Here is a 56,792-nt window from a genome sequence, read left to right on the forward strand (position 1 = left end):
GAGCAGCACCGAGCTGGTCCAGGCCTGCCTGGAACGATCCGACGACGGCCGGGACCTCAATGTCTATGTCACGCTGGATGCCGCCGGAGCGCTGGCGGCTGCGGGCGCCGCCGATGCCGCGCGTGCCGCTGGTTTGCCGCCCAAACCCCTGAGCGGTATTCCGATTGTGGTCAAGGACAACATCCACGCAGCCGGGCTGCCCTGTACGGCGGGTACACCGGCGCTGGCCGATTTCGTTCCGCAGGAGGACGCACCAGTGCTGAAAAAGCTCCGCGATGCCGGAGCGATCCTGCTGGGCAAGACCAACATGCATGAGCTGGCCTTCGGTGCCACGGGCTTCAACGCCGCGTTCAACACGGGTAGCCAGCCCGGCGTCCGCAATCCGTATGACAGCGAGCGCATCGCCGGTGGCTCCTCATCCGGCAGCGCTGCGGCCCTTGGCGCGCGCATGGCCCTGGCTGCCTTGGGCACCGATACCGGCGGCTCGATGCGGATTCCTTGTGCGCTCAATGGCTGCGCTTCATTGCGCCCCAGTTGGGGGCGCTATTCGGCGAGCGGTATCGTGCCGATCGCCCATAGCCGCGACACCGCCGGTCCCATGGCGCTGTGCATGGCCGACGTGGCGCTGCTGGACGCCTTGATCACGGACGAGCATGGCCTGCCGCCCGTGACCCTGGCTGCCCTGCGCCTCGGGGTCGCCCAGGAGTTCTGGAACAACCTGGACGAAGACACCCGCGAGGTCGCCGAAGCGGCCCTGGAAACACTGCGTGCCCACGGGGTGACCCTGGTGGACATTCCCGATGCGGGGCTGCAGGTGCTCAATCAACCGGTCGGCTTCCCGGTGGTGATCCACGAGGCCTATGAAGACATGGTTGCCTACCTGCGCGAACAGGGGCCGGCTATCGACATCCAGGCGTTGGCGCGTGGCATCCACAGTCCGGACGTGCGGGCCATCTACGAGCAATGGGTGCTGCCGCGGAAAATGCCCGGCGAAGATGGCCCGGTTGACGTTGCACCTGCCTATGAAACCGCGCAGCACGGTGGGCGCACGGTGCTCAGGGAGCGTTACCAGGATCTGTTCGAGATCCATGTCCTGGACGCGCTGGTCTTCCCGACAACGCCTGCCGTCGCCCCCTTAGCCAGCCCCGAAGTCAATCGGCCGGAGCAGTTCGAGCGACTGATCCAGAATACCGAACCCGCCGCCAGTGCCGGCCTGCCGTGTATCCAGATGCCAATTGGTCTGGGCAGTCGCAGTGGCCTGCCGATCGGCCTGGAACTGGATGCTCCGCTCGGTACGGATCGGCGTCTGTTGGCCATCGGCATCGTCCTCGAGTCGATTCTGGGACGCATCCCTCGTGCCTGAACGGCGGAGCTGGCGTACCTCCACACCTCATCAACCTGGAAGTGAGCACCCATGATCCTGGATGACCAGCTACGCGACAAAGTGATCATCGTGACCGGCGGCGGCAGCGGCATGGGCCGCGAGACCTGCCTGGCCCTGGCAGCCGCTGGCGCCAGGGTGGTGATCGGTAATCGCAATCCCAAGACCGGAGCGGACCTGCTCGAAGAAGTCCATGCTGCGGGAGGCCAAGCCCTGTTCCGTGCCACCGATGTCTCCCGCGTCGCCGACTGCGAAGCCCTGGTTGGACTGGCCATGGAGCACTATGGCCGGGTGGATGGCGCTTTCAACAATGCTGGCCTGCAGCGGGACTTTCTCGCTGTGCATGAGGCTCCGGTGGAGGACCTTTCGGAAGTCATCGACATCAACCTCAAGGGCGTCCTCTACATGATGAAGTACGAGGCTGCGGCGATGCTGTGCAGCGGTGGTGGAACCATCGTCAACAACGCCTCGATCTTCGGCCTCAAGGCCATGCCGGGAACGACCGCCTACGTCGCCTCCAAGCACGGCATCGTCGGTGCCACCCGCGCGGCAGCCCTGGACTACGCGAAGCGCGGCATTCGAGTGAATGCGGTATGCCCCGGACCGATCAAGACACCGAGCTTCGATCGTGTCACCGGGGGTGATGAGCACATGTACGACAACGGTGTCCCGATGCACCGCATCGGACGTGCACAGGAGGTCTGTGCTGCCGTGCTCTGGTTGCTTTCTGAACAGTCCTCCTACGTAACCGGCGCCACGCTTTCGGTGGATGGCGGGATGTCGGCGGAATAGTCACAGCCGCTCACCCGTCACCGGGGCAGTGCATCAGCGCCCGGGCGACCGATCGGTGAGCCATTGCTACAGGAAAACCCGAATGATCAATGCGATGAGCTATGTCGTCGTTCAAACCCCGTATCTGGCGCAGTGGCTGGATATGGCGGGCAGCCATATCGGCCTGCAGGTGGAGTGCATGCAGCCGGACGCCTGTGCGCGGCTGCGCATGGACGAAAAGGTCCAGCGCCTGCTGGTGTGCGCCGCCGACAGCATGGCGCTGACGATGGGCTATGAGGTTCCCGCTGCAGCGGACCTGCCCCGCGTGCAGCAGGCCTTGGAGGCGGCGGGCTATCCGACGACAGCTGGGACCGAGGAAGAGAAGCGCCTTCGTGGCGTTATCGATTTCTTTCACTTCCGCGACCCCGACGGCAACCGGATCGAGGTCGCCTGGAACCTGCAGAGCGCAGCCACGCCCTTCCAGCCCGGCCGCCCCATCGGTGGGTTCCGCACGGGCGAGTTGGGGATCGGTCATGTGGCGCTGATGACCGCGCATTTCGAGCGGATGTGTCACCTTTACAAAGAGGTGCTCGGCTTCCGCGTCAGTGACCGTGCCAGCGCGCCGTTCAAGGTGGAGTTCCTCCACGTCAATCCGCGCCACCACACCATCGGTATCGCCGATACCGGCACCGGCGCCGGCATCTACCACCTGATGCTCGAATACAACGACTTCGACGATGTTGGCCGTGCCTACGACATGGCCCTGGAAAAGCCCGAGTGCATCGGCGTCACCCTCGGCCGCCACATCAATGACCATGTGACGTCCTTCTACCTGAAGAACCCGGATGGCTGGATGTTCGAACTGGGCTGGGCGGGCCGCACCATCGGGCCCGACTGGCAGGTGGAGGAGTTGCCCGGCATGAGCCTGTGGGGGCACGACCGCACCTGGCTGCCGCCGGAAAAGCGCGCCGAAGCCCGAAGGATTCTCCGACGCCTGGCGGATAGCGGCTTACGCGCCCCCGTCGTCACCCACACTCAAACCGCAAAGGCCAAACAATGACTACAGCTACTTCGCAGGGCCAGGACTTGGCCTCGCCGGAAATCGCCAACTTCCTGCAGATCGGCGACTACCGCGTCAATTATCACGATCAAGGCTCGGGGCAGCCGATCCTGCTGATCCACGGCTCCGGCCCGGGGGTCACGGCGTGGGCCAACTGGCGCGGCGTGATCCCGGCGCTTGCGCAGCGTGCACGGGTGATCGCCCCAGACATGCTGGGTTTCGGTTACACCCAGTGCCCGGCCGGGCGAGCCCTCGATCCGGATGCCTGGGTCGGGCAACTCATCGGCCTGCTTGATGCCCTGGACATTGCGCAGGTGTCGGTCGTTGGCAATTCCTTTGGCGGCGCCATCGCACTGGCCCTTGCCCATCGCCACCCCGAACGGGTCCGGCGACTGGTGTTGATGGGCGCGGTCGGTGTGTCGTTTCCGATGTCCGAGGGCCTGAACAAGGTCTGGGGCTACCAGCCCTCGATTGCCGCGATGCGCGAACTGATGGGCGTGTTCGCCTACGACCAGGGGCTGATCAATGACGATCTGGTGCGCATGCGCTACGAAGCCAGCGTGCGCGACGACGTGCAGACGCGGTTCGCCCAGCTCTTTCCGGAGCCGCGTCAGCAGGGCGTAGAGATGCTGGCGCTGCCAGAGTCCGCTCTGCGTGCGTTGCCCCACGACACCCTGATCATTCACGGTCGCGACGACAAGGTGATTCCCCTGGAGGTTTCCGAGCGTCTGCTGCGGCTGATTCCCCATGCCCAGATGCATGTTTTCGGTGAGTGCGGCCACTGGGTGCAGATCGAGCGGGCCCAGGCCTTCAGCCGTCTGTTGATCGAATTCCTGGGTCTGGACCAGAAGAAGGAGCGCGTATGAACCGCAAGAGCATTCAAGGACGTTGGGAGATACTGTCCTGGGAGCAAGCTTACGACGACGGCCGGCTGGTGCACCCCATGGGCACAGAACTGGAAGGCTTCATTGAATACAGCGACTACGGGATGTTCTGTGTCATTGCCAGGAAGAACCGCGAACCGCTCGAAGGTGGACAGTGGTCGGCCAGTGACGGCGACAAGGCCAAGGCTTACAACAGCTACCTGACCTATGCCGGGGACTACGACGTGGAAGGCGGGCTGATCCACCACCACGTACGCCATAGCCTGTTCCCCAACTGGGAGGGAGGCTCCCAGAAGCGTGTGGCGACCTTCAACGGCGAAACCCTGGAGCTGACCGCTCGCCTGGAAGAGGGCACGGCTGAAGCGCGAACCGCGAGGCTGGCCTGGAGGCGAGCCGCGGCAGGCAGGGAAGAGTAAGCGGCATTCAGAACAAGGGCGTAGACATTGGCTATGTGATTTCTGACATCCCCACGGTATCTTTGGTCAAGGCGGTATCCAAGGATGGATAAGGGGGTTGTATGGGTCTCGAAGACCGCGATTGGCTCCACGAAGAGCGAGCGAAGAAAGAAGCAAAAACGTGGAAGCGCCCAGGCCGTTTTATGCCTCCTTCCGCGTCTTCGTCGGATAACGGCGGGCCAATCGAAGGCATCAATCGACCGGTCAAGCAGCCTACATCCCCATCCTACGTCCATCTCCAAGCTCAGGAAATTCTGGCTGCACGTAACAGCAAGTCTCCGCCGCCGCGCTCCTTGGCGGTTTTGCTGTTCATGTGCCTCTCCGTCGCAGTCACCGCGCTCTACCTCTACTTCTAGCTGCCTCCTCGCTTTCCAGCCCCGTGACAACGACCGTCACGGGGTTCGGTCTTCTGTCGCCTTCACATTGCGCCAGCCACGCCTGGTGCCCAAGCGGGAGGGCTCCCGCGCGCGGGAGGGACCCGCTGGGCGCCGGCGCGCTGACGTCCCTGTAACACGTCAGATAAACCAAGTTCGAAACGGCAAATACAGGCAAGTAATGGAGATTTGGAAATGAAGGCTAAGGATCTGTTGCGGGTTGATCCGCTTTTCAATGAAGACCCGAAGGGGCGTGTGTTCTTCGATCCGCACACCATGAAAATGGTCGATCTGAGCAAGGTGCGTTTGCTCCGCTGTGGCGTGGATACGGTCCGCCAGCTCTATCGCGGTCTGATCCGTCCAGGTGTGATTGAGCTGTTCGACAACCCGGGCACCATCGTTGATTTCGCGGGTGAGCGTTGGCATTCCGGGCGAGTGGGCAAGGACTCCGGTTACCAGTACAAGCTCCAGAATGCTGACCTTGGGTTCATCCTGCTGGTGAAGAACTTCAACGCGAAGGTGGACGCCATCGGCCCACACGTGAAGATCGAAGTTTCCCCTCACGCCATTGATGCGTTGAGCCCCGAACGGCTTCAGGCTCGGATGGATCACTATGCCGAGCAGCTTCTCTCACACGTCGAGGTAAACCAATGTGCCGTCCATCTGGCCCTCGATCTCCAGAACTGGACACCGCCTGCCGACTTCGTCGCCCGCATGCACTGCCGGGCCAGGACGCACCGCGACGTTTCCGGCATCAACGAGATTCAGTGGGACACGAAGTCGAGCATCTACGGGCGTGGCGAAACCTACATGTTCGGTTCGGCCAACGGCATTCAGCTCTGCCTCTACAACAAGACCGAGCAGGCCAGGGCGACCGACAAACTGGACTACTGGGAGAGCGTCTGGAAGCGCCGTGACTCCTTCTGCGATGAAGACTCGTTCAACTACGACCCGAAGCAAGACGTGTGGCGGATCGAGCTGCGCTATCACCATTCCATCGTCCAGCAGTTCGCCTCCGGCTCGATTGATGCCCGCTCCGGCCAGGCCATCGAAACCAAGACCTTCGAAGCCTTCTCGGGTCATCTGGACGGCCTGTGGCGGTACGGCTTGGGGCAATTCAAGCTGCTGGCTCGTCCTGGCTACTTCGAACCGATCTGGTCCCTGATCCGCAATGACGTGGTGGTCGATCTGCCAGTGGACTCCCTACTGGAGGAAACCGAGTACAAGCGCTACCACAAGACCAGTCGGGGCTTTTCCGGGAAGAACGTGGAGCTGTTCCTGGGAAACTTCGTGAGCCTGCTGGCAAGGGAGCGGGTGGGCGCAAAAAAGGCATTTGATCGGCTGCAAACCTGGGAGTGCTGGCCGGTCATCCGCGATCACTATGCCGCCAAGGAGATGAGCGAACTCGACATCTACAAGCACATTAAGAACCTGCTGGAGGAACGCCATATCCGGTGGGGGAGGGCGGTGTAGTGGCCATCGTTCAGTTGCCTGATGGTCGTTGGCGAGTCGATGTGGAACCCATCAAGGGGAAGCGTTTCCGCAAGACATTGAAGACCAAGGGAGAAGCTCAACGCTTCGAAGCTACGTGCCGATCCAGGTGCATCGAAACGCCCGCCTGGAACCCCAAACCGAAAGATCGCCGCCGCCTCTCCGAGCTGGTTCGTCTCTGGTTCAACCTGCACGGCCACTCGCTGCGTGACGGTAAACGTCGCCTCTCCAAGCTTGAGCAACTGGCAACGCGGCTCGGTGATCCAGTCGCAAGACTGCTCGATGCTTCGACCTACTCGACTGTGCGACGCAAACGCCTGGATGCTGGTGTATCGCCCAAGACCATGAACAACGAGCTGGGCTACATCCGTGCCGTGTTCAATGAGCTACGGGACTTGGGGCAAATCGACTTCGAAAACCCATTGGTTGGGGTGAAGCCGCTGAAGCTGCAAGAACGGGAGTTGTCCTGGCTGACCAATGAGCAGATTGCCGAGTTGCTGGATGCGATAAGGAGCCGATGCGAGAACCCACATACCGAATTGGTTACGCTGTTATGCCTAGCCACGGGTGCCAGATGGTCAGAGGCCGAGAAGCTGACGCCCAACCGCCTTCAGGGGAACATCGTCACCTATGCCGGCACGAAATCGGGAAAGGTCCGTTCGGTGCCGATTCCCAAGGAGCTTGCTGATCGGCTCAGGAAGCATTGGCGAACCAATGGGCAGTTCACCTCCTGCATTACTTCCTTCCGCCGTGCCTTGGAGCGAACCACAATCCAGCTACCACAAGGCCAAGCCAGCCACGCTCTGCGGCATAGCTTCGCCAGTCACTTCATGATGAACGGTGGAAACATCCTGACGCTTCAGAAAATCCTGGGACACTCCACGGTCGCGATGACAATGCGTTATGCACATCTATCCCCAGATCATTTGCAGGATGCGATGAAATTTGGACCGTTGCTCAATGTCTGAGGAGGGCGGCGCCTTAAGGGGCCTTAAAGCGCCGGGTGACTTCATTTGACTCGACGAATACGAGGCGTGCCGTCTTTGCTGCGAGCCTCTGACAGTACGGCGTTTAGAGAGTTCTTCATGACCTCTTGCCCATAAAGGGCCAAAAAGCCGTCTACACCACCTACCTTGCTTGCAATGTGCAGAAATGCCGCATTTCCATGGAGCATTCTGCCGTTCTTGACTACGTGGAAGGACGAGCTGTTTTTGGTGGTCTTTTCCATTTTCGATACCCTTCGCTAACTAGCTGGTTTAGCCGTGCATTTGTTCCCCCGCCCACCTCCTTATGGATGCCGGGCGGGAATAGATCAAGGGTGTCTCGAGCCAAATTTTTTCGCTTGCGCAGGGCGGCGTTCTTTGCGGGGCGAAGGGAGGGTTCGACGTTTTTTCGACATTTTAGAGCGGAAAAGAAAAAGCCCCTGAAATTCTCTAGGAAAATCAAGGGCTTAGTCTTGGATTTTGGTGGAGCCGGGGGGATTTGAACCCCCGTCCGCCAGCTCTCCGCTTTCGGGACTACATGCTTAGCCAAGTCTACTGAGTTAGCTCATTGCGGCCCGACTGGCAGGGTGCTCTGAGCGAGCTGTATAAGTTTTAGCCGTTACGTCTACAGCGAACTTGGCGGCGATCCTGTTCTATCTGACAGTCGTTTCGGGTTTACAGGCATCCCCTAGTGACTGCTGGCAGCCGAAGCCGCCAGAAGGGTTAGGCCGCGAGGGCCGCCCCGTAGTTGTCGTCGTTGGCAACTAATAGTTTGCAGCAGCTAATTTACGAGGTCTGCTACCAGCTCGGCATGCCCCTAGAGTTTTGTTACCGGCGTCGAATCCTAATCGGCCCCAAAACTGCTGGGTGTACAACATCGTCTATTCTACGGCATGGGCCGCGCAGCGTCGACTGCGCATTTGGTGTATTCGTCCATGCCAGCTATATGGGGGCTTGCGGTATGATTGCAAGCTATCGTCAGGAAGACTTTTTGAGCTGAGACGTCGCCATGCCGCGTTCCGCCCGAACTCCCCTGCGCCAGTGGATATGGCGTGCATTCGTCCAAAGCGCCCTGATCCCGTTGGTGCTGGTGGAGTCAGTGCTGATCACTGCCTACCTGCTGACCAACAGCGCGATCCGTGATGCGCAGGTCAATTACCTGCAGCAGAGTGCGCTGGAGGACTTGAGCAGTGCGGTGCAGCGTGAGGGCAAGGTCATCGACGTGCGCCTGCAAAGTATCGAGGTGCCTACGCGACTTTTTCGTGACGCGGTTGGGCGTGCGCTGCAGGATCGCAGCTTCAAGCCGGACCAGCTCGAGCGTGACCGTCATGTGCTGAGTTCGGACGGTGTGCTCTATACCAAGACCGACAACGGCCGGGCCGCTTCCTTTTATGCCAGCAGCACGCCGGTAGAACGCCAGGACCACGACAAGGCGCTGCGTCTGTCGCAGGTGGACCCGCTGATGCGTTCGATCCGCGAGGCCAATCCGTTGGTGGCGGCGGTCTATTTCAACAGCTGGGACAGCTATAACCGCATCTTTCCTTTCTTCATGACGCCCGAGCAGTATCCCCATGACATGGTGATACCGAACTACAACTTCTATTACCTCGCCGACGCCAAGCACAACCCGCAACGCAAGATGGCCTGGACCGACGTCTACCTGGACCCTGCCGGGTTGGGCTGGATGATGTCGGCCATTGCGCCGGTCTACCGAGGCGACTTTCTGGAGGGGGTGGTCGGGCTGGATATCACCGTCGGGCAAATGCTCAGCGAAATCGGTGATCTCAAAGTGCCCTGGCAGGGATACGCAATGCTGGTGAGCCGCGACCACAGCATCATGGCCCTGCCCGAGGCGGGGGAGCGTGATTTCGGACTGCGTGAGTTGACCCGCTATTCCTATGAAGAGGCCGTTCGCCGCGAAGTGCTTAAGCCAGAGGATTTCAGCCTGACCCGGCACCGCGAGATGCAACCGTTGCTGGATGCCATGGCCGCCGGCAAGGGCAACGTGCAGGAGGTAGAGTTGGGGGGACGCAAGCAGTTGGTGGCCTGGAGCGAGATTCCGCAGACCGGCTGGCGGTTGATGATGGTGGTGGACGAAGCGAACATCTTTCGCGAAACCAACCGCCTGGCCGAGCGCTACCAGCAGATCGGTTACCTGCTGATCGCTGGCTTGGCGTTCTTCTATGCCTTGTTCTTCGCTTGGATGTGGTCGCGCTCGCGGCGTCTCAGCAATGAGCTGGCGCAGCCCATGGCAGGCATCATGGGGATGATGCAACGCATTGGCGTAGGCGATTTCCGGCCTCCTGCACCGACCAGCCGAATCGCTGAGTTGCAGGCACTCGCTGAGGCTGTGCAGCTGAGCGGCTCGCAGCTGCAGGCCAGCGAGGAGGAGCGCCTGGAGGCCCGGCGCAACCTTGACCTGGTACTTGAGAGCACCACGGAAAGCCTGTGGGAGGTGGATGCGGGCAGCCAGTCGATCAAGATGAGCGGGCGCTTCGTGAAGCGTTTTGGTTTGCGCAGCGACCACTTGCCCCTCAACGAATTCAACGATCGGGTGCATCCGGATGACGTCGAGCGAGCGCGGCGTCTGCGCTTGCTGTTCTCCAGCAGCGAGCAGGACAACTTCGATGCCGAGTATCGCTTTGCCGACGCCGAGGGGAACTATGCCTGGCTGCTTAGTCGCGGCAAGGTTCTGGAGCGCGATTCCGACGGTCACGCCTTGCTGGTGGCGGGCACCCATGTGGACATCACGCGCTTGAAGGAAGTGGAGGAAGAGTTGCGTCTGGCAACGCGCGAAGCCCAGGCCGCCAGCCAGGCCAAGAGCCGATTCCTCTCCAGCATGAGCCACGAGCTTCGCACGCCGCTCAATGCAATCAATGGATTCGCCCAGCTGATCGGGCTGGAAGCCGAGGGGCGGGAGGATCGCAAGGTAGAGGGCGACTACGCCCACGAGATCGTCAACGCCAGTCGTCACCTGACCTCGCTGGTGGACGACATTCTCGACCTGTCGAGCATCGAGAGTCGCCGCCAACAGCTGCAATTGACGCCCGTGGATATCGGGCCGCTGCTGGCCAGCTGCGCTGAGTTGATCCAGCCGGAATTGCAGGCGCGCCGATTGCAGCTGCAACAGATGCCCCCGCCCGAGCCGCCTTTGCATGTGTTGGCGGATGCGCGCCGGCTGCGTCAAGTGGTGCTGAACCTGTTGTCGAACGCGATGAAGTACAACAGCCCGCAGGGAATGGTCAGCATGGGTTATGAGGTGCGTGCCGCAGGCGTGCGTCTGTGGGTGGCCGACAGTGGTCCGGGCCTGAGCCCGGAACAGCAGGCCATGCTCTTCCAGCCCTTCCAGCGGCTGGGGCGAGAGAATTCCACCATTCCCGGAACCGGGATCGGCCTGGTGCTCTGCCGTGAACTGGCGGAGCTGATGGGTGGTGAGATGGGCGTCAGTAGTGCGCCGGATGTCGGCAGCCGCTTCTGGATCGACCTGCCCAGTGCGGCGGAGCGCAGTGAGGCCGAGGTGCCGGCCGAGCCGGAGGTCAGCGAGCCTCAATCGCTGCCAGAGGTGCTATGCGTGGAGGACCACCCGGCCTGCCTGAAGGTGCTGCAAGAGGGGCTCAGGGACTTGGCTGATGTTCGCGGTGCCGGGTCGGTGGGTAGGGCCGTGACGATGCTGGAGGCCAGTACGCCGGCGTTGTTGCTGCTGGATCTGGACTTGCCTGACGGCGACGGTTTGGAGGTGCTCGATTTCGTTCGCGGCGATGCCCGCCTGGCGCAAACGCCGGTACTGGTGGTGAGCGCTGCGGTGGACGAGAAACTCCTGGCCGAAGCGCGTCGCCGGGGGGCGGATGCTTGCTTGAGCAAACCCGTGGACCTCAAGCAGGTACGGCGAATCGCGCTATCGTTGCTCGGCCAGGAGGCTTAGGGCTACTCGCTGGATTGCAGCAGGTTCAGGGCTTCACCCAGCACCTTGACCGACTCTGCGTGGTCGCCGGACTTGTGCAGTGCTTCACCCTCGGCGCGAAGCTTTTTCACTTCTTCAAGCACTGTGGGGTCGGCAGGCGGGTCGGTTTTCAGCAGCTGATCGATCTTTGCCATGTCGGCTGGGCAATGTGCAGCCCAGAGCGGAGTACTGAGCAAAGCGGCGGCAAGGAAAACGGCAAGACGGCGCATAGCGAACCTCCAGTCAGGATGGGGTGCCCTGCAGTATAGGAAAGGTCTGGAGGGGCGTCGGATTTGCCGTGGGGTGGATTGAGCGAAGTGGTACCCACCGCCCCACAGCGATGGGTATCGCGCATTTTACCAACTTGGCCGACCCCATCTGACCGTGTGACGAAAAGCTCCGCCCCGCGCCTGCTCAGGCGTGGGGGCGGGGGCGGGTGACGCGGTCTACCAGGTAGACCAGCCCGTGATAGTCGATGCCGCCGTGCTGGGTCAGGCCGATTTCGCAGGTTCGGCTGGTAGAAACACCTTCCTCGCAGTACTGCACCGCTTCCTTCAGCGAGCGCAGCGAATGGGCGTTCAGCTCGGGGGTGGTGAAGCCCTTGTCGCCAGCGAATCCGCAGCAGTGGATGCCTTCGGGAATGACGACCTCATTGGTGCAGCGCCGCACGATGTCGATCAGTCCTTGGGCTTCACCCAGGTTCTGGGTGCTACAGGTGATGTGGACGGCCACCGGCTTGTCCTGCGGGGTGAACTCCAGGCGGTCGAGCAGGTGGCTGCGAATGAAACGCACCGGGTCGAATAGCTTGAGGCGATCATCCAAGGCGTCTTGCACCAGGCGCAGGGTGCAGGGGCTGGTGTCGCAGTAGATCGGATCGATCCCACCGCGACTGGCCTTTAGCAGGGCGTCGATCAGCTCCCGGCGCTTGTCATCGGCCTGCAGTGGATAACCCTTGGAGGCGAAGGGCTGACCGCAGCAGAGACTCTCCAGATTCTCGGGGACAACGACCTGGTATCCGGCCTTCTCCAGCAGCATACGAGTCTTCTCGATCAGCGGCACCTGCTCTCGGTCAAAAGCCGCTGGCCCCATGGCGCGGGATACGCAGGCAGCGAGGTAGACCACGCGCGGGCGTGCATCCACGGTCGCCGGGGTGAACTGGAGGGGTCGCGCAGCCTGAGGCACTGCTGGCGTCCATTGTGGCAGGCGGTTGCCGGAGAGCTGGCGCAGGGCGCCGGAGGTTTTCGCCAGCAGCGGCGCACCGAGCACCTTGCGCACGCCGTTGGTCACGCGCAGTGTCAGGCGTGCGCCCTTGAGCGCGGTGGCGAAGTGCCCCGCGAGCCAGGCGGCGCTGCCCGCGTGGTGGGCCTGGCCGCCGCGCAGCTTGCGTATCAGGTCGCCGGTGTTGATGCCGACCGGGCAGCGCTGGGCGCACAGGCCGGTAGCGGCGCAGGTTTCGATGCCCTGGTATTGATAAGCCTGCTCCAGCACGGTGGTGTCGAGGCCGGCGCGCTTCTTGGCTTGGATATCTCGCCAGATGACGATGCGTTGGCGCGGGCTCAGGGTCAGCCCCTTGGACGGGCAGACCGGCTCGCAGAAACCGCATTCGATGCACTTGTCGACAATCTCGTCGGCTGCGGGCAGCGGCTTGAGGTTCTTCAGATGAATATCCGGGTCTTCGCTTAGGATCACGTCAGGGTTGAGGATGCCCCGCGGGTCCAGCAGGCGCTTGATGCGCCACATCAGCTGGTAGGCGTCGCTGCCCCATTCCAGCTCGACGAAGGGCGCCATGTTGCGTCCGGTCCCGTGTTCGGCTTTGAGCGAGCCGCCGAACTCCACCGCTACCAACTGCGCCACGTCCTGCATGAAAGCGTCGTAGCGGGCCACTTGTTCCGGGCTGTCGAAGCCCTGGGTGAAGACGAAGTGCAGGTTGCCCTCCAGGGCATGGCCGAAAATGATGGCTTCGTCGTAATGGTGCTTGTCGAACAGGGCGATCAGGCGGTTGACGCCTTCAGCAAGTTGTTCGATGGGGAAGGTGACGTCTTCGATGATCACCGTGGTGCCGGTCTGGCGCACGGCGCCGACGGCGGGGAAAGTATCCTTACGGATTTTCCACAGCTGGTTGTAGACGGACGGGTCTTCGCTGAAATCGACCTTCTGCTCCAGCGGGAACACAGCGATGGACGCCATGATCAGGTTGAGCTGGTCGTGCAGCAGGCTCTGGCTGGCGGCGCGCGACTCGATCAATAGGGCGCAGGCGCTGGCCGAAAGGCCTATGACCCATTCCGGCATGCCCGGCTTGTTCTCCACCGAGCGCAGGCTGCGCCGGTCGAGCAGCTCCACCGCGGACACCGGCTGGCTTTTCAGCAGGGTAACGGCCTTGCAGCAGCTTTCCACATCGGGGAACACCAGCAGCGCCGAGGCCTTGTGCGGGTGTTCGGGCACGGTGTCGTAGGTCACCGCGCTGATGAAACCGAGCGTGCCTTCGGAGCCCACCAGCAGGTGGCTGAGGATGTCCAGCGGTTCGTCGTAATCGACCAGGGCGTTGAGCGACAGGCCGGTGGTGTTCTTCAGGCGGTACTTGTGGCGGATCTTGATGGCCAGGTCGGCATTGGCGCGGGTCTGCCGTCCCAGTTCGGCCAATTGGTCCAGCAGGGTGGCGTGGCTGTTTCGGAAGGCGGCCACGCTGGACGCGTCTTCAGTATCCAGCAAGGTGCCATCGGCCAGCACCAGGCGCAGGCCGGCAAGGGTGTGGTAGCTGTTTTGCGCCGTGCCGCAGCACATGCCGCTGGCGTTGTTGGCGACGATACCGCCGATCTTGCAGGCGTTGATTGAGGCCGGATCAGGGCCGATCTTGCGGCCGAAGGGGGCAAGCCAGGCGTTGGCCTGGGCGCCGATGACGCCAGGTTGCAGGCGAATCTGGGCGCCGCCCTCACGAATTTCGCGGCCGTTCCAGTGGTCGCCCAAAACCAGCAGCACCGAATCGGTAATGGCTTGGCCGGAAAGGCTGGTGCCAGCGGCGCGGAAGGTCACCGACACGAGTTCGGCGTGGGCGGCCTGGAGCAGGGCGATGACTTCGGCTTCGCTCTCGACGCGGATCACCAGCTTGGGAATCAGTCGATAGAAGCTGGCATCGGTACCGAAGGCCAAGGTGGACAGCGGATCATCGAAGCGGCGTTCGTGGGGGATCAGCTTTTCGACCGTATTGAGGAACGGAATCGGCAGGCTCATGCATCCTCCAGGATCAACACCACCAGATCCTTCGGCCCGTGGGCGCCGTAGGCGAGCACTTGCTCGATGTCAGCGGTCTTGGAGGGACCGGAGACGAGCAGGGCGTTGGTCGGCATGCCGGCCGCCCAGCGGTGCTTCTGCTGCACCTCGTAGAAGTTGTCCTGCACCTCGCTGGCGTTCAGCAGGGCGAAATGCACGGGTGGCACCAGGCTCATCAGGCGTGGCTCATCAGGCGTTGGCCATATGATCAGACTGCCGGTGGCGGCGATGCCGCCGAGGGTGCCGGTCAGGCTGGCGGCGGTGTCGTTGAAGAGCTCGGCCTTCCACTCTTCGATAGGTCGATCGTAGGCCTTGAGGGGAGTCTGAATGGCGTGTTGCTGCCAGTATTCCTGGACTCGCTGGCCATGCTCGGTGCCCGGGGCGATCAGTAGATTGGGCAAGCCGCGTTTGGTCACCAGGCGTGCGAGCAGGGCCGGCCACTCGTCACGTCGCGTGAGGTGGGTCTCCGTGTGGACCGCCTCCATCAGTTGGCGCAGGCGCGGAATGCGTTGTTCGGCCGGGTAGCTCCAGGGCTGGGTCACCAGGGCTTCGTCGAAGTCGTCGGCAATCGGCGTGGTGCCTTCCAGGCTTCTCTTCAACTTGGCGAGGATGTTCTGCTTGGCGCTCATGTCAGTCGTTCCCCAGGTGTTCGCGGGCAAGTTCGTGCAGGGAGCGCGAGGCCGGTCTCGGCGCGCTGTGGTTCTGCGTCCAGGGGCCGATGTTATTCGGCGTGAGGCCGCGCAGACGGGTGGCCAGGAAGCTGAAGGCGCGGTACAGCGCAGGCGAGGTGTTGAGCAGGCGCCAGCCTTTCCACAACAGCCGTTCGCGGGGCGAGTACTTGCTGCCCTGGCCGCGCATGACCTTGTACGGATTGTCCGGTGCCTTGATGTTTTCTTCGCGCAGGCGGCGTAGAAGCGAGGGAATCGGAATCTTCACCGGGCACACTTCACCACAGGCACCGCACAGCGAAGAGGCGCTGGGGTGGTCCGGAACCTTGTCCAGCCCCACCAGGTGCGGAGTGATGATCTTGCCGATGGGGCCAGGGTAGACCTCACCGTAGGTGTGGCCGCCGACGCGGGTGTACACCGGGCAATGATTCATGCAGGCGCCGCAACGGATGCAGTTCAGCGTCTGGCGCAGTTCGCTGTCGGCGAAGGCCTGGCTGCGACCATTGTCCAGTAGCACCAAGTGGACTTCCTCGGGGCCGTCCAGCTCATCAGCCTTGCGTGGGCCGGAGATCATGTTGACGTAGGTGGTGATCGGCTGGCCCAGCGCGGAGCGGGTCAGCAGGGACAGCAACGGCACCACGTCGCGCAGGTTCTGCACCACTTTCTCGATGCCGGTCACGGCAATGTGCACCGGCGGCACAGTGGTGGACATCCGGCCGTTGCCTTCGTTCTCCACCAGCAGCAGGGTGCCGGTTTCAGCCACGGCGAAGTTGACCCCGGAAACGCCGATATCGGCCTCGAAGAACTTCTGCCGCAAGATGCGCCGGCCAATCTGGATAAGCTGGTCGACGTCCCTGGTGTACTCCACGCCGAGCTTGTCGTGGAACAGGGACGCGACCTGACCGGCGTTCTTGTGGATTGCCGGCATGATGATATGAGAAGGCTTCTCGTGGTCGAGCTGGACGATGTACTCGCCCATGTCCGATTCCAGGCATTCGATGCCATGGCCTTCGAGGACATGGTTCATTTCCATTTCCTCGCTGACCATCGATTTGCCTTTGATCACTTGCCGGGCCTCGTGAGCCTGGATGATCGAGAGGACGATGGCATTGGCCTCGTCCACCGTCTCCGCCCAGTGCACTTTCACACCGTTGCGGGTCAGGTTTTGCTCAAGCTGCTCGAGTAACTCGGGCAGCCTGGATAGCGCACGGGCGCGGATGCGGTTGCCCAGGGCACGCAGTCGCTCGCGTTCGTCGGCATCGCTGAAGGCGCTGGCGCGCTTGGCCATCAGCGAGTCCATGGCACTGCGGAAGTTACGCCGCAACTGGCCATCCCCCAGGGCTTCGTGGGCCCTGGATTTGAAATCATCGCGCAGTTGCACCGCTGGGATACGGGCTTCCATGTTCATCGCCGACCTCCGGTGCGTTGCCAGAGGAAGGTCGCCAGATGTTGCCCGCGCAACGCTTCCTTTTGTTTCTCAAATGCGCCGTTGATGTTCATCAAGCAGCCGCAGTCGGCGCTGATCACCTCGTGGGCGCCGGAATCCTTCAGGGCACGGGTCTTGTCCGCGACCATGGCACCGGAAATATCCGGCATGCGTACCGAGAAGGTGCCGCCAAAACCGCAGCACTCACTCTCATGGTCATGATCGACCCGTTCCACCTGGCCCAGCTGCGCCAATAAGGCACGGCCGTGCAGGTGGGTGTTCATTTCGCGGCGTGCGCTGCATGACGTGTGCAGCGCCACCTTCACTGGGCTGCCGTGGTCCTTGAGCTGCACTTTGCATACATGCAGGAGGAACTCGGCCAGCTCGAAGGTCCGTGCCGCTAAAGCGCGGGCCTGCTTCAACAGTTCCGGCTCGTCCTTGAACAGCTCTGCATAGTGCTCACGCAGCATGCCGGCGCAGGAGCCGGAAGGCACCACGACGGGCCAGTCCTCCTGGAACAGCGCCAGCTGGGCCCTCGCGACCTTGCGTGCTTCCTCGGTGTAGCCGGATGTATAGGCCGGCTGGCCGCAGCAGCTCTGCCCTTGCGGGAAGTGCACCTTGATGCCTTCGCGTTGCAGCAGGCGGATGGCATCCAGGCCGGCCTCGGGGAAGAACAGGTCGACTACGCAGGTACCGAAGAGGTAGACCTGTGCCGGCTTTTGCACGGGGTAGGTGCGTGGGGCTGGCAGGGGCGGCGCAACGCGGGTGGCGTTGGGCGCGGCGTCATGGAAAAGCTCGCTCATCTGGCGTTTCTCCGGGTGGTCCCGGTTATCCGTCCAGCATAGGCGCCAAAGCTTTCGGCAACCTTGCTGGGCGGGTTCTGGGTTGCTGGCGCCGGGCTGACCGGCACCGTTTATCTCAAGTCTTATCAACAGTCCTGACGAGCGAGTCGACTGCCGCCCGGCTTGTCGAGAGCGGCAGGGAGACTCCCACGACAGATGTCAATGAACCAGCATGCCGGTGAACACGTAGGCTTGGGCCAAGGTGATCAGGCCGACCATGGTGGCAAAGATCAGACTGTGCTTCAGGGTGAAGCGGAACAGGTCCGACTCTTTGCCGACCATTCCGGTTGCGGCGCAGGCAACGGCAATGGATTGCGGTGAGATCATCTTGCCGGTCACGCCGCCGCTGGTGTTGGCCGCGACCAGCAAGGTGTCGTTGACACCGATCTGGTGGGCAGTGGTTGCTTGCAGCGAGCCGAACAGGGCATTGGAGGAGGTGTCCGAACCGGTCAGGAACACGCCCAGCCAGCCGAGGAACGGCGAGAAGAACGGGAACAGCGCGCCGGTACCGGCCAGAACCAGAGCCAGGGTGGTGGACATGCCGGAGAAATTGGTGACAAAGGCAAATGCCAGCACCATGCCGATAGAGAGGATCGGCCACTTCAGCTCGACGAACGTTTCCTTAAGAGTGGTAAGACCAATTTTTATATGGATGGAAAGGATGGCCATGGAGATCAGGGCCGAAAAGAAGATCGCGGTGCCGGTAGCCGATACCGGGTCGAACTTGTACACGGCCGGGATGGCTGTGGCCGTCGCAACGATCGGAGCGCCTTTCATTACCAACTGGTCCAGGTGCGGGATGGCGAACAGGAAGACGAACTGCTCCAGTGCGCCGCCCGGGGCGAACATGGCCTTGAAGGGTTTCAGGGTCCAGATGGTCACCAGCACGGTGAGAACCAGGAAGGGCGACCAGGCCTTGACGATTTCGCCAAAGCTGTAGGGTGAAGGTGTGGTGGTGCGCGGACCGCCGAAGCCGCCCAGCACGGCTGCGCCACCGGAAATGCCGACCACTTCAGCGTCTTCTGCGCGCGTGGGTTGCCATACCTTGAGGAACAGGGTCAGGGAAACCAGGCTGACCAGCGCCGACGTGATGTCCGGCAGTTCTGGACCGATGAAGTTGGATGTGAAGTACTGGGTGACGGCGAAACTGGCGCCGGCCACTAGGGCTGCTGGCCAGGTTTCCTTGATGCCGCGCCAGCCGTCCATCATGGCGACCAGCCAGAAGGGCACGATGATCGACAGCAGCGGCAGCTGGCGGCCTGTCATGGCGCCGATCTTGAACGCATCGATGCCGGTGACCTGGCCTGCGACGATGATCGGGATGCCTAGGGCGCCGAAGGCTACAGGTGCAGTGTTGGCGATCAGGCAGAGGCCAGCTGCGTAGAGCGGATTGAAGCCCAGACCGACGAGCAGGGCCGCGGTGATTGCTACCGGAGCGCCGAAGCCAGCAGCCCCCTCGAGGAATGCGCCGAAGGAGAAGCCGATCAGCAGCACCTGCAGGCGCTGGTCGTCGGTGATCGACAGCACCGAGCTGCGGATCACTTCGAACTGGCCGCTCTTCACCGTGAGTTTGTAGAGGAATACAGCGGCCACGATGATCCACGCGATCGGCCACAGGCCATAGGCAAAGCCATAGCCGGCGGCCGCAAAGGCCATGTCAGCGGGCATGTCGAAAGCGATGATGGCGACTGCCAGCGACAGCGCCAGAGTAATGGTGCCGGCTATGTGACCCTTCATGCGGAAAACCGCAAGGGCGAGGAAGAAGAACACGATGGGGATCAAGGCGACGAGCGCCGACAGCCCGAGGCTGCCGAGGGGGGTATAGAGCTGCTGCCAGGTTTGCATCTTGGGGTGGCTCCCTAATTGTTTTTGGAGTGCCTGTTAGCCGGATCGAGCGGTGACCGCCTCGCTTGTGGCGAAACGGAAGGCTAAGACCGAGTCGGCGCTATTTGTCGAATAATTGGTAATACCAATTTACAAAGGCGACGGCTCAGGGTAAAAGCCTTGTTGTGGTTGTGTCAATTTGTCGCCCTACAACTTTGGTCGATCGGTTGTTTTGGGTGCCGTTCTTGTTTGTGTGTGACGCTCTGGTTAGGCTGCCGCGGCAAGCGCCAAAAGCGCCGAGTTATAAGGCCGCCTGAGGGGCGTGGAAGGGGTGGATAGAGCTATGGGTTTTGGTCAGGTGCGGCAGCGCCGTCTGTCGGACGATATCGTCAGCCAGCTGGAGTCGATGATTCTCGAAGGCACCTTGAAGGCGGGGGAGCGTCTTCCGGCTGAACGGGCGCTTGCCGAGCAGTTTGGCGTGTCCCGGCCATCGCTTCGCGAGGCGATCCAGAAGTTGGTAGCCAGGGGGTTGTTGGTCAGTCGGCAGGGCGGTGGCAACTACGTGGCGGCCGGGCTGGGCTCGACCTTCAGTGATCCGTTGTTGCTGCTGCTGGAGAACAACCCGGAGGCCCAGCGCGATCTGCTGGAATTCCGTCATACCCTGGAAGGCTCGTGCGCCTTCTATGCGGCGCAGCGCGCGACACCGGTGGACCATGAGCGCCTGGCCGAAGCCTTCGAGGCGCTGCAGGTGTGCTATGCGCCAGGCAGCAAGGCAACTCGCGAGGAGGAGGGGGCGGCGGATGCTCGTTTCCACCTTGCAATAGCCGAGGCCAGCCACAACGCAGTGCTACTGCATACCATCAGAGGCTTGTTCGATCTGCTCAAGCACAACGTGGTAACCAATATTGGCGGCATGTACATGCAGCGCAGTGAAACTCGCGAGATGCTGATGAGCCAGCATCGCGCGCTGTACGAGGCCATCATCGAGAGGCGGGCGATCGAAGCGCGGGAAATCTCACATCAGCACATCCAGTATGTGCAGGAGGTGCTCGAGGAGTCGCAGTTGGAGGCTCAGAGAATGGCCCGGGCGCAGCGCCGTCAGAGGCACTGAGGCGGCGGGCGAAGACTCGCCCGTTATTCCTTGCCTTTGCTGCGAATGGCGCGCTGGATCTCACGGTCGGAATCGCGTTCCCGCTCCGTGGCGCGCTTGTCGAATTCCTTCTTGCCTTTCGCCAGCGCGATCTCGCACTTGATCAGGTGCTTCTTCCAGTACAGCGACAGTGCCACGCAGGCGTAGCCTTTCTGCTGGACTGCACCGAACAGTTTGCCCAGTTCGCGCTTGTGCAAGAGCAGCTTGCGCGTGCGAGTCGGGTCTGCGATCACGTGGGTGCTGGCGGTTTTCAGCGGGGTAATGTGGCTACCGAGCAGCCATGCCTCGCCGTCCTTGAGCAGCACGTAGCTGTCCACCAGTTGCGCCTTGCCAGCGCGCAGACTCTTCACTTCCCAGCCGGCGAGAGCCAGTCCGGCCTCGAACTTCTGTTCGATGGAATAGTCGTGCAGCGCCTTCTTGTTAAGGGCGATGGTGCCTTGGGGATGTTTCTTTTGCTTAGCCATAGGCGGCGCATTATAGGGAGTCGAAGACGGCGCGGCTACGGCGGCGTAGGCTTGAGCGACGTCGGCGAATCCCTGACAATGCGGATCTTTTTTTGACCAGCCCGTCCCGGCACGTATCCGTGTGGCGAGGCTCGGTATCTGTTTCGAGGCCAAGATGACCACGCATATCCAGCGCTCCGCCCTATTGCCGTTCCCTGCGCAGGCGCTCTACGACCTGGTCAACGATGTTGAGAGCTATCCGGATTTCCTGCCTTGGTGCTCGGCTGCCGTGGTGATGGAGGAGAGTGAGGTACATATGCTGGCCAGCCTAGAGGTGGCCAAGGGTAGCCTTACTCAGCGCTTCGTGACTCGTAATGCGCTGGTTGCCGGCCAGAGCATCGAGATGAATCTGGCAGAGGGGCCTTTCTCCCAGTTGCACGGTGTCTGGCATTTCAAGGCGTTGGGCGACAAGGCATGCAAAATCAGCCTTGACCTGACCTTCGACTACGCTGGTCCTATCGTGAAAGCGACTTTAGGCCCGCTGTTCAACCAGGCCGCCAATACCCTCGTCGATGCCTTCTGCCAGCGTGCGAAGCAGTTGTATGGCTGAGTCTTTGATAAAGGTCGAAGTGGTCTACGCGCTGCCTGATCGGCAGCAGTTGCTGTGTGTGCAGGCGGCGCCAGGAACCACCGCCAGGGCTGCGGTGCTGCGCTCGGGAATGGGAGTGTATTTTCCGGAATTGGACTTGGCGACTTGCCCGCTGGGCATATTTGGCAAATCCCTGCCCAGGCCCGAGGAGCGAGTGCTGGAGGAGGGGGATCGGGTGGAGATATATCGGCCGCTGGTTGCTGACCCCAAGGAAGTGCGTAAACAGCGTGCGGCCAGGGCGGTCCAGGCGCGGCAGGGGTCGCTGGGCGACTGATGTCGAAGGCGTGAAAAAGCCCGGGTCCAGCCCGGGCTTTTTTTGTTTGTCGCGTATTACTGAGGCGCGGTTTCCAGCGGCTCCGGCATGGGCACGGGGATCGTTTCGACGCTGTCCACTTCCTTCTGGATTTGTTCTTGCAGTGAACCGGGTTTCGGCGGCTCGTCAGCCTTGGGCTGCTCGGCAGCTTGCGAGGGCTTGACCTCGGTGGTGCTGCTTTCGGTCCCCAGAATGGCTTCGTCGCGGCTCACGCCAGGCATGAAGTCGCCGGCCAGGCCGATCAGCTGATCGTTGTTGTCGAACATCAGGCTGACGCGCTCTTGCATACGCTGGCTTCCGCCTGGCTGCATGCTGTACAGATAATCCCAGCGGTTGGCGTGAAACGTATCGGTAATCAGCGGGTTGCCCATGATAAACCGCACTTGACGTCGGGTCATTCCAGGCTTCAACTGGTCTATCATGTCCTGCGTTACGACGTTGCCCTGCTGGATATCGATCTTGTAGACCCCAGGGAACGAGCAACCGGCGAGTGCGAGCAAGCCTGCGAAGGAGAGGCTGGTCAGCAGGAGCTTGGTGTTTTGCATCGGTGGGAGACTTCCACTATCTTGGCTGGGCATTAAAAGCCCGATCATACCTGCATTAAGGGAAGCTGCGAAAGCCGCATTCCTCGAGAAAGCTGACCATGGTTGAAAACAACGAACTGCGAAAAGTCGGCCTGAAGGTAACCTTGCCTCGGGTCAAAATCCTGCAGATGCTCGACTCTGCCGAGCAGCGCCACATGAGCGCCGAGGATGTCTACAAGGCGCTTATGGAGGCTGGCGAAGATGTGGGATTGGCCACCGTCTACCGGGTCTTGACCCAGTTCGAAGCGGCCGGTCTGGTGGTTCGCCACAACTTCGATGGTGGCCATGCCGTGTTCGAGTTGGCCGATAGCGGCCATCACGATCATATGGTCTGTGTGGACACCGGCGAGGTTATCGAGTTTTTCGATCCTGAGATCGAAAAACGCCAGAAGGAGATCGTCAAGGAGCGCGGCTTCGAGTTGGTCGACCACAATCTGGTGTTGTACGTGCGCAAGAAGAAATAATTCTTGCTGTCATGAGAAAGGCGACCCTCGGGTCGCCTTTTTTGATTCCCTGGGGCCGTTTCAGCCTTTCGCGCTGGTGACCATCTTCCTAGCGTGTGCCAGGGATTCGTCGGTCAGGTCGAGGCCGCCGAGCATGCGCGCGATTTCCTCGATGCGCGGAGTCTCGTCCAGCTTGGCCACTGCCGTCCGGGTTTCCTGGCTGCGGCGATCCTTGTGTACGAAAAGGTGATGGTGCCCTTGGGCGGCAACCTGTGGTAGGTGGGTCACGGTCAGCACCTGGCCACGCTCGCCAAGGCGGCGCAGTAGCTGGCCGACCACTTCTGCGGTAGGGCCGCCGATGCCGACGTCGACTTCGTCGAATACCAGGGTTGGGACTCGCGAGGTTTGTGCGGTGATGACCTGGATCGCCAGGCTGATACGTGACAGTTCACCACCTGAGGCGACCTTGGCCAACGCCTTTAGTGGGTGGCCGGGGTTGGCGCTGACGAGAAACTCCACTTGCTCCAGGCCGAAGTGCTGCGGCTCGTCGGTTTGGCTGGCGCGCAACTGGATGCTGAAGCGCCCGCCAGGCATTCCCAGACGTTGCATCTCCGCCTCGACCGCGCTTGCGAGGTGGTCCGCTGCCCGGGCGCGCAGGTTGCTGAGCTCGCTGGCTTTCTCCTGATAGTGACGGGTATAGGCAGTGAGCTCCTCGGCGAGGCGCTCGGCGGCTTCGTCGTCGGCGTTGAGCGTTTCCAGCTCTTCCAGAAGGCTCTGTTGAAGATTAGCGAGGTCACTCGGCTGGACCCTGTGTTTGCGCGCCAGGGTGTAGATGGTGTCTAGACGTTCTTCCAGCTGTTGTTGGCGCTCCGGGTCGGCATCGAAGTGGTCAAGGAAGCGATTGAGCTCGCCGATGGCCTCCTCCACCTGAATCTGTGCGCTGGACAGTAAAGTGACGGCTTCGCCAAGGGCAGTCGGTTGCGTCGGGAAGGCGGTTAGTCGGTTGAGGCTGGAGGTCAGTGCGCTTAGCACGTTGCCGGCGTCGCTTTCACTGCAGAGCTCGACCACTTGCCGGCAAGCTGCCAGCAGGCTTTCTGCATTCGCCAGGTTCTTGTGCTCGATTTCAAGCTGCTCGAGTTCGTTCTCGCCCAATGCGAGGCTTTCCAGTTCGTCGAGCTGGTAGCTCAGCAGCTGGTGGCGGGAGCGGTGTTCATCGCTCGATCGGGATATCCGTTCGAGTTCATGGCGGGTCTGCCGCCAGCGCTGCGCAGCCAGCTGGACTTGGCGGGCGAGTTCGCTGGCGCCTGCGTATTCGTCGAGCAGTCGACGGTGCGTATCGGTCTTCAGGAGTGACTGGTGTTCGTGCTGGCTGTGAATATCGATCAGCAGCTCGCCGAGGGCTCTGAGGTCGCTTTGTGGACAGGGGCTGCCGTTGATGTAGGCGCGAGAGCGGCCTTCTGCCGTGATCACTCGGCGAAGAATGCAGGGGCCTTCATTTTCCAGGTCGCGTTCGGCCAGCCAGGTGCGGGCCTCAGGGATATCGCCAATGTCGAAGCTGGCCAGGATATCCGCCTTGTCCGCGCCGGGTCGGACCACACTGTTCTCGGCGCGGTCGCCGAGCGTCAGGCCAAGTGCGTCGAGCATGATTGACTTGCCGGCACCGGTTTCACCGGTGATCACCGACATGCCGCCTTCGAGCTCCAGGTCGAGATGCTCGACGATGGCGTAGTTGTGAATGGACAGGTGTACCAGCATGGTGCGACTCCCGCGCTGTGATGGCTGTCTATTTATACAGTGTTTGTTTTCTGGCTGACAATTGCCTCTGGCCCTTGAACCGACAAATTGCGACCCCATATAGGCCGACAGAACGGCGGGTTATTCCCGCAGCCGTCTTTTATGAGGAGGAACACATGGCCGACGAACAGACCCTGGATACCCAGACCCCAGAAGCGAATCCCACTGCCGAGGCCGCGTCGGGCGACGATCTGGCTACTCGCGTGCAGGTGCTGGAAGAGCAACTGGCCGCAGCCCAGGATCAGTCGCTGCGTGTCGCCGCTGAACTGCAAAACATTCGTCGCCGTGCCGAGCAGGACGTGGAAAAGGCGCATAAGTTCGCCCTCGAAAAGTTCGCCAACGACCTGCTGCCTGTAGTCGACAGCCTAGAGCGCGGCTTGGAGCTGACCAGTGCTGATGACGAGTCGATCAGACCGGTGCGTGAAGGTATGGAGCTGACGCTCAAGCTGTTCCACGACACCCTCAAGCGTTATCAGTTGGAGCCGGTCGACCCCCATGGCGCCCCGTTCAATCCGGAGCACCACCAGGCCATGGCGATGGAAGAGAGCACTCATGCTGAGCCGGGCAGCGTGCTCAAGGTGTTCCAGAAGGGGTATTTGCTCCACGGTCGCCTGCTGCGCCCCGCCATGGTGGTGGTGAGCAAGGCACCCACGCAAACCCCGCCCTCGATCGATGAGAAGGCTTGAAATCCTGGCTCGGGGCCCCATCTGTTAGATCAAGCGTTTATTTGCTGGCGCGGCTGGTTTGCTAGGCCGCGACGAATTCAAAAGTTTCGGGAGAGAGAATATGGGCAAAATTATCGGTATCGACCTGGGGACCACCAACTCCTGTGTGGCCATCCTGGAAAACGGTAGCGTCAAGGTCATCGAGAACGCCGAGGGCGCGCGCACCACGCCATCCATCATCGCCTACACCAACGATGGTGAGACCCTGGTGGGCCAGTCCGCCAAGCGCCAGGCTGTGACCAACCCGCACAATACTCTGTACGCAGTGAAGCGCCTGATCGGTCGTCGCTTTGAAGAAGACGTCGTGCAGAAAGACATCAAGATGGTCCCTTACAAGATCGCCAAGGCCGACAACGGTGACGCCTGGGTCGAGGTGAAGGGCCAGAAGATGGCACCGCCGCAAATCTCCGCGGAAGTGCTGAAGAAGATGAAGAAAACCGCCGAAGACTACCTCGGCGAGCCGGTGACTGAAGCGGTGATCACCGTTCCGGCATACTTCAACGACAGCCAGCGCCAGGCTACCAAGGACGCAGGCCGCATTGCCGGTCTGGACGTCAAGCGCATTATCAACGAGCCGACTGCGGCCGCACTGGCCTATGGCATGGACAAGGCCAAAGGCGACCACACCGTGATCGTCTATGACCTGGGTGGCGGTACCTTTGATGTGTCGGTGATCGAGATCGCCGAAGTCGACGGCGAGCACCAGTTCGAAGTGCTGGCCACCAACGGTGACACCTTCCTGGGTGGTGAGGACTTCGATATTCGTCTGATCGACTACCTCGTCGACGAATTCAAGAAAGAATCCGGCATGGACCTCAAGGGCGACCCGCTGGCCATGCAGCGCCTGAAAGAGGCTGCCGAGAAGGCCAAGATCGAGCTGTCCTCCGCCCAGCAGACCGACGTCAACCTGCCGTATATCACTGCAGACCAGACCGGTCCGAAGCACCTGAACGTCAAGATTTCTCGTGCCAAGCTGGAAGCGCTGGTGGAGGATCTGGTCGCGCGCACTATCGAGCCGTGCCGCATTGCGCTGAAAGATGCCGGCCTGGACGTGTCCGACATTCAGGAAGTGATCCTGGTTGGTGGTCAGACTCGTATGCCGCTGGTGCAGAAACAGGTCGCCGACTTCTTCGGCAAAGAGCCGCGCAAGGATGTGAACCCGGACGAAGCTGTCGCCATTGGCGCTGCCATTCAGGGCGCCGTACTGGCCGGTGACGTGAAAGACGTGCTGCTGCTCGATGTGTCCCCGCTGACCCTGGGTATCGAAACCCTGGGTGGCGTGATGACTGCGCTGATCGAAAAGAACACCACCATCCCGACCAAGAAGTCCCAGGTGTTCTCGACCGCTGACGACAATCAGTCTGCGGTGACCATCCATGTCCTGCAGGGCGAGCGCAAGCAAGCCGCGCAGAACAAGTCCCTGGGCAAGTTCGACCTGGCCGAGATTCCGCCGGCTCCGCGTGGCGTGCCGCAGATCGAAGTGACCTTCGATATCGACGCCAACGGCATTCTGCACGTGTCCGCCAAGGACAAGGCCACTGGCAAGCAGCAGTCCATCGTGATCAAGGCTAACTCAGGCCTGTCCGAGGAAGAGATCCAGCAAATGGTGCGCGATGCCGAGGCCAACGCCGAGGAAGATCGCAAGTTCGAAGAGCTGGCTGCTGCGCGCAACCAGGGCGATGCGCTGGTTCATGCGACCCGCAAGATGGTTTCCGAGGCTGGCGACAAGGCCACTGCCGACGAGAAAGCGGCCATTGAGAAAGCGGTGGGCGAACTGGAAGTGGCCGTGAAGGGTGACGACAAGGCTGAGATCGAGGCCAAGATGAACGCATTGTCCCAGGCTTCTACCCCGCTAGCGCAGAAGATGTATGCCGAGCAGGGCCAGCAACCGGGCGAGCAGGCTCCGGGTGCCAGCGAAAAGGCGGGTGACGATGCGGTCGACGCCGAGTTCGAAGAGGTCAAGGAAAACAAGTAAGTGTCACGCTTGCTTCCGCACCAGTGTGCGGGGTTGATCGCCCCGCACGCCTGAACCGCCACGCGGGAGCTTGCTCCCGCGTTGACGCGTCTGGAGGGGGCGAAATTTAGAGTGCAGGAAACCTATGGCTAAACGTGACTTTTACGAAATCCTCGGTGTAGAGCGCGGTGCGAGCGAGGCCGAGCTGAAGAAGGCGTATCGACGCCTGGCAATGAAGCATCACCCGGACCGTAACCCGGATGACAAGGCCGCCGAAGAGAAATTCAAGGAGGCCAACGAGGCCTACGAAGTACTGTCCGACGCCAGCAAGCGTGCCGCGTACGACCAGTATGGCCATGCGGGCGTCGATCCGCAGATGGGGGCTGGCGCGGGCGCTGGATTCGGTGGTGCGAGCTTCTCCGATATCTTCGGTGATGTGTTCAGCGACTTCTTTGGTGGTCAGCGCGGCGGCCAGCGCGGCGGTCCGCAGCGTGGCAGCGATCTTCGCTACACGCTGGAGCTGGATCTGGAAGAGGCGGTACGCGGCACGACCGTAACCATTCGCGTACCGACCTTGGTCAACTGCAAGACTTGCGAAGGCTCAGGGGCGAAGAAGGGCACCAGTCCAGTGACCTGTACCACTTGCGGTGGTATCGGGCAGGTACGTATGCAGCAGGGCTTCTTCTCTGTGCAGCAGACCTGCCCGCGTTGCCATGGCAGCGGCAAGATGATCGCTGACCCGTGCGGCAGCTGTCATGGTCAGGGGCGCGTCGAGGAGCACAAGACGCTGTCGGTAAAGGTTCCGTCCGGCGTTGACACTGGCGATCGCATTCGGCTTTCGGGCGAAGGCGAGGCGGGCGCCCACGGCGGCCCGGCGGGTGACCTCTACGTAGTGGTCAATGTGCGTGAGCACCCGATTTTCCAACGCGACGGCAAGCATCTTTACTGCGAGGTTCCAATCAGCTTCGCTGATGCGGCGCTGGGGGGCGAGCTTGAAGTGCCGACCCTGGATGGCCGGGTGAAACTGAAGATTCCTGAGGCGACCCAGACCGGCAAGCTGTTCCGTCTGCGTGGCAAGGGCGTGGCACCGGTGCGTGGTGGTGGTGCTGGCGACCTGATGTGCCGCGTTGTGGTCGAGACGCCAGTGAACCTCGACAAGCGTCAGCGTGAGCTGCTCGACGAGTTTCGCAAGACGCTCCAGAGCGATGGTTCCCACTCGCCCAGGGCCAGTAACTGGTTCGAAGGCATGAAGCGCTTTTTCGGCGATCTCTAAATAGCCAGGCAGAGGCGGGAGGTCGGAAACACGGCTTCCGGCTTCCGGCCTCGAGCTTCCAGCTTGGAGCTTTCTTCTATGCGACGTATTGCAGTAATGGGCGCCGCCGGGCGCATGGGCAAGAACCTGATCGAGGCGGTGCAGCAGGCGCAGGGCGCTGGCTTGACCGCGGCAGTCGATCGCCCTGACAGCAGCTTGGTAGGCGCTGATGCCGGTGAGTTGGCAGCCCTGGGGCGCATTGGTGTTCCGCTGTCTGGTGATTTGGCCAAGGTTGTCGACGAATTCGACGTGCTGATCGACTTCACTCACCCATCGGTGACCCTGAAGAACCTCGAAATTTGCCGTCAGGCCGGCAAGGCAATGGTCATTGGCACCACTGGCTTCTCTGCTGAGGAAAAGGCCCTGTTGGCTGCTGCGGCGAAGGATATTCCGATCGTCTTCGCTGCCAACTTCAGTGTCGGCGTGAACTTGTGTCTCAAACTGTTGGATACGGCTGCGCGCGTGTTGGGTGACGATGTCGATATCGAGATCATCGAGGCGCATCACCGGCATAAGGTCGATGCGCCGTCCGGTACCGCTCTGCGCATGGGTGAAGTAGTGGCTGAAGCGCTGGGGCGTGATCTCGCCAAGGTCGCTGTTTATGGGCGCGAAGGACAGACAGGTGCGCGGGCTCGTGAAACCATTGGTTTCGCCACTGTGCGTGCAGGTGACGTGGTGGGCGATCACACCGTCTTGTTTGCAGCCGATGGTGAGCGTGTTGAAATTACGCACAAGGCATCCAGCAGGATGACCTTCGCCAAAGGGGCTGTCCGCGCGGCCTTGTGGCTGGATGGCCAGTCGGCGGGCCTGTACGACATGCAGGACGTGCTTGGGCTTCGCTGAGTCGCTGAATTGGGGGTGTCATTCGAGTGGACCGAAATGACGCATTCCTGTAAACTGCAGCTTTAGTGTGTCCACTAAAAGTTACGCAGAATGGCTCAGATAAAAAAGCGGGGTGACGGTATCAACGTCATCCCGCTTTTTTACAACCTGCGTTTGCTTCAGCCTTGATCTACGGGAGGTCTTCTTGACTAAGCCAGCCATACTCGCGCTTGCCGACGGCAGCATTTTTCGCGGCGAAGCCATTGGGGCCGATGGCCATACCATCGGCGAGGTAGTGTTCAACACTGCCATGACCGGCTATCAGGAAATCCTTACCGATCCTTCCTATGCCCAGCAAATCGTTACCCTGACTTACCCGCATATCGGCAACACCGGGACTACCCCGGAAGATGCCGAGTCCGACCGTGTGTGGGCTGCGGGCCTGATCATTCGTGATCTGCCACTGCTGGCCAGCAGTTGGCGTGACAAGCAGTCGCTGCCGGACTACCTGAAAGCCAACAACACGGTCGCCATCGCCGGCATCGACACCCGTCGCCTAACCCGCATCCTGCGTGAAAAGGGCTCGCAGAACGGTTGCATCCTCGCGGGCGCGGACGCCACCGAAGAGAAAGCACTGGAACTGGCTCGCAGCTTCCCAGGCCTCAAAGGCATGGACTTGGCCAAGGTAGTCTCCTGTGAAGAGCGCTATGAGTGGCGCTCCAGCGTTTGGAACCTTGCGACCGACAGCCACCCGGAGATCGCTGCAAGCGACCTGCCTTACCATGTTGTGGCCTATGACTTCGGCGTGAAGCTGAACATCCTGCGCATGCTGGTCGCCCGTGGTTGCCGCTTGACCGTGGTGCCGGCCCAGACTCCGGCCAGCGAAGTGCTGGCACTGAACCCGGACGGCATCTTCCTCTCCAATGGCCCTGGCGACCCCGAGCCTTGTGACTATGCCATCCAGGCTATCCGCGAGTTCCTCGAGACCGACATCCCGGTCTTCGGTATCTGCCTCGGCCATCAGCTGCTGGCCCTGGCCTCCGGCGCAAAGACCCTGAAAATGGGGCACGGCCACCACGGCGCCAACCACCCGGTGCAGGACCTCGATTCCGGTGCGGTGATGATCACCAGCCAGAACCACGGTTTCGCTGTGGAGGAGTCCACTCTGCCGGGCAATCTGCGCGCCACCCACAAGTCGCTGTTCGACGGCACCCTGCAGGGTATCGAGCGCACCGACAAGGAGGCCTTCAGCTTCCAGGGGCACCCAGAAGCCAGTCCCGGTCCGCACGACGTGGCCCCGCTGTTCGATCGCTTCATCGAAGCCATGGCCAAGCGCCGCTAAGCAAGCCTGCCGACTGACCAAAGGATTCGAGTAACAAACATGCCAAAACGTACAGATATCAAAAGTATCCTGATCCTCGGCGCCGGCCCGATCGTCATCGGCCAGGCCTGCGAGTTCGACTACTCCGGCGCCCAAGCCTGCAAGGCGCTGAAGGAAGAGGGTTTTCGTGTCATCCTGGTGAACTCCAACCCGGCCACCATCATGACCGACCCGGCCATGGCTGATGCGACCTATATCGAGCCGATCAAATGGGCCACCGTGGCCAAAATCATCGAGAAAGAACGTCCTGACGCTCTGCTGCCCACCATGGGTGGCCAGACCGCGCTGAACTGCGCCCTGGACCTGGAGCGCCACGGCGTCCTGGAAAAGTTCGGCGTAGAGATGATCGGCGCCAATGCCGACACCATCGACAAGGCTGAAGACCGTTCCCGTTTTGACAAGGCCATGAAATCCATCGGCCTGGCATGCCCGCGCTCCGGCATTGCTCATAGCATGGAAGAAGCCTACGGGGTTCTGGAAAAGGTCGGCTTTCCCTGCATCATCCGTCCGAGCTTCACCATGGGCGGCACCGGCGGCGGCATCGCCTACAACCGCGAGGAGTTCGAAGAAATCTGTGCTCGTGGTCTGGACCTGTCCCCAACCAACGAGTTGCTGATCGACGAATCGCTGATCGGCTGGAAGGAGTATGAGATGGAGGTTGTCCGCGACAAGAAGGACAACTGCATCATCGTCTGCTCCATCGAGAACTTCGACCCGATGGGCGTGCATACCGGTGACTCGATTACCGTTGCCCCGGCGCAGACCCTGACTGACAAGGAATACCAGATCATGCGCAACGCCTCCTTGGCGGTGCTGCGTGAGATCGGCGTCGAGACCGGCGGCTCAAACGTGCAGTTCGGTATCTGCCCGAACACCGGGCGTATGGTCGTGATCGAGATGAACCCGCGAGTATCGCGTTCCTCGGCCCTGGCCTCCAAGGCGACCGGTTTCCCGATCGCCAAGATCGCCGCCAAGCTGGCCGTCGGCTACACCCTGGACGAGTTGCAGAACGACATCACCGGTGGCCGCACCCCGGCGTCCTTCGAGCCGGCCATCGACTACGTGGTGACCAAGGTTCCGCGCTTTGCCTTCGAGAAGTTCCCCAAGGCTGACGCTCGTCTGACCACTCAGATGAAGTCCGTGGGCGAGGTGATGGCCATTGGCCGTACCTTCCAGGAGTCGGTGCAGAAAGCCCTGCGCGGTCTGGAGGTGGGGGTTGCCGGCTTCGATCCTAAGCTGGACCTGAATGATCCTGAAGCTGAAAGCATCCTCAAGCGTGAGCTGACGGTGCCGGGCGCCGAGCGTATCTGGTACGTCGCCGACGCCTTCCGTGCCGGCAAGTCGATCGAGGAAATTTTCGACCTGACCCGCATCGACGAGTGGTTCCTGGTGCAGATCGAGGACCTGATCAAGGATGAGGAGCGGATCAAGACCCTCGGCCTGTCCGGCATCGACGCCGACCTGATGCGTAAGCTCAAGCGCAAGGGCTTTTCCGATGCGCGCCTGGCCAAGTTGCTCGGCGTAACCGAAAAGAACCTGCGCAGCCATCGCCACAAGCTCAAGGTGCTGCCAGTCTACAAGCGCGTCGACACCTGCGCAGCTGAGTTCGCCACCGACACTGCCTACATGTACTCGACCTACGAGGAAGAGTGCGAGGCCAATCCGTCGACTCGCGAGAAGATCATGATCCTCGGTGGCGGCCCTAACCGTATCGGCCAGGGCATCGAGTTCGATTACTGCTGCGTGCATGCTGCGCTGGCGATGCGAGAAGACGGCTACGAGACCATCATGGTCAACTGCAACCCGGAAACCGTCTCCACCGACTATGACACCTCCGACCGCCTCTACTTCGAGCCGGTGACCCTGGAGGATGTGTTGGAGATCGTTCGCGTCGAGCAGCCCAAGGGCGTGATCGTGCAGTACGGCGGCCAGACTCCGCTGAAGCTTTGTCGCGCCCTGGAAGAGGCAGGCGTGCCGATCATCGGAACCAGCCCGGACGCCATCGACCGCGCTGAGGACCGTGAGCGCTTCCAGCAGATGGTGCAGCGCCTCAACCTGCGTCAGCCGGCTAACGCTACTGCACGCAGCGAAGACGAAGCATTGGCTCACTCCAAGACCATCGGCTATCCGCTGGTGGTGCGTCCGTCCTACGTTCTGGGCGGTCGTGCGATGGAAATCGTCTACCAGGAGGAAGAGCTCAAGCGCTACATGCGCGAGGCTGTAAAGGTTTCCAACGACAGCCCGGTGCTTCTCGACCACTTCCTCAATTGCGCAATCGAAGTGGACATTGATGCTGTGTGTGACGGTGAGCAAGTGGTGATTGGTGCCATCATGCAGCACATCGAGCAGGCGGGTGTGCACTCCGGCGACTCCGCATGCTCGCTGCCGCCGTACTCACTGCCCAATCACATCCAGGACGAGATTCGCGACCAGGTCAAGAAGATGGCCCTGGAACTCGGCGTCGTCGGTCTGATGAACGTGCAGATGGCGGTGCAGGGCGAAGACATTTACGTCATCGAAGTGAACCCGCGAGCCTCCCGTACCGTGCCTTTCGTCTCCAAGTGCATCGGCGAGTCACTGGCCAAGGTGGCTGCGCGTGTCATGGCTGGCAAGAGCCTGGCTGAACTGAACTTCACCCGGGAGATCATCCCGCCGTTCTTCAGCGTCAAGGAAGCCGTGTTCCCGTTCAACAAGTTCCCGGGTGTCGACCCGATCCTTGGCCCGGAGATGAAGTCCACTGGCGAGGTAATGGGCGTGGGCGACAGCTTCGGGGAGGCTTTTGCCAAGGCCCAGCTGGGGGCGAGCGAGATCCTGCCGAACTCGGGTTGTGCCTTCATCAGCGTGCGCGATGATGACAAGCCGTTTGCCGCCAAGGTCGCCCGTGACCTGGTCGAGCTGGGCTTCGAAGTCGTTGCTACCGCAGGGACCGCGCGCATCATCGAGGCTGCTGGCCTGCCGGTGCGCCGTGTGAACAAGGTGACCGAAGGTCGTCCTCATGTCGTAGACATGATCAAGAACGACGAAGTGACCTTGATCATCAACACCACCGAGGGGCGTCAGTCCATTGCTGACTCCTACTCGATCCGTCGTAACGCCCTGCAGCACAAGATCTGCATCACCACCACCATTGCTGGCGGCGAGGCGATCTGTGAGGCGCTCAAATTCGGTCCTGAGAAGACCGTGCGCCGCTTGCAGGATCTCCATGCAGGAATCAAGGCATGACCAAGTTCCCGATGACCGTCCAGGGCGCTCGCGCCCTGGAAGAAGAGTTGAAGCACCTGAAGACCGTGTTGCGTCCGCAGATCACTCAGGCAATCGCCGAGGCGCGTGAGTTGGGTGACCTGAAGGAAAACGCCGAGTACCATGCCGCCCGTGAGCAGCAGGGCATGGTCGAGGCGCGTATCCGTGATATCGAAGGGCGCCTGCAGAATGCCCAGGTGATTGACGTCGCTTCCTTGCCACGCACTGGCAAGGTGATCTTCGGAGTGACCGTGGATATCGCCAACGTCGATACCGACGAAGCCGTGACCTACCAGATCGTTGGTGACGACGAAGCGGATATCAAGCAAGGCAAGTTGTCGGTCAGTTCGCCAATCGCTCGGGCTCTCGTGGGCAAGGAGGAGGGCGACGTGGTGACCGTCAAAACTCCTAGCGGTATCGTCGAGTACGAGATTGTCGAAGTCCGCCACGTCTGATCGGAGACAGCTCAGTAGGGCGGGCGTGATGGCCTGGCAGCTGGCCCAGGTGTTCTGGGTCGGGGGCCTGTGGTTGCTGCACTTCGTTGTATTGCCGGCGCTGGACCGGATTGGTCTGGCGCCGCTCCTCGTTGAGATGGTGGCGGGGAGTTTGCGTCCGTTGCTGGTTGCTTTTGCGGGATTCTGCACGCTGGTTCAGGCATTGCTGCTGATTCAGGCGGTGGGAGCTACGAGCCTCTGGCGGGACTTGCGCGGCCAGCTGCTCTTGATGGCAATGGCGCTTTCCGCGGTTTTCCTGCTGACGCGCTTATGGGCGCCGACCGCGCTGTTCTGGCTGAACTTCAGCTATCTGCTGTTGGCTTTTTGTGGATTGATATTGGTTGTGCAGGTGGCCCCTTCGAAGGCTGCAAGTGGCCGGGCGCGCTGAGCGCGCGCCCTCATTACGGCCTTAAAGGCCGCTGAAACGGCTGATGTTGGACAGGTTGCGGTTAGGCTTGGGGTTCCTGCGGTAGACGACGGCCATCTTGCCGATGATCTGCACCAGCTCGCAGTTGCCGGCCGAGCAAAGTTCCTCGATCAGCGCCCGACGATCATCGCGCTCGGTGATGCGGAACTGCACCTTGATCAATTCGTGATCGTTCAGTGCGCGTTCGAGCTCGGCGAGCACGCCTTCGGTCAAACCATTCTCGGCCACCGTCAATACCGGTTTCAGGTGATGGCCGATAGATTTGTATTGCTTCTTGTGCTCTGGTGAGAGCGCCATAATCAGACCCCTGCGAAAAAAGGCTGCTAGTTTACCCGAGTGACTCCGGGGCGCACAGCCGAACACGAGGTATCCCGTGGCCCGTTCCAAGACTAGCCAACGTTGGCTGAAAGAACATTTCGATGACCCTTACGTCAAGATGGCGCAAAAGGACGGTTATCGTGCAAGTTGCAAGTTGCTTGAGCTTCAGGAGAAGGACCGCATCCTTCGGCCTGGCTTGGCGGCGGTTGACCTCAGTGCCGCGCCGGGCGGGTGGTCTCAGGCCGCCAGCCGGGTGTTCGGTGACCGTGGTCGATTGATCGCTTCTGACATTCTGGAGATGGACAGCATCCCTGACGTGACCTTCATTCAGGGCGACTTCACCGACGATGCCGTGTTCGCGCAGATTCTCGAGTCCATCGGCGAACACCCGGTAGACCTTGTGATTTCTGATACAGCCCCCAATATGAGTAGGGTGAGGGCTGCCGAGCAGCCTCAATTTATGTACTTGCGTGAACTGGCTCTGGATCTCGCGGGGCGTGTGCCACGGGCGGGGGGATTTTCTGATCACGATATTCCAAGGCGAAGGTTTCGACGTCTACCACAAGCAAGTGTGTGAAATGTTCGACAAGGTACAGATGTGCAAGCCGCTTTCGTCGCGTGATCGCTCCCGGGAGCAATACATGCTCGCGCGAGGCTTTCGCGGGGAATAGACTGCAGCGGATGCTTGGTTCGTCGGTCCTACGTCGGGATTCGTCGCTACCGAGAGGCCAGAGGCCTCATAAAGGGTTACAGACGGCGCCTGCCAGGGGCAGGGGTTGTGTAGTAAGTTAGGCCGGTTATTCACCAGCCGTCATGCGGGGTTCGTGCCAGGACGGTACTCGCTCCAGAGGGTAGCTAATTGAACGATATGGCAAAAAATCTCATCCTGTGGTTGATCATCGCCGCTGTGCTTGTCACGGTGATGAACAACTTCTCCAGCCCGAGCGAGCCGCAGACGCTGAACTATTCCGAATTCATCGAGCAGGTGAAGGAAGGCAAGGTCGAGCGGGTGACCGTCGATGGCTTCGTCATTACCGGGAAGCGCAATGACGGCGAACCGTTCAAGACCGTTCGTCCCGCCATCCAGGACGGTGGCCTCATTGGAGACCTGATTGACAACAACGTTGTCATCGAGGGCAAGCAGCCGGAGCAGCAGAGTATCTGGACGCAGTTGTTGGTGGCCAGCTTTCCGATCCTGGTGATCATTGCTGTCTTCATGTTCTTCATGCGCCAGATGCAGGGTGGCGGCGGCGGTCGTGGAGGTCCTATGAGCTTCGGCAAGAGTAAGGCTCGACTGCTCTCGGAAGATCAGGTCAAGACCACCTTTGCCGATGTTGCGGGTTGCGACGAAGCCAAGGAAGAAGTCAGTGAGCTGGTCGAATTCCTGCGTGATCCGGGCAAGTTCCAGCGTTTGGGTGGCCGCATCCCTCGTGGCGTGCTGATGGTCGGCCCCCCCGGTACCGGTAAGACCCTGCTGGCCAAAGCCATTGCTGGCGAGGCCAAGGTACCGTTTTTCACCATTTCCGGCTCCGACTTCGTCGAGATGTTCGTAGGTGTCGGTGCGTCCCGCGTACGTGACATGTTCGATCAGGCCAAGAAGCATGCTCCCTGCATCATCTTCATCGACGAGATCGATGCGGTTGGCCGTCATCGCGGTGCCGGCCTGGGTGGCGGCCACGATGAACGTGAGCAGACCCTCAACCAGTTGCTGGTAGAAATGGATGGTTTCGAGATGAATGACGGCATCATCGTCATCGCTGCGACCAACCGTCCGGATGTGCTCGACCCGGCGTTGCTGCGTCCTGGCCGCTTCGACCGTCAGGTCGTGGTGGGGCTGCCGGATATCCGTGGTCGTGAGCAGATCCTCAAGGTGCACATGCGCAAAGTACCGATGGGGGACGATGTCGATCCTGGGGTCATTGCACGTGGTACGCCGGGCTTCTCCGGTGCTGACTTGGCCAACCTGGTGAACGAGGCCTCGTTGTTCGCGGCGCGCGTCAATAAGCGCCTGGTCGAGATGAAGGAATTCGAGTTGGCCAAGGACAAGATCATGATGGGCGCCGAGCGCAAATCGATGGTCATGTCCGAGAAAGAGAAGCTCAACACCGCCTACCACGAGGCAGGGCACGCTATCGTTGGCCGCCTGGTACCGGAGCATGATCCGGTCTACAAGGTGTCGATCATTCCACGTGGTCGTGCTCTAGGTGTGACCATGTTCCTTCCTGAGGAGGACCGTTACAGCCTTTCCAAGCGCGCCCTGATCAGCCAGATCTGCTCGCTGTTCGGTGGTCGAATCGCCGAAGAGATGACCCTGGGCTTCGATGGTGTTACTACGGGTGCCTCCAACGACATCATGCGCGCAACCCAGATTGCCCGGAATATGGTGACCAAGTGGGGGCTGTCCGAAAAGCTTGGCCCACTGATGTACGCCGAGGAGGAGGGCGAGGTGTTCCTGGGGCGCAGTGCTGGTTCGCAGCATGCCAATGTGTCCGGTGAAACGGCGAAGATGATTGACCAGGAGGTTCGTCGTATCATCGATGACTGCTACACGACCGCCAAGAGCCTGCTCGCGGAGAACCGTGACAAGCTGGACGCGATGGCTGAAGCCTTGATGAAGTACGAAACCATCGACTCCGAACAGATCGATGACATCATGGCGGGTCGCGCTGCGCGCCAACCCAAGGACTGGGAAGGTGGGTCGGGAACTTCCGGTACGCCGGCACCGCGTGAAGAGGCCAAGCGTCCCGAAACCCCGATTGGCGGGCCGGCAGGCGAGCATTAAGGCCTTTAAATGAAGTCACTGCAGTACCCGACCCGGTTGCCTTGCGGCAGCCGGGTTATAGATTTGGCCCGGCCGCAGGTAATGGGCATTCTCAATGTCACTCCTGACTCATTCTCCGATGGCGGTCGCTTCAGCGCGCGGGACTCCGCGTTGCGTCATGTCGAGGAGATGGTGCTGGCTGGCGCAACCCTGATCGATGTCGGTGGAGAGTCGACTCGTCCAGGGGCCAGACCTGTATCACCAACCGAGGAGTTGGAGCGGGTCGCTCCTGTTGTCGAGGCAATAGCCAAAGAGCTGGATGTTGTGATCTCGCTGGATACGTCCACGCCCGCTGTGATGCGGGAGGGGGCTCGTCTTGGTGCGGGTATGATCAACGACGTGCGCGCATTGCGTCGCGATGGCGCGCTGGACGCCGCAGCGGATACCGGATTGCCTGTTTGCCTGATGCATATGCTTGGGGAGCCAGGGAATATGCAGGAAAATCCCCATTACGAAGATGTTGTGTGCGAGGTGCGGGATTTTCTTGTCGAGCGTATGTCAGCATGCGCGGCTGCTGGCATTCCCACTGAGCGAATCGTACTTGATCCGGGGTTTGGCTTTGCCAAGACACTGGCGCACAACCTGAGCTTGTTCAAGCACCTTGAGGACCTGCACTCGCTCGGGCGTCCTCTGTTGGTTGGCGTTTCGCGTAAAAGCATGATTGGCCAGGCCTTGGGGCGCAAGGTCGATCAACGACTGTATGGAAGCATTGCCCTTGCCGCGCTCGCGGTGGCCAAGGGTGCCTGCATTCTTCGCGTGCACGACGTCGCCGAGACTGTCGACGCGGTACGCATGATCGCTGCAGTAATGGCGGCGGAATAAGAAAAGACGGAGCATTTTCATGAGCAGAAAGTATTTTGGCACCGACGGTATTCGTGGGCATGTTGGTCAATTCCCGATTACTCCGGACTTCATGCTCAAGCTCGGCTGGGCAGCCGGCATGGCGTTTCGCAAGCAGGGCAAGTGCCGCATCCTGATCGGCAAGGACACTCGTATTTCCGGGTACATGTTCGAATCGGCCCTGGAGGCGGGCCTGTCGGCAGCCGGCGCCGATGTCATGTTGCTCGGGCCGATGCCTACCCCGGCGATTGCCTACCTGACTCGCACCTTCCTGGCAGATGCCGGCATCGTGATCAGTGCTTCTCATAACCCGCACGAAGACAACGGCATCAAGTTCTTTTCCGGAAAGGGAACCAAGCTCTCGGATGAGTTGGAGCTGATGATCGAATCGCTCCTGGATCAGCCCATGGAGGTTGTGAGCTCGGAGCAATTGGGCAAGGTTTCGCGTATCAACGACGCGGCAGGGCGATACATCGAGTTCTGCAAGAGTAGCGTCCCCATGAGTACCGATTTCGGAGGCCTGAAGCTGGTCATCGACTGTGCTCATGGCGCTACCTACAAGGTTGCGCCTAGCGTGTTTCGTGAGCTCGGAGCGCATGTGACTGTGCTCGCCGCTCAGCCGAATGGTCTGAACATCAATGAAAACTGCGGCTCGACGCATATGGCGAGCCTGCAGGAGGCAGTGGTGGCTCAGAAGGCGGACTTGGGGATCGCATTTGATGGTGACGGTGACCGAGTGCTGATGGTCGATCACACGGGGGCAGTGGTCGATGGTGACGAGTTGCTGTTCCTGATTGCCCGCGATCTGCTTCGTCGCGGCAAGTTGCAGGGCGGTGTGGTCGGCACGCTGATGAGTAACCTGGGTCTTGAACTGGCATTGAAGGAACTGGATATCCCCTTCGTTCGCGCCAAGGTCGGTGACCGCTACGTAATGAGTGAGTTGCAGACTCGCGACTGGGCAATTGGTGGCGAGAACTCTGGCCACATCGTGTGCGGCCATCTCACTACCACGGGAGATGCCATTATTTCTGCGCTCCAAGTGCTACTGGCGCTGCAGCGAGGCGGGGAGAACCTGGCACAGGCCAGGCAGGCCATGCGCATGTGTCCGCAGGTCCTGGTAAATGTCCGTTTTGCTGGTGGTCAGGACCCGGTCGAGCATCCGGCAGTCAAGGAGGCCTGTGAGCAAGTTACCCAGCGTATGGGTGGCAAGGGGCGAGTGCTGTTGCGCAAGTCCGGTACTGAGCCATTGGTGCGGGTAATGGTCGAAGGTGACGACGAGACGCAGGTCCGTTCTTATGCCGAGGAGCTCGCTAAAGTGGTTAAACAGGTATGTGCTTGATTTAGCTTGCTTGTTTGAAAAGTCTTGGGTAACATCTGCGCCCACTTTGATCGACGAGGTTAAGCATGCGCCGTCCTCTGGTAGCCGGTAACTGGAAGATGCACGGTACCCGCGCCAGCGTCGCAGAGCTGATCAAGGGCTTGCGCCAATTGGTGCTGCCGGCTGGTGTTGAAGTCGCAGTAATGCCGCCCTGTCTGTTCATTAATCAGGTTGTTCAAGGCCTGGATGGCAAGTCGATTGCCGTTGGTGCGCAGAATTGTGCGGTAGAGGCGGCTCAGGGAGCCTTGACCGGTGAAGTTGCGGCAAGTCAGTTGGCAGACGTTGGGTGCAGTCTTGTGCTTGTTGGTCACTCGGAGCGTCGCCAGGTTCTTGGTGAAGGCGATGAGGTTGTGAGTCGCAAGTTTGCAGCGGCTCGGTCGTGTGGTCTGGTTCCGGTGCTCTGTGTCGGTGAGACTCTGGCGGAGCGCGAAGCTGGCAAGACGCTTGAGGTTGTCGGGCGTCAGCTGGGTAGTGTGGTTGAAGCGCTCGGAGTGGGTGCATTCTCGCAGGCGGTGGTGGCTTATGAGCCTGTATGGGCGATAGGCACTGGTCTGACGGCTGGCCCAGCGCAAGCGCAGGAGGTTCATGCTGCGATTCGTGCGCAGTTGGCGGCGGAGAGTGCAGAGATCGCTCGTGGTGTGCGGATTTTGTATGGCGGCAGTGTGAAGGCGGCCAGCGCGGCTGACCTGTTCGGCATGCCGGATATTGATGGGGGGCTCGTTGGTGGTGCCTCCCTGAATGCGGATGAGTTCGGCGCGATTTGTCGTGCCGCAGGAAGCTGACGAGATGCTGGAAACTGTCGTTATTGTTGTGCACTTGTTGGTTGCTTTGGGTGTTGTTGGCCTGGTGCTGATCCAGCAGGGTAAGGGTGCGGATGCTGGTGCTTCTTTTGGTGCTGGCGCTTCGGGGACTGTTTTCGGAAGCCAAGGTTCTGCTACCTTTTTGAGTCGAGTTACTGGTATACTCGCCGCGGTTTTTTTCATAACCAGCCTGGGCTTAGCGTTCTTCGCTAAGGAAAAGGCTGATGCGTTGAGCAACGTTGGTCTGCCGGATCCGGCAGTTCTCGAGGTTCAGCCAAGTAAGCCGGCAGCAAGTGATGTGCCGGTGCTCGAAGAGCAGAAGCCGGCAGGTGGTGCGGTGGAAGTGCCTCAGGCTCCAGAGCAGAAGTAAGGCAGGTTTTTGCCGAGGTGGTGGAATTGGTAGACACGCTACCTTGAGGTGGTAGTGGCCATAGGCTGTAGGGGTTCGAGTCCCCTCCTCGGTACCATATCCAAGAACGCCCGCAGTGATGCGGGCTTTCTTTCTAGTTGACGGGATGTGCGGTTGACCGCCTTAGGTCGTGGCCGTATAATCTCGCACCAGCTTTGACGCGGGGTGGAGCAGTCTGGTAGCTCGTCGGGCTCATAACCCGAAGGTCGTTGGTTCAAATCCAGCCCCCGCAACCAGTAGTCGCTAAGCCCCTTTTTAGGGGCTTTTTGCTAGCTGGACAGTCGACCCCGGTCTTCGATCAGGGGATTTAGAAGGGATGGGCGTTTCGCCCATTTTTTATTTGCACAGCATGCGAGAGGCAATCAGGTGTCGAGCAAGCTAGAACAGTTGCAGGCCTTGTTGGCCCCGGTAGTCGAAGCGCTCGGATATCAGTGCTGGGGTATCGAGTTCCTGTCCCAAGGTCGGCATTCATTGCTGCGGATCTACATTGATCACGAGAACGGCATCCTTGTCGAAGATTGCGAAAAGGTCAGTCGTCAGATCAGCGGCGTTCTCGACGTCGAGGACCCGATCAGCAGTGAGTACACCCTCGAAGTTTCTTCGCCCGGCATGGATCGTCCGCTGTTTACAATCGAGCAGTTTGCGGCCCACGCCGGTGAGTTGGTGAAGATCAAACTGCGCTCCCCCTATGAGGGGCGACGCAATTTTCAGGGCCTCCTCCGCGGGGTGGAGGATCAGGATGTGGTGGTTCTTGTGGACGATCACGAATACCTGTTGCCGATCGACTCGATCGATAAGGCCAACATCATTCCCCGTTTTGACTGAGACGCGGATCCCGCGGGTCCAATGGATTGCGAAAGGCGAGGCGTACGATGAGCAAAGAAGTACTGCTGGTTGTTGAGTCGGTGTCCAACGAAAAGGGCGTACCGGCTGGCGTAATTTTCGAGGCGTTGGAGCTTGCCCTGGCCACCGCCACAAAGAAGCGTTACGAAGATGAAGTCGACCTGCGTGTGTCGATTAATCGTCAAAATGGCAACTACGACACATTCCGTCGCTGGACTGTCGTCGATGAGGCAGAGCTGGAGAATCCGGCGGCTGAGTTGACCGCCGAGCAGGCCCAGGAGAAAGAGCCTGGTGCCAAGATCGGTGAAGTGGTTGAGGAAAAGATCGATTCCATCGAGTTCGGCCGCATTGCCGCACAGACTGCCAAGCAAGTCATCGTGCAAAAGGTCCGTGAGGCCGAGCGCGCTCAGGTGGTTGAAGCCTACCGTGAAAAGCTGGGCGACATCATCTCCGGTACTGTGAAGAAGGTTACCCGCGACAACGTGATCGTCGACCTGGGCAACAATGCCGAGGCGCTGTTGGCCCGCGAGGACATCATTCCGCGCGAAACTTTTCGGGTTGGCGCCCGTGTGCGTGCCTTGCTCAAAGAAATTCGCACCGAAAACCGTGGCCCTCAGTTGATCCTTTCCCGCACTGCTCCGCAGATGCTGATCGAGCTGTTCCGCATCGAAGTGCCGGAAATCGCTGAAGAACTGATTGAAGTAATGGCCGCTTCCCGTGACCCGGGCTCGCGCGCCAAGATTGCCGTGCGCTCCAAGGACAAGCGTATCGACCCCCAAGGCGCGTGCATCGGTATGCGTGGTTCCCGTGTACAGGCCGTTTCCGGTGAGCTGGGTGGTGAGCGCGTTGATATCGTGCTTTGGGATGACAACCCCGCACAGTTCGTGATCAACGCCATGGCTCCGGCCGAAGTGGTTGCGATCATTGTCGACGAAGATGCCCACGCGATGGACATCGCCGTCGCCGAAGACAATCTGGCCCAGGCTATCGGTCGCGGTGGCCAGAATGTTCGTCTCGCCAGTCAGCTGACCGGCTGGACCCTTAACGTAATGACCGAAGCAGATATCCAGGCCAAACAACAGGCCGAAACCGGCGACATCATGCGCGCCTTCGTCGACGAGTTGGAAGTCGACGAGGAATTGGCGCAGGTACTGGTCGAGGAAGGTTTCACCAGCCTGGAAGAGATTGCCTACGTTCCGATGGAAGAGATGCTCAGCATCGACGGTTTTGACGAGGACATCGTCAACGAGCTTCGTGCTCGTGCCAAGGACCGCTTGCTGACCAAGGCGATCGCGACTGAAGAAAAGCTGGCGGATGCCCAGCCGGCCGAAGACCTGCTTTCCCTGGAAGGCATGGACAACGACCTGGCTGTAGAACTCGCCGTACGAGGCGTAATTAACCGCGAAGATCTGGCCGAGCAGTCGATCGACGACCTGCTCGACATCGACGGCATGGATGAAGAGCGTGCCGGCAAGCTGATCATGGCCGCCCGAGCCCATTGGTTCGAGTGAGTTTCGCGGCCTGAGGAGAGAAGTGCATGACGCAAGTCACGGTGAAAGAACTGGCCCAAGTGGTCGATACACCGGTGGAGCGCCTGCTGCTGCAGATGCGCGAGGCGGGATTGCCGCACACCAGCGCCGAGCAGGTGGTGACCGATAATGAGAAGCAGGCCCTGCTGGCCCATCTCAAGAGCAGCCACGGTGAGCGACTGGAGGAGCCACGCAAGATTACCCTGCAGCGCAAGACCACTACCACGCTGAGAGTTGCCGGTAGCAAGACCATCAGTGTCGAAGTGCGCAAGAAGAAAACTTACGTAAAGCGCAGCCCCGACGAGATCGAGGCGGAGCGTCAGCGTGAGCTGGAGGAGCAGCGTGCAGCTGAGGAAGCCGCTCGCCTGAAGGCTGAGGAAGCCGCTCGCCAGCGTGCTGAGGAAGATGCCCGTCGCGAAGCGGCGGCACGTGCCAAGCAAGCGACGCACGCTCCGGCGGTTGTGGAGGCTAAGCCAGCTGTTGAGACCGTAGTAGCGGCGCCTGTCGCCGCTGAAGTTGCATCGACTGTGGCGCCTGGTGCTGCAACGGATGCAGCGGGTGTCGAGCGCAAGAAAGAAGAACCTCGTCGTCCCGAGCGTGCTCGCGACGAAGATGAGCGCCGCGATCGCAAGCATGCGCAGCATCGTCCTTCCCTCAAGGAGAAGGAAAAGGCTCCGGCTCCCCGCGTTGCGCCGCGCAGCACCGAAGAAGAGAGCGATGCTTTTGGTCGTCGCGGCGGTGGTCGTGGTGGCAAGTCGAAGCTGAAGAAGCGTAACCAACATGGGTTCCAGAGCCCAACAGGACCCATCGTGCGCGACATCAGCATTGGCGAAACCATCACCGTGGCCGAATTGGCCGCGCAGATGGCGGTCAAGGGCGCAGAAATCGTCAAGTTCATGTTCAAGATGGGCACGCCGGTGACTATCAACCAGGTGCTTGATCAAGAAACTGCCCAGCTGATTGCCGAGGAATTCGGTCACAAGGTCAAGCTGGTCAGCGAGAACGCTCTGGAAGAGCAATTAGCCGAATCCCTGAAGTTCGAAGGTGAAGCGCTTACTCGTGCTCCGGTCGTGACCGTAATGGGCCACGTTGACCACGGTAAGACTTCGCTGCTCGACTATATCCGTCGCACCAAGGTGGCCAGCGGCGAGGCCGGTGGTATTACCCAGCACATCGGTGCATACCACGTCGAAACCGACCGCGGCATGGTGACCTTCCTGGACACCCCCGGCCACGCGGCGTTTACCGCCATGCGTGCTCGCGGTGCCAAGGCTACCGACATCGTCATCCTGGTGGTGGCAGCGGACGACGGCGTGATGCCGCAGACCGAAGAGGCCGTCCAGCATGCGAAAGCGGCCGGCGTACCGATCGTCGTTGCGGTGAACAAGATCGACAAGCCTGAAGCCGACCTGGACCGGATCAAGAACGATCTGGCCGGCCGGGACGTGATTCCGGAAGAGTGGGGTGGCGATACCCAGTTCGTCCCTGTGTCGGCCAAGGTTGGCACCGGTGTCGACGAGCTCCTGGAAGCTGTCCTGCTGCAGGCGGAAGTACTGGAACTCAAGGCAACTCCATCGGCCCCCGGTCGTGGTGTGGTGGTCGAGTCCCGCCTGGACAAGGGGCGTGGCCCGGTTGCCACCGTGCTGGTTCAGGACGGTACCCTGCGTCAGGGCGACATGGTTCTGTGCGGCGTCAACTATGGCCGCGTTCGCGCCATGCTCGACGAGAATGGCAAGCCGGTGAAAGAAGCTGGTCCGTCCATTCCAGTCGAGATCCTCGGCCTGGATGGCACTCCGGATGCCGGTGACGACCTCACCGTGGTTGCGGACGAGAAGAAAGCTCGCGAAGTTGCCCTGTTCCGTCAAGGCAAGTTCCGCGAAGTCAAACTGGCTCGTCAGCAGTCTGCCAAGCTCGAGAACATTTTCGAAAGCATGGGCCAGGACGAGAAGAAGACGCTCAACATCGTGCTCAAGTCCGATGTGCGCGGCTCGCTCGAGGCTCTGCAAGGCGCCCTGGCTGACCTCGGTAACGAGGAAGTCCAGGTTCGCGTAGTCGGTGGCGGTGTGGGCGGTATCACCGAGAGTGATGCCAACCTGGCGCTGGCCTCCAACGCCGTGCTGTTCGGCTTCAACGTGCGTGCCGATGCCGGTGCACGCAAGATTGTCGAGCAGGAAGGTCTGGACCTGCGTTACTACAACATCATCTACGACATCATCGAAGACGTTAAGAAAGCGCTTTCCGGCATGCTCGGCAGCGAAGTCCGAGAGAACATCCTGGGTATCGCCGAGGTCCGCGATGTGTTCCGTTCGCCGAAGTTCGGTGCGGTCGCCGGCTGCATGGTTCTCGAGGGCATGGTGCACCGCAACCGTCCGATCCGTGTTCTGCGCGACGACGTGGTGATCTTCGAAGGCGAGCTGGAATCCCTGCGCCGCTTCAAGGACGACGTGTCCGAGGTGCGTGCCGGCATGGAGTGCGGTATCGGCGTGAAGAGCTACAACGACGTCAAGGTCGGTGACAAGATCGAAGTGTTCGAGAAGGTCCAAGTGGCGCGGACGCTCTGATCGCGAGTCATCCGTAAGCTGGGGGCCTGGGGTTGGAAGCAGCAATAAGCGGCTTCCAGCTTCGGGCTTCCAGCTTTCCGCTTTTATGAGTGCAACGAATTTATGGCCAAAGAATATAGCCGTACCCAACGCATCGGCGACCAGATGCAGCGCGAACTAGCGTTGCTGATCCAGCGTGAGATCAAGGATCCGCGTCTGGGCCTGGTCACCATCACCGCGGTCGAAGTGACCCGGGACCTGTCCCACGCCAAGGTGTTCATCACCGTGATGGGGCAGGACGACAATGCTGAGAAGATCAAGTCCAACCTGGATATTCTCCAGGACGCCGCAGGTTTCCTGCGCATGCAACTGGGCAAGGCCATGAAGCTGCGCAGCATGCCGCTATTGCACTTCTACTACGATGCCAGCATCCGCCGCGGCGCTGAGCTTTCCGCATTGATCGAACGCGCCGTAGCAGAAGACCGCAAGCACCCGGGCAACGCCGAGGAGTAACGACGTGGCCCAGGTGAAACGTATCCGTCGTAACGTCAGCGGTGTGCTGATTCTCGACAAACCACGCGGTATGAGCTCCAACGCTGCGCTGCAGAAAGTCCGCTGGTTGCTCAACGCAGAGAAGGCCGGGCACACGGGAAGCCTCGACCCGCTGGCGACCGGCGTTCTTCCGCTTTGCTTCGGCGAGGCGACAAAGTTCTCCCAGTACCTTCTGGATGCCGACAAAGGCTACGAAACTCTGGCTCAACTAGGCGTGAAAACCTCTACGGGGGACGCCGAAGGCGAAGTTGTGGAGCGTCGGGACGTGACCGTTGGTCGTGAGGATGTCGAGGCACTGCTTTCGCGTTTTCGCGGCGAAATCAAGCAGATACCCCCGATGTACTCGGCGTTGAAGAAGGACGGTCAACCCCTCTACAAGTTGGCTCGTGCAGGGGAAGTAGTGGAGCGCGAGGCGCGTTCTGTTACTATTGCGCGCTTGGATTTGCTGGCCTTCGAGAATGGCCAGGCGCGTCTTGCTGTGGCATGTAGCAAAGGTACCTATATCCGTACCTTGGTCGAGGATCTCGGCCAGGTGTTGGGGTGTGGCGCCCACGTCGCAGAACTGCGGCGTACCCAGGCCGGCCCCTTTGTGCTTGCCCAGGCAATCAGCCTGGAAGCCTTGGAAAAGGCTCATGCTGAAGGTGGTAGCGAAGCACTGGATCAGTTTCTCCTGCCGGTCGACAGTGGCCTTGAACACTGGCCGCTGATCCAGTTGACCGAGCACAGTGCTTATTACTGGTTGCATGGTCAGCCGGTGCGAGCACCGGAGGCGCCGAAGTTCGGCATGATGCGGGTGCAGGATCATACCGGTCGCTTCATCGGTATCGGTGAAGTGAGCGACGATGGGCGCGTAGCGCCGCGTCGACTGATTCGGTCGGAATGACCGAACCGAGGATGGCTGTTAGTAGGCACGGTCAATCCTCTTTTTTAAACACGGGGCAAAGGTCCCGGCCTATTACCTCAGAGGAAGCCCATCATGGCACTGAGCGTTGCAGAAAAAGCCCAGATTGTTAACGAGTACAAGCAAGCTGAAGGCGATACCGGTTCTCCGGAAGTGCAGGTTGCCCTGCTGACCGCCAACATCAACAAGCTGCAGGATCACTTCAAGGCCAACGGCAAAGACCACCACTCCCGTCGTGGTCTGATCCGCATGGTCAACCAGCGCCGCAAGCTGCTGGACTACCTGAAGGGTAAGGACACCACTCGTTACAGCGCCCTGATCGGTCGTCTGGGTCTGCGTCGTTAAGCGACACAGACGAGCATGAAGCTGGAAGCCGGAAGCTGGACATCGTTCCAGCTTTCGGCTTTCCAGCTTCATGCTTTTTTAGGGATTGAATCGGGTCCGACTCCCCTCATTCCTACAATTTCCCCCAAGGCAACAAAGAGAAGGTAAAGACACCGTGAACCCGGTAATCAAACAGTTCCAGTTCGGTCAATCGACCGTAACCCTCGAGACCGGCCGTGTGGCCCGTCAGGCCAGTGGCGCAGTCCTGGTCTCCATGGACGAAGTGACCGTGCTGGTCACCGTCGTTGGCGCCAAGCAGGCCGACCCGGGCAAGGGCTTCTTCCCGCTGTCCGTCCACTACCAAGAAAAAACTTACGCGGCCGGCCGTATTCCCGGCGGTTTCTTCAAGCGTGAAGGCCGTCCTTCCGAGAAAGAGACCCTGACCTCGCGCCTGATCGACCGTCCGATCCGCCCGCTGTTCCCGGAAGGCTTCCTAAATGAAGTGCAGGTCATCTGCACCGTGCTTTCCACCAACAAGAAGACCGATCCGGACATCGCTGCCATGATCGGTACCTCTGCTGCCCTGGCTATCTCCGGTATCCCGTTCAGTGGCCCGATCGGTGCCGCTCGTGTGGCCTTCCACGAAGAGACCGGCTACCTGCTGAACCCGAACTACGAGCAGCTCAAGGCCTCCAGCCTGGACATGGTTGTTGCTGGTACCGAAGACGCGGTTCTGATGGTCGAGTCCGAAGCCCAGGAACTGACCGAAGACCAGATGCTCGGCGCTGTGCTCTTTGCTCATCAGGAATTCCAGTCCGTGATCAAAGCGGTCAAGGAATTCGCTGCCGAAGCTGGCAAGCCGACCTGGAACTGGTCCGCTCCAGTGGAGAACACTGCCCTGCTCAGCGCCATTAAGGCCGAGTTCGGCGAAGCCATCTCTCAGGCTTACACCATCACCATCAAGCAGGACCGTTACAACCGCCTCGACGAGCTGCGTGACCAGGTGATTGCCCGCTTCGCTGGCGAACAAGACGGTCAGTTCCCAACTGGTGAGGTCAAGGACGCATTCGGTCTGCTGGAATACCGCACCGTCCGCGAGAACATCGTCAACGGCAAGCCGCGTATCGACGGCCGTGACACCCGCACCGTGCGTCCGCTGAAGGTGGAAGTCGGTGTGCTCGACAAGACCCATGGTTCCGCTCTGTTCACCCGCGGCGAAACCCAGGCCCTGGTCGTTGCGACCCTCGGTACCGCCCGTGACGCGCAGCTGCTGGACACCCTGGAAGGCGAGCGCAAGGACCCCTTCATGCTGCACTACAACTTCCCGCCCTTCTCGGTCGGTGAGTGCGGTCGCATGGGCAGCGCTGGTCGCCGCGAAATCGGCCACGGTCGTCTGGCCCGTCGTGGCGTTCAGGCGATGCTGCCGACCGGTGACGAGTTCCCTTACACCATTCGCGTGGTTTCCGAAATCACCGAGTCCAACGGTTCCAGCTCCATGGCTTCGGTCTGCGGTGCTTCCCTGGCGCTGATGGATGCGGGCGTGCCGATGAAGGCTCCGGTTGCCGGTATCGCCATGGGTCTGGTGAAGGAAGGTGACAAGTTCGCCGTCCTGACCGACATCCTGGGTGACGAAGACCACCTGGGCGACATGGACTTCAAAGTAGCCGGTACCGCCAAAGGCGTGACCGCGCTGCAGATGGACATCAAGATCAACGGCATCACCGAAGAGATCATGGAAATCGCCCTGAACCAGGCGCTTGAAGCGCGCCTGAACATTCTCGGCCAGATGAACCAGGTCATTTCCCAGTCCCGCAGCGAGCTGTCGGCCAACGCACCGACCATGCTGGCGATGAAGATCGACACCGACAAGATCCGTGACGTCATCGGTAAGGGCGGCGCCACGATTCGCAGCATCTGCGAAGAGACCAAGGCTTCGATCGACATTGAAGACGATGGCAGCGTGAAGATCTTCGGCGAAACCAAGGAAGCGGCCGAGGCTGCCAAACAGCGCGTCCTGGCCATCACCGCGGAAGCCGAGATCGGCAAGGTCTACGTCGGCAAGGTTGAGCGTATCGTCGACTTCGGTGCCTTCGTCAACATTCTGCCTGGCAAGGACGGCCTGGTGCACATCTCGCAAATCAGCGACAAGCGCATCGACAAGGTTACCGACGTGCTGCAGGAAGGCCAGGAAGTGAAAGTCCTGGTTCTGGACGTCGACAACCGTGGTCGCATCAAGCTGTCGATGAAGGACGTAGAAGCCGCCGAGGCTTCGGGCGTCTGATTGACGACTCGCTTTGCGAAATGAGAAGAGGGCCCTTTGTGGGCCCTCTTTTTTTTTGTCCAGCGATTAGCGCCCAGGTAACCCGGGCAGATTGGATCTGAGGGGCGGTGAGCAGTGGGTCGTCGTGCAGACTGCACGACGGTACTTGTCCAAACGTGCAGAGTGCCTGTTCGAGGCTAGATGCTCGTTTCCCTAATACAATGATTCATATGGTGTTTTTCTTTCCCGCCCGGGTGGCACAGGAGTTGCCGTCTTTTCCGTAACCCTGCAGGCAGGAAGCTGCTGCAGACGTTGTGGAGTAGAAGAGGAGAAGCACCTCATGAAACAGTCTTTCAACAAGTGGACCTTTGCCGCTGTCACTGCCGCTGCCCTGAGCCTCCCGTTCGCATCCGGTGCCTTCGCCGAGACAGCCTCCCAGCCGATCATGCTTGCGGCGAGTGAGACTGTGCAGAAGGCGGAAGAGGCGGTGTCCGACACCTGGATCACCAGCAAGGTCAAATCCAGCTTCCTGGCTGACAAGAACCTCAGTGCCCTGGACATTAAGGTGGAAACCAACAAGGGCGTCGTTTCCTTGTCCGGTATGGTCAAGAGTGATGCCGAGCGTGAGTTGGCGATCACAACGGCCAAGGGAATCAAAGGCGTGATGGCTGTATCCGCCGATGGCCTCAAGTCGGCCAATTGATAGCCTGGGATAACCATGGTGTGGCGGGTCACTCCGCCATCTGCAAACTCCAAGCCCCGCTAATCAGTCGGGCTTGGAGTTCTCGAGCGTTCAGTCGTGTCAGTTGCGCTTGCTATCGATGTTGCGCAGGCGGTTACCCTCGAACCGGAGGAATTGGTACATGCCGTTGCGTGGTCCGTAGACCCATTCCTCGACCCGAACTTCACTGCGCTGGCGGTACTCGTCAACCACCTCCTTGTAGCCGAGGTCACTGCGGCTAGCCGGTTCGCCGCACTTTTCCAGAACTTCACCGACGGTGTCATCGACACTGATCAAGCCGCTGTTGCAGCGCAGGGTGGAGGACGCTTCGGTGTTACTCAGCACAAGAAGTAGAGACAGGCTAAGCAGGAGTCGGGGGGGCACGAGGTGGTCCTGGAATCGAGTGATGGGCACAGCCTACACCCGAGCCAAGGCCCCGTCAGTGGTCGCGGCGGATCTCGATGCTTTTCAGTCGATTACCCTCGAAGGTGAGGATGCGGAACATGCCATTGTTGGGGCCGTACACCCACTCCTCGATCTTGTAATCGCGCTGGTCATATGAACCCAGCGTGTATCCGATCAGATCGCGGCTGACGGGCTCCCCGCATTTCTGCAAGACCTCGAAGCTACGGTCGCCAACACTCACCAGCTTGCTGCCGCAGCGCATGGTCTCGGCCCCGGCGGAAGTGGCCAGGGCGAGAAGGCAAAGGGCGGCCGGCAGCTTGCGCATGGGCGAACTATTCACTCCCCAGGTGCAGCGGAGTCACGACCTTGCCGCTCGGGTCGGCCTCGCCGATGCTGACATCCAGCAGGTATACCCGCTCATCGGCCAGGCCGCCACGGTCCACCAGGTAATCCTTGATGCTGGCCGCGCGAGCCTGGGCCAGTTGGCGCAACAGGAGGTCACTCTGCGCCCAGTTGGCCAGCACTGCTTCTTGAAGCTTGGCGGCACGCTGCTCGCTGTCCAGTTCAGCCCATTCGGTCGGCGGCTGTTGTTTCAGTCGGCTGCGGTAGATGCCTTCCAGCATGGGGGCCTTCTCGTCATCCGGGACTTCGATCTGCTTGGCTTCTGCCGGCACCTTGTCACCGCGGCGTTGGGCAATCTTGTAGTAGGTGTTTTGGTATTCGCGCTCAAGGCGCTGTTCGGCCAGCAGAGGCCCATCCGTAGCCTTGGCACTGAGGCCTTCGATCTCCAGGCGCAGGGCAGGCCGCTCCTTGAGAGCATTGGCCAGGGTATCGAGGTTGCGTTGGGTATCGCTCTCCAGTTCGCTGCTACCTGCGTTGAAGGGAACCTGGCCGAGTTCCTCACCGCCACCGTCGACCAGGCCCGCTACGAACTTGAAGGGCGCCTGGACTGCACGCAGGATCAGATTGCGCAGGGTCTGCCAGATGATGGGAGCTACGCTGAATTGAGGGTCATTTAGGTTGCCAGTTACAGGAAGTTCGATGTCGATCTTGCCTTGGGTGTCCTTCAGCAATGCCACGGCCAGGCGGATGGGAAGGTCTACCGCATCCGGGCTGCTGACTTGCTCGCCCAACTGCAATTGCTCAAGAACCAGGTGATTGTCCGCAGTCAGCTGGCCTTGCTTGATCCGGTAATGAAGATCCAGATTCAGGCGCCCCTTGCGAATGCGGTAGCCGGCGAACTTGCCGGAGTAGGGCGTCAGGGTGGTCAGTTCCACGCGCTTGAAGCTGGTGGCGATGTCCAGACTGTCGAGTGGATTGAAGGGGTTCAGGCTGCCTTTGATGGTGACTGGGGCATAACGGTCGACCTTGCCTGCCATTTGCACTTTGGCTGGCTCAGGTTTTCGGCTATCGAGGGTGCCTATCTCTCCGTTGAGCTGCTGGATGGCAGTCGCGAAGTTCGGGGTCAGGCTGAAGTCGGCGAAGTTGGCGGAGCCATCCTTGATGTTGATGGCGCCGATGTGGATGCCCAGTGGTTTGCCTGCCGGTTCGGCCTTGGCCGTCGTTGGCTGGGAGGGCTGTGGAATCATCAGGTCGTTGACGTTGGTGGTGAGGTCTTCGTTGATGATGAATCGTGCATAGGGTTGGTTCAGGCTTATCTTGGCGATGCTGAGGCTGTCGCCATGCTGGTAGTCCAGACCTTCGACCAACAGTTGCTGCCATCTGACGAAGTCGCGCTCCTTGAGGGTATCCAGCGTATGCAGCTGATTGACCAGGGCACGACCGGTCACTGCGAGCGCCAAGGGCTCGGTGCTTTTCAGCTGGACCTCAAGGTCGCTGTCCAACATGCCGCTGCGCAGCTCAAGGCGCAAAAAGGGCTCCAGATAGGCTTGCGCCAGCCGCAGGTCAATATCCCGCGTTTGCACTTGCAGGGTCGCAGTGGTCGGCTTGAGCTGGACCTGCCCGACGGCTTGGAGTTTGCCCTGCTTGCCTAGACCGGTATCGAGGCTCAGGTTGAAAGGGGTTTCGCCGCGGCTGTCGAAGTCCTTGATGTCCAGGTTTAGCGGACCTGCATCCAGCTCCACCGCGTTCTTGGGGACGCGGTCTGCCAAGTGCACCTTGTAGCCACGCAGCTGCGTATCACGCAGCTGCACGACCCAGGGCTTGGCCGTGGCGTTGTTGGTTTTTGCGTCCTCTTCAGGCGCTTCCGGCGTATGCGTTTCATCACCTGTCGCTGCGGATCTGGGTTGGCTGGCGAAGAGCTTTTGCCAGTCCAGCTGGCCATCGGCTTCGCGGGCTGCCCAGGTTTCCAGGTTGTGGCTGCGGATTTTGCCGACCACTACTTCCCGCTTGACCAGGTCCAGCGAGGTTTCACTGATTTCCAGCGAATCTAGGCGCACCAGCGGCCGGTTGTCAGGGGCCTTGATGGCGAACGGTGCGACCTTGATCCAGACATTGTCCAGGTTGAGCTGTGTACCTTCAGCCAGGCTCAGCTGGTAGTCGCTGGATAGGCTGACTACGCCGTTTTCAAGAACCAATGGTACGGCGTCGCGAACGTAGGGCCAGATCGCCTTCAACTTGCCTTCAGTGAGCTTCAACTGACCTCTGGATTTGAAGGGCATCAGGCTGATCTGCCCCTGCCAGTCGATGCGGCCGCCGTGGGGACCGGTCGCCACCAGGGACATTTCGGCAGAGTCATCCGGTAGCGTGCTGAGATTGCGCAGTTCGAGGTTGAGCGAATCGTAGACGAACTCAATGGCCTCGCTGGGGCGCAGGTCCTCGAAGTGCAGGCCTCCCTCGATCAGTTCGATGCGGTCGATACGTACCGGGAACGGGTCGCTGGCGGACTCCTCCGGCTTAGGGGCGCTCGGGGGTAGCTTGAATAGCTGCCGCAGATTGAGGGTGCCGTCCTTCGCGAACAACACCTCAGTGGTGGATTTTTCAAGCTCGACGTCCGCAAGATGCAGGGCGCCAGTCCACAGGCTGTCCAGCTCCAGGTTGGCATAGAGGCGTTGAAAACCGATCTGCTCGGCATCCTGCTCGCCAATGTGCAGACCCCAGAGCTTGAGCTCCAGGCTGTACGGATTGAGTTGGATACGCTCCAGCCGTGCTGGCACCGTGGCGTATAGGGCCAGCTGCTGGTTGGCCACCCTTAGGGCAATACCCGGAATGATCAGAAAGCCAAGGAGGCTGTAAAGTGCAACGACGATCAACAAGGCGCAAACAGCGCGTTTCAGTCCTTTGTACATGGTGAGACGTCATCTATCCCGGTAAAGATGCCTTGGATTATGGCACGGCCTCAAGGTTCCGCTCGTTGCAGTACGGGCGTTTGAGTGGTGGTTCTCCAGATCAGACGTTCAATACCAGCGTCTTCAGCGGTGGCCGGGCGTCCAGCGATGGAAAGTCGCTTGCCGGCGTCAGTACCTGCCAATCACGTACCGGCCGACCAAGCTTGCTGGCACAGCGCAGGACCTGCTCTCTCCAGCCTTCCAGGTCGACCTTCGCCAGGTTGTTGTTGCAGACCAGTGTGCCCCCCTCGGCAGTGGCCAGCAGGGCAGGTTTGAGCAGGCTCTGGTAGTCACGCAGCAGATCGACGGTGCCGAAGGCGCTCTTGGCCCAGGCAGGTGGGTCGAGAAAGACCAGATCGAACTGCCGCTGCTCCAGTCGTTGGTAACTGGGTAGGCGCTGGTCGTGCCGTCGCGCGATGGGCAAACCAGCCAACTGGCGAATGGCCGGGAAATAGTCGGACTGCAGGAAGCGCATCGGGGTGAGCTCCGGGTTCAAGGCTGCGTTTTCGCGCCCGACCGCCAGGTTGCCTTCGGCAAAATCCAGATTCCAGACTTCCCGAGCACCACCAGCGGCCGCACAGAGCCCGACGCCGCAGGTGTAAGCGAAGAGGTTGAGCACCGACTTGCCGGCGCTGTTTTGGCGCACCCAACCGCGCGCATTGCGCAGGTCCAGGAACAGCAGCGGGTCCTGGCCAGCGTGGCGGCCACGGACGCGAAAATTCAGGCCCCATTCGCGCCCGACCAGGTCTTCCAGCGCGGCAGGGGACGCCTGGTAGACGGGGTCCTGGCGGTCAACACGCGAGTTGCCTTGAGAGCGGTCGTTGTAGACCAGCAGCAGCTGCTGATCGAGGGTCTTATCGATCAAGTCAGCCAAGCCCAGCAGCGCTTCGCGGTCCAGCGTCTCATGGAAACTTTGCACCAGCAACTGGGGCCCATAGCGGTCGACTGTGAGCCCGGCTGCGCCTTCCTGGCTGCCGTGGAACAGGCGGTAGCAATCGGTACCTTGCTGGTGGAGTTCGGCCAGTAGAGCCTGGCGGGATAGAAGGGCGGCGCGCAGCGCCTGGTCGAGAGAGGAGGGCATGCGCGACGTCTCGTTGAAGGGGTAGGTAGTTTATCAGTCTAGGGCTGAGGGTAGCTGGCGCACCTACAAAAACGCCGACCCAAGGGTCTGCGTCCTCACCTACAGCATTGCAATCAACGTTCGATCGCCAGCGCCACGCCCTGGCCCCCACCGATGCACAGCGTTGCCAAACCCTTCTTGGCATCACGCTTTATCATCTCGTGCAGCAGCGTCACCAGGATTCGGCAGCCCGACGCCCCGATCGGGTGCCCCAAGGCAATCGCACCACCGTTGACATTGACCTTGGCCAAGTCCCAGCCCAGCTCCTGGCCCACCGACAATGCCTGGGCAGCGAACGCTTCGTTTGCTTCGATCAAATCCAGTTGTTCGAGGCTCCAGCCTGCCTTTTCCAGGCACCGGCGGGTGGCGGATACCGGGCCGATACCCATGATCGCCGGGTCGACGCCGGCATTGGCGTAGCCGGCGATGCGCGCTAGCACTGAAAGGCCCAGTGCCTTGGCTTTCTCGGCACTCATCAGCAGCACGGCGGCAGCGCCGTCGTTCAGGCCGGAGGCGTTGCCGGCGGTCACGCTGCCATCCTTCTTGAAGGCGGGCCTCAACTTGGCCAGTGCTTCGGCGGTGGTGCCAGCACGCGGATGTTCGTCGGTGGCAAAGGCAATGGGGTCACCCTTGCGCTGCGGGATCAT

50 protein-coding genes, 2 tRNA genes, 1 other RNA gene and 1 pseudogene (2 of these 54 running past the window's edge) are annotated in these 56,792 nt (G+C 60.7%); 37 read left to right on the forward strand and 17 right to left on the reverse strand.

The genetic code is table 11. The features are described from left to right. The 8 genes from iaaH to OXH74_RS12220 all read left to right on the forward strand — a co-directional run. Positions 1 to 1,363: the 3' portion of an indoleacetamide hydrolase gene (gene iaaH, locus OXH74_RS12185; RefSeq protein ID WP_375741404.1), read on the forward strand. 83 nt of this gene lie to the left of the window's left edge; only the last 1,363 of its 1,446 coding nucleotides appear in the window; its start codon lies off the left edge, out of view; the stop codon is at positions 1,361 to 1,363. 51 nt (positions 1,364 to 1,414) lie between these two features. After that, the gene (locus OXH74_RS12190) at positions 1,415 to 2,173 is read left to right on the forward strand and encodes an SDR family NAD(P)-dependent oxidoreductase (protein ID WP_375741405.1); all 759 of its coding nucleotides are present in this window, start codon (positions 1,415 to 1,417) and stop codon (positions 2,171 to 2,173) included. Between the two features lie 82 nt (positions 2,174 to 2,255). Next, positions 2,256 to 3,212 (forward strand): VOC family protein, encoded by a 957-nt coding sequence (locus OXH74_RS12195; protein ID WP_375741406.1) that lies wholly within the window; start codon positions 2,256 to 2,258, stop codon positions 3,210 to 3,212. Then, positions 3,209 to 4,078: an alpha/beta fold hydrolase gene (locus tag OXH74_RS12200; RefSeq protein WP_375741407.1), complete on the forward strand. Its 870-nt coding sequence runs from the start codon at positions 3,209 to 3,211 to the stop codon at positions 4,076 to 4,078. Before OXH74_RS12195 ends, OXH74_RS12200 begins: the two co-directional genes overlap by 4 nt. Further along, positions 4,075 to 4,512 (forward strand): lipocalin-like domain-containing protein, encoded by a 438-nt coding sequence (locus OXH74_RS12205; RefSeq protein ID WP_375741408.1) that lies wholly within the window; start codon positions 4,075 to 4,077, stop codon positions 4,510 to 4,512. Before OXH74_RS12200 ends, OXH74_RS12205 begins: the two co-directional genes overlap by 4 nt. A gap of 101 nt (positions 4,513 to 4,613) precedes the next feature. Beyond that, the gene (locus OXH74_RS12210; protein WP_375741409.1) at positions 4,614 to 4,907 is read left to right on the forward strand and encodes a hypothetical protein; all 294 of its coding nucleotides are present in this window, start codon (positions 4,614 to 4,616) and stop codon (positions 4,905 to 4,907) included. Positions 4,908 to 5,120: 213 nt separating this feature from the next. Beyond that, complete coding sequence (locus tag OXH74_RS12215) at positions 5,121 to 6,398, forward strand: hypothetical protein (protein ID WP_375741410.1); 1,278 nt, start codon at positions 5,121 to 5,123, stop codon at positions 6,396 to 6,398. Then, on the forward strand, positions 6,398 to 7,384 hold the full coding sequence (locus tag OXH74_RS12220) for a tyrosine-type recombinase/integrase (RefSeq protein ID WP_375741411.1): 987 nt from the start codon (positions 6,398 to 6,400) through the stop codon (positions 7,382 to 7,384). Before OXH74_RS12215 ends, OXH74_RS12220 begins: the two co-directional genes overlap by 1 nt. A gap of 41 nt (positions 7,385 to 7,425) precedes the next feature. Here OXH74_RS12220 and OXH74_RS12225 read toward each other — a convergent pair whose 3' ends face one another. Further along, positions 7,426 to 7,644, reverse strand: a complete 219-nt coding sequence (locus OXH74_RS12225) for a hypothetical protein (protein ID WP_375741412.1) — start codon at positions 7,642 to 7,644, stop codon at positions 7,426 to 7,428. 236 nt (positions 7,645 to 7,880) lie between these two features. Beyond that, positions 7,881 to 8,255, reverse strand: a transfer-messenger RNA (tmRNA) gene (gene ssrA / locus OXH74_RS12230). A 153-nt stretch (positions 8,256 to 8,408) separates the two neighbouring features. Here ssrA and OXH74_RS12235 point away from each other — a divergent pair. After that, positions 8,409 to 11,321 carry an ATP-binding protein gene (locus OXH74_RS12235; RefSeq protein WP_375741413.1) on the forward strand — a complete coding sequence of 971 codons (2,913 nt, stop codon included), beginning with the start codon at positions 8,409 to 8,411 and terminating at the stop codon, positions 11,319 to 11,321. A gap of 2 nt (positions 11,322 to 11,323) precedes the next feature. Here OXH74_RS12235 and OXH74_RS12240 read toward each other — a convergent pair whose 3' ends face one another. The 6 genes from OXH74_RS12240 to OXH74_RS12265 form a co-directional block, all read right to left on the reverse strand. Then, the gene (locus tag OXH74_RS12240; RefSeq protein WP_375741414.1) at positions 11,324 to 11,569 is read right to left on the reverse strand and encodes a hypothetical protein; all 246 of its coding nucleotides are present in this window, start codon (positions 11,567 to 11,569) and stop codon (positions 11,324 to 11,326) included. A 184-nt stretch (positions 11,570 to 11,753) separates the two neighbouring features. Further along, positions 11,754 to 14,567 (reverse strand): FAD-binding and (Fe-S)-binding domain-containing protein, encoded by a 2,814-nt coding sequence (locus tag OXH74_RS12245; RefSeq protein WP_375741415.1) that lies wholly within the window; start codon positions 14,565 to 14,567, stop codon positions 11,754 to 11,756. Then, positions 14,564 to 15,235 (reverse strand): lactate utilization protein C, encoded by a 672-nt coding sequence (locus tag OXH74_RS12250; RefSeq protein ID WP_375741416.1) that lies wholly within the window; start codon positions 15,233 to 15,235, stop codon positions 14,564 to 14,566. The genes OXH74_RS12245 and OXH74_RS12250 overlap by 4 nt, the downstream gene beginning before the upstream one ends. 1 nt (position 15,236) lies before the next feature. Next, complete coding sequence (locus OXH74_RS12255) at positions 15,237 to 16,682, reverse strand: LutB/LldF family L-lactate oxidation iron-sulfur protein (protein ID WP_375741417.1); 1,446 nt, start codon at positions 16,680 to 16,682, stop codon at positions 15,237 to 15,239. After that, on the reverse strand, positions 16,679 to 17,503 hold the full coding sequence (locus OXH74_RS12260) for a (Fe-S)-binding protein (RefSeq protein WP_375741418.1): 825 nt from the start codon (positions 17,501 to 17,503) through the stop codon (positions 16,679 to 16,681). Before OXH74_RS12260 ends, OXH74_RS12255 begins: the two co-directional genes overlap by 4 nt. Before the next feature lie 198 nt (positions 17,504 to 17,701). Beyond that, a complete protein-coding gene (locus OXH74_RS12265) occupies positions 17,702 to 19,387 on the reverse strand; it encodes a lactate permease LctP family transporter (protein WP_375741419.1) in 1,686 nt (561 codons plus the stop codon). A 322-nt stretch (positions 19,388 to 19,709) separates the two neighbouring features. Between OXH74_RS12265 and OXH74_RS12270 the strand changes: the two genes are divergently transcribed. Further along, positions 19,710 to 20,477: an FCD domain-containing protein gene (locus tag OXH74_RS12270; RefSeq protein WP_375741420.1), complete on the forward strand. Its 768-nt coding sequence runs from the start codon at positions 19,710 to 19,712 to the stop codon at positions 20,475 to 20,477. A 23-nt stretch (positions 20,478 to 20,500) separates the two neighbouring features. Here OXH74_RS12270 and smpB read toward each other — a convergent pair whose 3' ends face one another. Beyond that, complete coding sequence (gene smpB, locus OXH74_RS12275; RefSeq protein ID WP_215379470.1) at positions 20,501 to 20,980, reverse strand: SsrA-binding protein SmpB; 480 nt, start codon at positions 20,978 to 20,980, stop codon at positions 20,501 to 20,503. 154 nt (positions 20,981 to 21,134) lie between these two features. On the opposite strand from smpB, the gene OXH74_RS12280 reads away from it, so the two are divergent. Then, entirely contained in the window at positions 21,135 to 21,569 is a 435-nt protein-coding gene (locus tag OXH74_RS12280) for a type II toxin-antitoxin system RatA family toxin (RefSeq protein WP_375741421.1), read from the forward strand. Further along, positions 21,562 to 21,882, forward strand: a complete 321-nt coding sequence (locus OXH74_RS12285; RefSeq protein ID WP_375741422.1) for an RnfH family protein — start codon at positions 21,562 to 21,564, stop codon at positions 21,880 to 21,882. The genes OXH74_RS12280 and OXH74_RS12285 overlap by 8 nt, the downstream gene beginning before the upstream one ends. Positions 21,883 to 21,938: 56 nt before the next feature. Here the strand turns inward: OXH74_RS12285 and OXH74_RS12290 are convergent, their stop codons facing one another. Further along, entirely contained in the window at positions 21,939 to 22,466 is a 528-nt protein-coding gene (locus OXH74_RS12290; protein ID WP_375741423.1) for an outer membrane protein assembly factor BamE, read from the reverse strand. Positions 22,467 to 22,564: 98 nt separating this feature from the next. Between OXH74_RS12290 and fur the strand changes: the two genes are divergently transcribed. Next, a complete protein-coding gene (gene fur / locus OXH74_RS12295; protein ID WP_215379459.1) occupies positions 22,565 to 22,969 on the forward strand; it encodes a ferric iron uptake transcriptional regulator in 405 nt (134 codons plus the stop codon). 60 nt (positions 22,970 to 23,029) lie between these two features. Here the strand turns inward: fur and recN are convergent, their stop codons facing one another. Further along, positions 23,030 to 24,703, reverse strand: a complete 1,674-nt coding sequence (gene recN, locus OXH74_RS12300) for a DNA repair protein RecN (protein WP_375741424.1) — start codon at positions 24,701 to 24,703, stop codon at positions 23,030 to 23,032. A gap of 155 nt (positions 24,704 to 24,858) precedes the next feature. Between recN and grpE the strand changes: the two genes are divergently transcribed. The 8 genes from grpE to OXH74_RS12340 all read left to right on the forward strand — a co-directional run bounded on the left by grpE (position 24,859) and on the right by OXH74_RS12340 (position 35,058). Beyond that, positions 24,859 to 25,428 carry a nucleotide exchange factor GrpE gene (gene grpE / locus OXH74_RS12305; RefSeq protein WP_375741425.1) on the forward strand — a complete coding sequence of 190 codons (570 nt, stop codon included), beginning with the start codon at positions 24,859 to 24,861 and terminating at the stop codon, positions 25,426 to 25,428. Between the two features lie 100 nt (positions 25,429 to 25,528). Next, the gene (dnaK, locus tag OXH74_RS12310) at positions 25,529 to 27,442 is read left to right on the forward strand and encodes a molecular chaperone DnaK (RefSeq protein WP_215379449.1); all 1,914 of its coding nucleotides are present in this window, start codon (positions 25,529 to 25,531) and stop codon (positions 27,440 to 27,442) included. 124 nt (positions 27,443 to 27,566) lie between these two features. Beyond that, positions 27,567 to 28,694: a molecular chaperone DnaJ gene (dnaJ, locus tag OXH74_RS12315; protein ID WP_215379447.1), complete on the forward strand. Its 1,128-nt coding sequence runs from the start codon at positions 27,567 to 27,569 to the stop codon at positions 28,692 to 28,694. A gap of 78 nt (positions 28,695 to 28,772) precedes the next feature. Continuing rightward, a complete protein-coding gene (dapB, locus tag OXH74_RS12320; protein WP_215379445.1) occupies positions 28,773 to 29,576 on the forward strand; it encodes a 4-hydroxy-tetrahydrodipicolinate reductase in 804 nt (267 codons plus the stop codon). A 184-nt stretch (positions 29,577 to 29,760) separates the two neighbouring features. Then, positions 29,761 to 30,897 (forward strand): glutamine-hydrolyzing carbamoyl-phosphate synthase small subunit, encoded by a 1,137-nt coding sequence (gene carA / locus OXH74_RS12325; protein ID WP_375741426.1) that lies wholly within the window; start codon positions 29,761 to 29,763, stop codon positions 30,895 to 30,897. Positions 30,898 to 30,936: 39 nt separating this feature from the next. Continuing rightward, on the forward strand, positions 30,937 to 34,158 hold the full coding sequence (gene carB, locus OXH74_RS12330) for a carbamoyl-phosphate synthase large subunit (RefSeq protein ID WP_215379441.1): 3,222 nt from the start codon (positions 30,937 to 30,939) through the stop codon (positions 34,156 to 34,158). After that, positions 34,155 to 34,631 carry a transcription elongation factor GreA gene (greA, locus tag OXH74_RS12335; RefSeq protein ID WP_215379439.1) on the forward strand — a complete coding sequence of 159 codons (477 nt, stop codon included), beginning with the start codon at positions 34,155 to 34,157 and terminating at the stop codon, positions 34,629 to 34,631. Before carB ends, greA begins: the two co-directional genes overlap by 4 nt. Continuing rightward, a complete protein-coding gene (locus OXH74_RS12340) occupies positions 34,609 to 35,058 on the forward strand; it encodes a DUF4149 domain-containing protein (RefSeq protein WP_375741427.1) in 450 nt (149 codons plus the stop codon). The genes greA and OXH74_RS12340 overlap by 23 nt, the downstream gene beginning before the upstream one ends. A gap of 21 nt (positions 35,059 to 35,079) precedes the next feature. On the opposite strand, the gene OXH74_RS12345 is transcribed toward OXH74_RS12340, so the two are convergent. Next, on the reverse strand, positions 35,080 to 35,394 hold the full coding sequence (locus OXH74_RS12345) for a YhbY family RNA-binding protein (protein WP_215379433.1): 315 nt from the start codon (positions 35,392 to 35,394) through the stop codon (positions 35,080 to 35,082). 139 nt (positions 35,395 to 35,533) lie between these two features. Between OXH74_RS12345 and OXH74_RS12350 the strand changes: the two are divergent. The 16 genes and pseudogenes from OXH74_RS12350 (at position 35,534) to OXH74_RS12425 (ending at position 51,315) form a co-directional block, all read left to right on the forward strand. After that, a pseudogene (locus OXH74_RS12350) lies at positions 35,534 to 36,086 on the forward strand (RlmE family RNA methyltransferase). 197 nt (positions 36,087 to 36,283) lie between these two features. Beyond that, a complete protein-coding gene (gene ftsH, locus OXH74_RS12355; protein WP_375741428.1) occupies positions 36,284 to 38,197 on the forward strand; it encodes an ATP-dependent zinc metalloprotease FtsH in 1,914 nt (637 codons plus the stop codon). 9 nt (positions 38,198 to 38,206) lie between these two features. Then, positions 38,207 to 39,058: a dihydropteroate synthase gene (gene folP, locus OXH74_RS12360; RefSeq protein WP_375741429.1), complete on the forward strand. Its 852-nt coding sequence runs from the start codon at positions 38,207 to 38,209 to the stop codon at positions 39,056 to 39,058. Positions 39,059 to 39,077: 19 nt separating this feature from the next. Then, on the forward strand, positions 39,078 to 40,415 hold the full coding sequence (glmM, locus tag OXH74_RS12365; protein ID WP_375741430.1) for a phosphoglucosamine mutase: 1,338 nt from the start codon (positions 39,078 to 39,080) through the stop codon (positions 40,413 to 40,415). 65 nt (positions 40,416 to 40,480) lie between these two features. Beyond that, positions 40,481 to 41,236, forward strand: coding sequence for a triose-phosphate isomerase (tpiA, locus tag OXH74_RS12370; RefSeq protein WP_375741431.1), 756 nt, complete (start codon positions 40,481 to 40,483; stop codon positions 41,234 to 41,236). 4 nt (positions 41,237 to 41,240) lie between these two features. After that, positions 41,241 to 41,624, forward strand: a complete 384-nt coding sequence (gene secG / locus OXH74_RS12375) for a preprotein translocase subunit SecG (RefSeq protein ID WP_375741432.1) — start codon at positions 41,241 to 41,243, stop codon at positions 41,622 to 41,624. Positions 41,625 to 41,635: 11 nt separating this feature from the next. Further along, positions 41,636 to 41,721: transfer RNA gene (locus tag OXH74_RS12380), tRNA-Leu, on the forward strand. A 101-nt stretch (positions 41,722 to 41,822) separates the two neighbouring features. Next, positions 41,823 to 41,899: transfer RNA gene (locus OXH74_RS12385), tRNA-Met, on the forward strand. A 130-nt stretch (positions 41,900 to 42,029) separates the two neighbouring features. Beyond that, complete coding sequence (rimP, locus tag OXH74_RS12390) at positions 42,030 to 42,488, forward strand: ribosome maturation factor RimP (RefSeq protein ID WP_215379414.1); 459 nt, start codon at positions 42,030 to 42,032, stop codon at positions 42,486 to 42,488. Between the two features lie 47 nt (positions 42,489 to 42,535). Continuing rightward, entirely contained in the window at positions 42,536 to 44,017 is a 1,482-nt protein-coding gene (nusA, locus tag OXH74_RS12395) for a transcription termination factor NusA (RefSeq protein WP_375741433.1), read from the forward strand. Positions 44,018 to 44,043: 26 nt separating this feature from the next. Beyond that, a complete protein-coding gene (gene infB, locus OXH74_RS12400) occupies positions 44,044 to 46,596 on the forward strand; it encodes a translation initiation factor IF-2 (RefSeq protein ID WP_375741434.1) in 2,553 nt (850 codons plus the stop codon). Positions 46,597 to 46,698: 102 nt separating this feature from the next. Further along, positions 46,699 to 47,088 carry a 30S ribosome-binding factor RbfA gene (gene rbfA / locus OXH74_RS12405; protein WP_215379408.1) on the forward strand — a complete coding sequence of 130 codons (390 nt, stop codon included), beginning with the start codon at positions 46,699 to 46,701 and terminating at the stop codon, positions 47,086 to 47,088. 4 nt (positions 47,089 to 47,092) lie between these two features. Next, a complete protein-coding gene (gene truB, locus OXH74_RS12410) occupies positions 47,093 to 48,010 on the forward strand; it encodes a tRNA pseudouridine(55) synthase TruB (RefSeq protein WP_375741435.1) in 918 nt (305 codons plus the stop codon). Between the two features lie 93 nt (positions 48,011 to 48,103). Further along, positions 48,104 to 48,373, forward strand: coding sequence for a 30S ribosomal protein S15 (gene rpsO / locus OXH74_RS12415; protein ID WP_215379404.1), 270 nt, complete (start codon positions 48,104 to 48,106; stop codon positions 48,371 to 48,373). 154 nt (positions 48,374 to 48,527) lie between these two features. Beyond that, positions 48,528 to 50,633, forward strand: a complete 2,106-nt coding sequence (pnp, locus tag OXH74_RS12420) for a polyribonucleotide nucleotidyltransferase (protein ID WP_215379402.1) — start codon at positions 48,528 to 48,530, stop codon at positions 50,631 to 50,633. Between the two features lie 319 nt (positions 50,634 to 50,952). Further along, a complete protein-coding gene (locus tag OXH74_RS12425) occupies positions 50,953 to 51,315 on the forward strand; it encodes a BON domain-containing protein (protein WP_215379400.1) in 363 nt (120 codons plus the stop codon). A 99-nt stretch (positions 51,316 to 51,414) separates the two neighbouring features. On the opposite strand, the gene OXH74_RS12430 is transcribed toward OXH74_RS12425, so the two are convergent. From OXH74_RS12430 to OXH74_RS12450, 5 genes are all read right to left on the reverse strand, one after another. Further along, positions 51,415 to 51,717 (reverse strand): DUF2845 domain-containing protein, encoded by a 303-nt coding sequence (locus OXH74_RS12430; protein ID WP_375741436.1) that lies wholly within the window; start codon positions 51,715 to 51,717, stop codon positions 51,415 to 51,417. Positions 51,718 to 51,772: 55 nt separating this feature from the next. Next, positions 51,773 to 52,063, reverse strand: a complete 291-nt coding sequence (locus OXH74_RS12435; protein WP_375741437.1) for a DUF2845 domain-containing protein — start codon at positions 52,061 to 52,063, stop codon at positions 51,773 to 51,775. A gap of 7 nt (positions 52,064 to 52,070) precedes the next feature. Next, positions 52,071 to 54,986 (reverse strand): DUF748 domain-containing protein, encoded by a 2,916-nt coding sequence (locus OXH74_RS12440; protein WP_375741438.1) that lies wholly within the window; start codon positions 54,984 to 54,986, stop codon positions 52,071 to 52,073. A gap of 100 nt (positions 54,987 to 55,086) precedes the next feature. Continuing rightward, entirely contained in the window at positions 55,087 to 56,106 is a 1,020-nt protein-coding gene (locus OXH74_RS12445) for a class I SAM-dependent rRNA methyltransferase (RefSeq protein WP_375741439.1), read from the reverse strand. Between the two features lie 113 nt (positions 56,107 to 56,219). Beyond that, a protein-coding gene (locus OXH74_RS12450; RefSeq protein WP_375741440.1) for an acetyl-CoA C-acetyltransferase crosses the window boundary here: on the reverse strand, positions 56,220 to 56,792 show its 3' portion. 606 nt of this gene lie beyond the right edge of the window; the window shows 573 of its 1,179 coding nt (coding positions 607-1,179); its start codon lies beyond the right edge, outside the window — the gene reads right to left on this strand; its stop codon occupies positions 56,220 to 56,222.

This window comes from Metapseudomonas boanensis, from assembly GCF_042232855.1.
Classification (GTDB): Bacteria; Pseudomonadota; Gammaproteobacteria; order Pseudomonadales; family Pseudomonadaceae; genus Metapseudomonas; species Metapseudomonas boanensis.

Excerpts from the sequence above, each read along its gene's own strand:
- OXH74_RS12190 (WP_375741405.1), top strand. The coding sequence starts at position 1,415 with ATGATCCTGGATGACCAGCTACGCGACAAAGTGATCATCGTGACCGGC.
- OXH74_RS12195 (WP_375741406.1), top strand. The coding sequence starts at position 2,256 with ATGATCAATGCGATGAGCTATGTCGTCGTTCAAACCCCGTATCTGGCG.
- OXH74_RS12200 (WP_375741407.1), top strand. The coding sequence starts at position 3,209 with ATGACTACAGCTACTTCGCAGGGCCAGGACTTGGCCTCGCCGGAAATC.
- OXH74_RS12205 (WP_375741408.1), top strand. The coding sequence starts at position 4,075 with ATGAACCGCAAGAGCATTCAAGGACGTTGGGAGATACTGTCCTGGGAG.
- OXH74_RS12210 (WP_375741409.1), top strand. The coding sequence starts at position 4,614 with ATGGGTCTCGAAGACCGCGATTGGCTCCACGAAGAGCGAGCGAAGAAA.
- OXH74_RS12215 (WP_375741410.1), top strand. The coding sequence starts at position 5,121 with ATGAAGGCTAAGGATCTGTTGCGGGTTGATCCGCTTTTCAATGAAGAC.
- OXH74_RS12225 (WP_375741412.1), bottom strand. The coding sequence starts at position 7,644 with ATGGAAAAGACCACCAAAAACAGCTCGTCCTTCCACGTAGTCAAGAAC.
- OXH74_RS12235 (WP_375741413.1), top strand. The coding sequence starts at position 8,409 with ATGCCGCGTTCCGCCCGAACTCCCCTGCGCCAGTGGATATGGCGTGCA.
- OXH74_RS12240 (WP_375741414.1), bottom strand. The coding sequence starts at position 11,569 with ATGCGCCGTCTTGCCGTTTTCCTTGCCGCCGCTTTGCTCAGTACTCCG.
- OXH74_RS12245 (WP_375741415.1), bottom strand. The coding sequence starts at position 14,567 with ATGAGCCTGCCGATTCCGTTCCTCAATACGGTCGAAAAGCTGATCCCC.
- OXH74_RS12250 (WP_375741416.1), bottom strand. The coding sequence starts at position 15,235 with ATGAGCGCCAAGCAGAACATCCTCGCCAAGTTGAAGAGAAGCCTGGAA.
- OXH74_RS12255 (WP_375741417.1), bottom strand. The coding sequence starts at position 16,682 with ATGAACATGGAAGCCCGTATCCCAGCGGTGCAACTGCGCGATGATTTC.
- OXH74_RS12260 (WP_375741418.1), bottom strand. The coding sequence starts at position 17,503 with ATGAGCGAGCTTTTCCATGACGCCGCGCCCAACGCCACCCGCGTTGCG.
- OXH74_RS12265 (WP_375741419.1), bottom strand. The coding sequence starts at position 19,387 with ATGCAAACCTGGCAGCAGCTCTATACCCCCCTCGGCAGCCTCGGGCTG.
- OXH74_RS12270 (WP_375741420.1), top strand. The coding sequence starts at position 19,710 with ATGGGTTTTGGTCAGGTGCGGCAGCGCCGTCTGTCGGACGATATCGTC.
- smpB (WP_215379470.1), bottom strand. The coding sequence starts at position 20,980 with ATGGCTAAGCAAAAGAAACATCCCCAAGGCACCATCGCCCTTAACAAG.
- OXH74_RS12280 (WP_375741421.1), top strand. The coding sequence starts at position 21,135 with ATGACCACGCATATCCAGCGCTCCGCCCTATTGCCGTTCCCTGCGCAG.
- OXH74_RS12285 (WP_375741422.1), top strand. The coding sequence starts at position 21,562 with ATGGCTGAGTCTTTGATAAAGGTCGAAGTGGTCTACGCGCTGCCTGAT.
- OXH74_RS12290 (WP_375741423.1), bottom strand. The coding sequence starts at position 22,466 with ATGCAAAACACCAAGCTCCTGCTGACCAGCCTCTCCTTCGCAGGCTTG.
- fur (WP_215379459.1), top strand. The coding sequence starts at position 22,565 with ATGGTTGAAAACAACGAACTGCGAAAAGTCGGCCTGAAGGTAACCTTG.
- recN (WP_375741424.1), bottom strand. The coding sequence starts at position 24,703 with ATGCTGGTACACCTGTCCATTCACAACTACGCCATCGTCGAGCATCTC.
- grpE (WP_375741425.1), top strand. The coding sequence starts at position 24,859 with ATGGCCGACGAACAGACCCTGGATACCCAGACCCCAGAAGCGAATCCC.
- dnaK (WP_215379449.1), top strand. The coding sequence starts at position 25,529 with ATGGGCAAAATTATCGGTATCGACCTGGGGACCACCAACTCCTGTGTG.
- dnaJ (WP_215379447.1), top strand. The coding sequence starts at position 27,567 with ATGGCTAAACGTGACTTTTACGAAATCCTCGGTGTAGAGCGCGGTGCG.
- dapB (WP_215379445.1), top strand. The coding sequence starts at position 28,773 with ATGCGACGTATTGCAGTAATGGGCGCCGCCGGGCGCATGGGCAAGAAC.
- carB (WP_215379441.1), top strand. The coding sequence starts at position 30,937 with ATGCCAAAACGTACAGATATCAAAAGTATCCTGATCCTCGGCGCCGGC.
- greA (WP_215379439.1), top strand. The coding sequence starts at position 34,155 with ATGACCAAGTTCCCGATGACCGTCCAGGGCGCTCGCGCCCTGGAAGAA.
- OXH74_RS12345 (WP_215379433.1), bottom strand. The coding sequence starts at position 35,394 with ATGGCGCTCTCACCAGAGCACAAGAAGCAATACAAATCTATCGGCCAT.
- ftsH (WP_375741428.1), top strand. The coding sequence starts at position 36,284 with ATGGCAAAAAATCTCATCCTGTGGTTGATCATCGCCGCTGTGCTTGTC.
- folP (WP_375741429.1), top strand. The coding sequence starts at position 38,207 with ATGAAGTCACTGCAGTACCCGACCCGGTTGCCTTGCGGCAGCCGGGTT.
- glmM (WP_375741430.1), top strand. The coding sequence starts at position 39,078 with ATGAGCAGAAAGTATTTTGGCACCGACGGTATTCGTGGGCATGTTGGT.
- tpiA (WP_375741431.1), top strand. The coding sequence starts at position 40,481 with ATGCGCCGTCCTCTGGTAGCCGGTAACTGGAAGATGCACGGTACCCGC.
- secG (WP_375741432.1), top strand. The coding sequence starts at position 41,241 with ATGCTGGAAACTGTCGTTATTGTTGTGCACTTGTTGGTTGCTTTGGGT.
- nusA (WP_375741433.1), top strand. The coding sequence starts at position 42,536 with ATGAGCAAAGAAGTACTGCTGGTTGTTGAGTCGGTGTCCAACGAAAAG.
- infB (WP_375741434.1), top strand. The coding sequence starts at position 44,044 with ATGACGCAAGTCACGGTGAAAGAACTGGCCCAAGTGGTCGATACACCG.
- rbfA (WP_215379408.1), top strand. The coding sequence starts at position 46,699 with ATGGCCAAAGAATATAGCCGTACCCAACGCATCGGCGACCAGATGCAG.
- rpsO (WP_215379404.1), top strand. The coding sequence starts at position 48,104 with ATGGCACTGAGCGTTGCAGAAAAAGCCCAGATTGTTAACGAGTACAAG.
- OXH74_RS12425 (WP_215379400.1), top strand. The coding sequence starts at position 50,953 with ATGAAACAGTCTTTCAACAAGTGGACCTTTGCCGCTGTCACTGCCGCT.
- OXH74_RS12435 (WP_375741437.1), bottom strand. The coding sequence starts at position 52,063 with ATGCGCAAGCTGCCGGCCGCCCTTTGCCTTCTCGCCCTGGCCACTTCC.
- OXH74_RS12440 (WP_375741438.1), bottom strand. The coding sequence starts at position 54,986 with ATGTACAAAGGACTGAAACGCGCTGTTTGCGCCTTGTTGATCGTCGTT.
- OXH74_RS12445 (WP_375741439.1), bottom strand. The coding sequence starts at position 56,106 with ATGCCCTCCTCTCTCGACCAGGCGCTGCGCGCCGCCCTTCTATCCCGC.